Annotated in this window: 42 protein-coding genes, 1 tRNA gene and 2 pseudogenes (1 of these 45 running past the window's edge); 13 read left to right on the top strand and 32 right to left on the bottom strand. The window is 40.5% G+C overall.

Translation table 11 applies throughout. From position 1 onward, the window contains the following. The 3 genes from DD657_RS04420 to DD657_RS04410 form a co-directional block, all read right to left on the bottom strand. Nucleotides 1-5, bottom strand: the start of a protein-coding gene (locus DD657_RS04420; protein ID WP_068690262.1) for an FtsX-like permease family protein. 2,371 nt of this gene lie to the left of the window's left edge; the window shows 5 of its 2,376 coding nt (coding positions 1-5); the start codon lies at nt 3-5; its stop codon lies beyond the left edge, outside the window. 29 nt (nt 6-34) lie between these two features. Beyond that, nucleotides 35-256: a hypothetical protein gene (locus DD657_RS04415; RefSeq protein WP_021986505.1), complete on the bottom strand. Its 222-nt coding sequence runs from the start codon at nt 254-256 to the stop codon at nt 35-37. A gap of 244 nt (nt 257-500) precedes the next feature. Beyond that, complete coding sequence (locus tag DD657_RS04410) at nt 501-2,750, bottom strand: cation:proton antiporter (protein WP_287048667.1); 2,250 nt, start codon at nt 2,748-2,750, stop codon at nt 501-503. A 162-nt stretch (nt 2,751-2,912) separates the two neighbouring features. On the opposite strand from DD657_RS04410, the gene DD657_RS04405 reads away from it, so the two are divergent. After that, nucleotides 2,913-4,415, top strand: coding sequence for a potassium/proton antiporter (locus tag DD657_RS04405; protein WP_021986507.1), 1,503 nt, complete (start codon nt 2,913-2,915; stop codon nt 4,413-4,415). A 103-nt stretch (nt 4,416-4,518) separates the two neighbouring features. Here DD657_RS04405 and DD657_RS04400 read toward each other — a convergent pair whose 3' ends face one another. Beyond that, nucleotides 4,519-5,532, bottom strand: coding sequence for a metallophosphoesterase family protein (locus tag DD657_RS04400; protein WP_287048664.1), 1,014 nt, complete (start codon nt 5,530-5,532; stop codon nt 4,519-4,521). A 177-nt stretch (nt 5,533-5,709) separates the two neighbouring features. Between DD657_RS04400 and DD657_RS04395 the strand changes: the two genes are divergently transcribed. Next, nucleotides 5,710-5,783, top strand: a tRNA-Pro gene (locus tag DD657_RS04395). A gap of 664 nt (nt 5,784-6,447) precedes the next feature. On the opposite strand, the pseudogene DD657_RS04390 reads toward DD657_RS04395, so the two are convergent. The 11 genes and pseudogenes from DD657_RS04390 to DD657_RS04340 all read right to left on the bottom strand — a co-directional run bounded on the left by DD657_RS04390 (nt 6,448) and on the right by DD657_RS04340 (nt 21,430). Then, a pseudogene (locus tag DD657_RS04390) lies at nt 6,448-7,314 on the bottom strand (BRO-N domain-containing protein). A gap of 800 nt (nt 7,315-8,114) precedes the next feature. Further along, nucleotides 8,115-10,751, bottom strand: a complete 2,637-nt coding sequence (locus DD657_RS04385) for a peptidase associated/transthyretin-like domain-containing protein (RefSeq protein WP_287048662.1) — start codon at nt 10,749-10,751, stop codon at nt 8,115-8,117. A gap of 85 nt (nt 10,752-10,836) precedes the next feature. Beyond that, entirely contained in the window at nt 10,837-11,724 is an 888-nt protein-coding gene (locus DD657_RS04380) for a GLPGLI family protein (protein WP_287048660.1), read from the bottom strand. Between the two features lie 325 nt (nt 11,725-12,049). Further along, nucleotides 12,050-12,187, bottom strand: coding sequence for a hypothetical protein (locus tag DD657_RS04375; RefSeq protein ID WP_021986513.1), 138 nt, complete (start codon nt 12,185-12,187; stop codon nt 12,050-12,052). An 80-nt stretch (nt 12,188-12,267) separates the two neighbouring features. Further along, nucleotides 12,268-12,898: pseudogene (locus DD657_RS04370) on the bottom strand (cysteine peptidase family C39 domain-containing protein); the annotation flags it as partial. Nucleotides 12,899-12,954: 56 nt separating this feature from the next. Then, a complete protein-coding gene (locus DD657_RS04365) occupies nt 12,955-14,193 on the bottom strand; it encodes a TlpA family protein disulfide reductase (RefSeq protein WP_287048657.1) in 1,239 nt (412 codons plus the stop codon). A gap of 420 nt (nt 14,194-14,613) precedes the next feature. Then, nucleotides 14,614-16,107, bottom strand: coding sequence for a TlpA family protein disulfide reductase (locus tag DD657_RS04360; protein WP_287048656.1), 1,494 nt, complete (start codon nt 16,105-16,107; stop codon nt 14,614-14,616). Between the two features lie 105 nt (nt 16,108-16,212). Further along, nucleotides 16,213-16,455: a hypothetical protein gene (locus DD657_RS04355; RefSeq protein ID WP_287048654.1), complete on the bottom strand. Its 243-nt coding sequence runs from the start codon at nt 16,453-16,455 to the stop codon at nt 16,213-16,215. Nucleotides 16,456-16,635: 180 nt separating this feature from the next. Then, the gene (locus DD657_RS04350; RefSeq protein WP_287048652.1) at nt 16,636-18,108 is read right to left on the bottom strand and encodes a TlpA family protein disulfide reductase; all 1,473 of its coding nucleotides are present in this window, start codon (nt 18,106-18,108) and stop codon (nt 16,636-16,638) included. Between the two features lie 171 nt (nt 18,109-18,279). Then, entirely contained in the window at nt 18,280-19,794 is a 1,515-nt protein-coding gene (locus tag DD657_RS04345) for a TlpA family protein disulfide reductase (RefSeq protein WP_287048650.1), read from the bottom strand. A gap of 169 nt (nt 19,795-19,963) precedes the next feature. Next, the gene (locus tag DD657_RS04340; RefSeq protein ID WP_287048648.1) at nt 19,964-21,430 is read right to left on the bottom strand and encodes a TlpA family protein disulfide reductase; all 1,467 of its coding nucleotides are present in this window, start codon (nt 21,428-21,430) and stop codon (nt 19,964-19,966) included. 1,029 nt (nt 21,431-22,459) lie between these two features. On the opposite strand from DD657_RS04340, the gene DD657_RS04335 reads away from it, so the two are divergent. Both DD657_RS04335 and DD657_RS04330 read left to right on the top strand, forming a co-directional pair. After that, entirely contained in the window at nt 22,460-22,930 is a 471-nt protein-coding gene (locus DD657_RS04335) for a sensor histidine kinase (RefSeq protein WP_287048647.1), read from the top strand. Then, entirely contained in the window at nt 22,927-23,607 is a 681-nt protein-coding gene (locus tag DD657_RS04330; RefSeq protein WP_021987538.1) for a response regulator transcription factor, read from the top strand. The genes DD657_RS04335 and DD657_RS04330 overlap by 4 nt, the downstream gene beginning before the upstream one ends. Nucleotides 23,608-23,739: 132 nt before the next feature. Here DD657_RS04330 and proC read toward each other — a convergent pair whose 3' ends face one another. Beyond that, nucleotides 23,740-24,540, bottom strand: a complete 801-nt coding sequence (proC, locus tag DD657_RS04325; protein ID WP_287048644.1) for a pyrroline-5-carboxylate reductase — start codon at nt 24,538-24,540, stop codon at nt 23,740-23,742. A gap of 433 nt (nt 24,541-24,973) precedes the next feature. On the opposite strand from proC, the gene DD657_RS04320 reads away from it, so the two are divergent. The 4 genes from DD657_RS04320 (at nt 24,974) to DD657_RS04305 (ending at nt 28,789) form a co-directional block, all read left to right on the top strand. Then, entirely contained in the window at nt 24,974-25,396 is a 423-nt protein-coding gene (locus DD657_RS04320; protein WP_287048642.1) for a DUF2141 domain-containing protein, read from the top strand. Nucleotides 25,397-25,401: 5 nt separating this feature from the next. Next, nucleotides 25,402-27,798, top strand: a complete 2,397-nt coding sequence (locus DD657_RS04315; protein ID WP_287048640.1) for an outer membrane beta-barrel family protein — start codon at nt 25,402-25,404, stop codon at nt 27,796-27,798. Nucleotides 27,799-27,929: 131 nt separating this feature from the next. Beyond that, a complete protein-coding gene (locus DD657_RS04310; RefSeq protein ID WP_021987542.1) occupies nt 27,930-28,517 on the top strand; it encodes a hypothetical protein in 588 nt (195 codons plus the stop codon). Beyond that, a complete protein-coding gene (locus DD657_RS04305) occupies nt 28,502-28,789 on the top strand; it encodes a winged helix-turn-helix domain-containing protein (RefSeq protein WP_021987543.1) in 288 nt (95 codons plus the stop codon). The genes DD657_RS04310 and DD657_RS04305 overlap by 16 nt, the downstream gene beginning before the upstream one ends. 89 nt (nt 28,790-28,878) lie before the next feature. Here the strand turns inward: DD657_RS04305 and DD657_RS04300 are convergent, their stop codons facing one another. Both DD657_RS04300 and DD657_RS04295 read right to left on the bottom strand, forming a co-directional pair. Further along, complete coding sequence (locus DD657_RS04300; RefSeq protein WP_287048638.1) at nt 28,879-29,634, bottom strand: CPBP family intramembrane glutamic endopeptidase; 756 nt, start codon at nt 29,632-29,634, stop codon at nt 28,879-28,881. A 39-nt stretch (nt 29,635-29,673) separates the two neighbouring features. Further along, the gene (locus DD657_RS04295) at nt 29,674-31,095 is read right to left on the bottom strand and encodes a tetratricopeptide repeat protein (RefSeq protein WP_021987545.1); all 1,422 of its coding nucleotides are present in this window, start codon (nt 31,093-31,095) and stop codon (nt 29,674-29,676) included. Between the two features lie 293 nt (nt 31,096-31,388). Between DD657_RS04295 and DD657_RS04290 the strand changes: the two genes are divergently transcribed. Continuing rightward, nucleotides 31,389-32,654 carry a DUF3472 domain-containing protein gene (locus tag DD657_RS04290; protein ID WP_021987546.1) on the top strand — a complete coding sequence of 422 codons (1,266 nt, stop codon included), beginning with the start codon at nt 31,389-31,391 and terminating at the stop codon, nt 32,652-32,654. 3 nt (nt 32,655-32,657) lie between these two features. On the opposite strand, the gene mnmA is transcribed toward DD657_RS04290, so the two are convergent. The 7 genes from mnmA to mnmL form a co-directional block, all read right to left on the bottom strand. Beyond that, nucleotides 32,658-33,707, bottom strand: coding sequence for a tRNA 2-thiouridine(34) synthase MnmA (mnmA, locus tag DD657_RS04285; RefSeq protein ID WP_287048635.1), 1,050 nt, complete (start codon nt 33,705-33,707; stop codon nt 32,658-32,660). 5 nt (nt 33,708-33,712) lie between these two features. Continuing rightward, nucleotides 33,713-34,945, bottom strand: coding sequence for a spore maturation protein (locus DD657_RS04280; protein ID WP_021987548.1), 1,233 nt, complete (start codon nt 34,943-34,945; stop codon nt 33,713-33,715). A gap of 66 nt (nt 34,946-35,011) precedes the next feature. Next, complete coding sequence (gene folD, locus DD657_RS04275; protein ID WP_021987549.1) at nt 35,012-35,887, bottom strand: bifunctional methylenetetrahydrofolate dehydrogenase/methenyltetrahydrofolate cyclohydrolase FolD; 876 nt, start codon at nt 35,885-35,887, stop codon at nt 35,012-35,014. Nucleotides 35,888-35,921: 34 nt separating this feature from the next. Continuing rightward, nucleotides 35,922-37,244: a signal recognition particle protein gene (gene ffh, locus DD657_RS04270; protein ID WP_021987550.1), complete on the bottom strand. Its 1,323-nt coding sequence runs from the start codon at nt 37,242-37,244 to the stop codon at nt 35,922-35,924. A 54-nt stretch (nt 37,245-37,298) separates the two neighbouring features. Further along, nucleotides 37,299-37,961, bottom strand: a complete 663-nt coding sequence (locus tag DD657_RS04265; RefSeq protein WP_118773135.1) for an aspartate kinase — start codon at nt 37,959-37,961, stop codon at nt 37,299-37,301. Between the two features lie 109 nt (nt 37,962-38,070). Further along, nucleotides 38,071-38,565: a prolyl-tRNA synthetase associated domain-containing protein gene (locus DD657_RS04260; protein ID WP_021987552.1), complete on the bottom strand. Its 495-nt coding sequence runs from the start codon at nt 38,563-38,565 to the stop codon at nt 38,071-38,073. A gap of 104 nt (nt 38,566-38,669) precedes the next feature. After that, nucleotides 38,670-39,602 (bottom strand): tRNA modification radical SAM protein MnmL/YtqA, encoded by a 933-nt coding sequence (gene mnmL, locus DD657_RS04255; RefSeq protein ID WP_287048632.1) that lies wholly within the window; start codon nt 39,600-39,602, stop codon nt 38,670-38,672. 324 nt (nt 39,603-39,926) lie between these two features. Here mnmL and ppdK point away from each other — a divergent pair, with 324 nt between their 5' ends. After that, nucleotides 39,927-42,659 (top strand): pyruvate, phosphate dikinase, encoded by a 2,733-nt coding sequence (ppdK, locus tag DD657_RS04250; RefSeq protein WP_021987554.1) that lies wholly within the window; start codon nt 39,927-39,929, stop codon nt 42,657-42,659. 150 nt (nt 42,660-42,809) lie between these two features. Here the strand turns inward: ppdK and DD657_RS04245 are convergent, their stop codons facing one another. The 4 genes from DD657_RS04245 to DD657_RS04230 all read right to left on the bottom strand — a co-directional run bounded on the left by DD657_RS04245 (nt 42,810) and on the right by DD657_RS04230 (nt 48,844). Beyond that, nucleotides 42,810-43,985 carry a TolC family protein gene (locus DD657_RS04245; RefSeq protein ID WP_287048630.1) on the bottom strand — a complete coding sequence of 392 codons (1,176 nt, stop codon included), beginning with the start codon at nt 43,983-43,985 and terminating at the stop codon, nt 42,810-42,812. Between the two features lie 3 nt (nt 43,986-43,988). Beyond that, nucleotides 43,989-47,099 (bottom strand): efflux RND transporter permease subunit, encoded by a 3,111-nt coding sequence (locus DD657_RS04240; protein WP_287048628.1) that lies wholly within the window; start codon nt 47,097-47,099, stop codon nt 43,989-43,991. A gap of 54 nt (nt 47,100-47,153) precedes the next feature. Next, nucleotides 47,154-48,302, bottom strand: a complete 1,149-nt coding sequence (locus DD657_RS04235; protein ID WP_287048626.1) for an efflux RND transporter periplasmic adaptor subunit — start codon at nt 48,300-48,302, stop codon at nt 47,154-47,156. A gap of 122 nt (nt 48,303-48,424) precedes the next feature. Next, nucleotides 48,425-48,844 (bottom strand): DUF6769 family protein, encoded by a 420-nt coding sequence (locus DD657_RS04230; RefSeq protein WP_021987558.1) that lies wholly within the window; start codon nt 48,842-48,844, stop codon nt 48,425-48,427. 312 nt (nt 48,845-49,156) lie between these two features. Here DD657_RS04230 and DD657_RS04225 point away from each other — a divergent pair, with 312 nt between their 5' ends. Further along, nucleotides 49,157-49,849, top strand: a complete 693-nt coding sequence (locus tag DD657_RS04225; protein WP_021987559.1) for a hypothetical protein — start codon at nt 49,157-49,159, stop codon at nt 49,847-49,849. Between the two features lie 85 nt (nt 49,850-49,934). Here DD657_RS04225 and DD657_RS04220 read toward each other — a convergent pair whose 3' ends face one another. Continuing rightward, nucleotides 49,935-52,436, bottom strand: a complete 2,502-nt coding sequence (locus DD657_RS04220; protein WP_287048623.1) for a TonB-dependent receptor — start codon at nt 52,434-52,436, stop codon at nt 49,935-49,937. 300 nt (nt 52,437-52,736) lie between these two features. Between DD657_RS04220 and DD657_RS04215 the strand changes: the two genes are divergently transcribed. Both DD657_RS04215 and DD657_RS04210 read left to right on the top strand, forming a co-directional pair. Continuing rightward, entirely contained in the window at nt 52,737-53,438 is a 702-nt protein-coding gene (locus tag DD657_RS04215; RefSeq protein WP_287048621.1) for a response regulator transcription factor, read from the top strand. A gap of 6 nt (nt 53,439-53,444) precedes the next feature. Continuing rightward, the gene (locus tag DD657_RS04210; protein ID WP_287048620.1) at nt 53,445-54,818 is read left to right on the top strand and encodes a sensor histidine kinase; all 1,374 of its coding nucleotides are present in this window, start codon (nt 53,445-53,447) and stop codon (nt 54,816-54,818) included. 69 nt (nt 54,819-54,887) lie between these two features. Here the strand turns inward: DD657_RS04210 and DD657_RS04205 are convergent, their stop codons facing one another. Both DD657_RS04205 and DD657_RS04200 read right to left on the bottom strand, forming a co-directional pair. Then, nucleotides 54,888-56,285: a sugar porter family MFS transporter gene (locus tag DD657_RS04205; protein WP_021987563.1), complete on the bottom strand. Its 1,398-nt coding sequence runs from the start codon at nt 56,283-56,285 to the stop codon at nt 54,888-54,890. A 35-nt stretch (nt 56,286-56,320) separates the two neighbouring features. Beyond that, nucleotides 56,321-57,427, bottom strand: a complete 1,107-nt coding sequence (locus tag DD657_RS04200; RefSeq protein WP_021987564.1) for a DUF4434 domain-containing protein — start codon at nt 57,425-57,427, stop codon at nt 56,321-56,323. Nucleotides 57,428-57,671 lie beyond the last annotated feature (244 nt).

Here is a 57,671-nt window from a genome sequence, read left to right as displayed (position 1 = left end):
CACATAACAAAAAAAATTAAGTTTTCTCTAAGTGCTATTCCGTTCTCAGCGAATCGACCGGATTGGCCGTGGCAGCTTTCCAGGTGAGAACGCTCACGCTCAAGACGGCAATAATGAGCATAATCACAAACGCCAGAGCATAAGTGAACAATATAATCAAAGCCGTAAAAGCCAAAGACATTCCGATATTATTTACAATAAAAGAAAACGGTTTATTTCGTTTCAACCGGATAAATTCCCTGACTTGAAGCCACATATATTTTAAAGATTAAAATTCAATTATATATATCAAAATACATACCACTCAATATAACTTACTGATTATTAGAAACATAAATATATTTAAAATTTACATTTACGTAAAAGAATTAGACAAACGTGTCTAAAAAAATGACATACCGGGAAAGATGCACTGTGTAATTTCAGCCACAACTCATACAATTATGATTTACGGTCTTTTTTGCAAGAAAAGCGTATAAGTCAATTTAAAATAAAAAAGATTAACCGTGAATAAGCCGGTAAATATTACTGTCTTCTCCGACGATCCATACCAGATCTCCTTCTTCCAATACGGTATCGGCTGTCGGATCATGCAAAGAGGTATCCCCTCTCTCCAAACCGACGATAAGACAACGATATTGTTCACGAATACCGGACTCCTCAATGGTTTTTCCGGAAAATACCGATTCGGCATCTATAATAAACTGCCGTAAGTTTACAGCACTTTGACTCAAATCACAATCTTCCTCCGGAATAACCTGCTGTTCCAAATATTCTCCGAATTTCAACAATTGCTCATCACTTCCGATTACCTGAATCCGGTCCTGCGGAAAGATACGTTCTTTTCCTCCCGGAATATTCAAACAATAATTACCCCGGAAAAGAGCAACAACCTGCACTCCGAAACGGGTTTTCAACCTCAGATCCGCCAAAGTTCTTCCCGCCCATTTCGATTCTTGGGGAACGATAAAATCGGCCATATGCAAATCGCGGGACAACAGATTTCCGGCAAACCGGGGCACGGCTTTACCTGACGGCCGGGCGCTGATATCCCGAATGTTCAGATTACGCAAAAAACGGCGTTCTATCAATATCGACTGTTTTTTCAGATAACGGGAATAGATCATCCCAGCAACCGCCATCCCGGCTATCCCAATCAATAAACCGACCGATATTTTGAACAAAGCCGAAACGACAAACATAACGAAGAACATCGCCAATACAAACCGGAATACGATCAACGACACTAAATATCCCCGGTTAAAACGACCGTCTTCCCACAATATCTGAAACTCCACCGAATGATTTTTTTTAGCGACAATGGCCCGTAAAAAAGGAGCCATACAAGCAATCACCAACACGGCACTCAATATATTTCCCCATATTCCCGGAATATGATTCCGGATAAAAGGCACTAATAAACTAAATGCCAGTATCAATTCCGCAATAATAATCACAGAATAAACGATCACGATCCTTCCCAAAGCCATCAGTAGTTTTTTCCAGTTACTTTCGTGATTGACAACCTGTATACCGGATGTATAACGCTCCAATATCCTTTTCCATCTTTTGGGAAGTTTACGTTCGACATACGGATAAGCAGGTTCGGCCAACCGTATCATATAGGGTGTCAAAAAGGTCGTAATCACCGATACGGCCACAACAATCGGATATAAAAAACCATCGGTCACATGTAAAGCAATCCCTAAAGAAGCAATGATAAAAGCAAATTCTCCGATCTGTGAAAGGCAAAAACCGCATTGCATCGCCACTTTCAACGGCTGTCCGGATAAAACCACCCCAAAAGTTCCCAGAACAGACTGTCCGACCAAAACAGTTAAGGTGATCAATAAAATCGGACCGATATATTCCCAAATCATCCCGGGATCAATCAACATGCCCACTGAAACGAAAAAGATGGCTGCAAACAAATCTTTTACCGGTCTCACCAAATGTTCGATTTTTTCGGCCTCCATCGTCTCCGCCAATATAGACCCCATGACAAAAGCCCCTAAGGCAGAAGAAAAACCCACATAGGTCGCAATCACCACCATCAACAGACACATTCCCAAAACCACGATCAACAACATCTCGTCATTCATCAGCAATTTCGTTTTCCGGAAAAAAGTCGGTATGATATAAATGCCGATAATAAACCACAACATAAGGAAAAAAAACAATTTACCGATACTGTATATCATTTCCGTTCCTTCGAAATTATTTTTTACTGCCATCGTCGATAACAACACCATCAATACAATCGCCAGTAAATCTTCAATGACCAATATTCCCAAAACCAAACCGGCAAACCGCTGTGTACGCAGTCCCATATCATTCAACGCCTTATAAATAATAGACGTCGAAGACATCGCCAACATCCCTCCTAAAAAGATACAATCCATCCGTTTCCACCCCATAGACGAACCAACCAGCATTCCCAGCATGATCATCCCGACTATAATCGTCACTGCAGCAATCACAGCAGGTCCCCCCACCTTCATCAATTTTTTAAAGCTGAAGTCCAACCCGAGAGCAAACAACAAAAAGACAACGCCGATATCCGCCCAGGTTTGAATATTTGCCGTATCTATCACTGTTGGTGTAAAAGAAATGTGAGGGCCGGCAATTACACCGGCAACAATATATCCCAATACCAACGGTTGTTTCAACCGTTTGAAAATAAGGGTAACCACACCGGCCGCCACCAGTATCAAAGCAAGGTCACTAATTAAAGTAGGCAAGTGAGACATACGTCGTCAAATTGATCTACAAAAATAGATATTTCAATACAAACCGCTACCTCTTTTCAATTTTCTTTTTATCGAAAAACAAACATTTCGCAAAGTTTCCCCAACAGAAAAAAGACAAAACATTTTTTCTTTTTCATGCGTTTACACAAAAAAAACAATCGTATGTCATTCACTACCGGAAATATATTACTTATCGGTTCCACCCTCCTTTTTGTAAGCCTGATTGTCGGCCGTACCGGATATAAACTGGGCGTTCCGGTATTGCTCCTTTTCCTGGTTGTCGGCATGATCTTTGGAAGCGACGGTATAGGCATCCAATTTCACAATGCCTCGGAAGCCCAATTCATCGGCACTTTAGCTCTGTGTATTATTCTGTTTTCGGGCGGCATGGATACCAAGATCAACGATATCCGTCCAATTATACCTCAAGGTATTATACTGGCCACCCTGGGTGTACTATTTACCATGTTGTTTACCGGATATTTTATATATTGGCTGGTCGGATACTTCTATCCCAACCTTATCACGCCTTTAGCCGGCTGTCTGTTACTGGCAGCCGTCATGTCTTCCACCGACTCGGCCTCCGTTTTCAATATTCTGCGTTCCAAAGGCCTTCACCTGAAACAAAACATGCGCCCTCTGCTCGAGCTCGAAAGCGGAAGTAACGATCCGATGGCTTATATGCTCACCATACTCCTCTTACAGGTACTGCAATCGGGTGAAATGAGCTGGAATTATATCTTTCTCTCTCTATTTTTACAATTCAGTATCGGAATCGCCACCGGTTACCTGCTCGGACGTCTGGCCATATACATCATCAATCACATCTGCCTGACAAACAATTCCCTCTATCAAATCATATTACTGATATTCGTATTCTTTACATTCTCCATCACCGATCTCCTGAAAGGCAATGGCTATCTGGCCGTTTACATCACCGGCCTGATCGTCGGAAATCATCAGATTGTTTACAAAAGAAATATCAGTAACTTTTTCGACAGTATCGCCTGGTTATTCCAGATCATTATGTTCCTGGCACTAGGCCTACTGGTAAACCCGGCAGAACTATGGGGGATAGCTCCTATCGGTCTGCTGATCGGAGGTTTTCTGATATTCATCGCCCGGCCGCTTGCCGTCTTTCTGTGTTTACTCCCTTTCCGGAAAATGACATGGCAAGGACGTTTATTTACCTCCTGGATCGGTTTACGGGGAGCCGTACCTATCATTTTTGCAACTTATCCGCTTTTGGCCGACATACCGGGTGCCCGACAAATATTCAATATCGTATTCTTCATTACCATTCTTTCCCTGTTACTACAAGGTACGACAGTATCTATCTCGGCAAAACTACTCGGTTTATCACAGCCGGTAAAGAACCTGCCGGACGAATTCAATATGGCTCTCGCTGAAAACATCAAATCGGTCATTGCAGAAGTTACCGTTATGCCGGACCTGTTAATCGACGGCGACCACCTCCATAAACTGCACCTTCCCCCAAATACACTCGTCATTATGATCAAACGATACGACAGCTATTTTGTTCCCAACGGTTCCACCCGGCTTCTTGCCGGAGACAAGCTCCTGCTCCTTTCCGACAATGAGGAGGATTTACAACATACCCTTGCCGATCTCGGTATAGAAGAATATACCATCCGAAGAAACTAAAAGGAAAGGGAAATAGGAAAAACTTATAAACTCAATCTAAAATCTGCCACCTGCCCTTCTCAAAACAATCGTAAATCAACAATCCAAAATCATAAATCAATACTTATTCCGGATCTCCTTTTTTCTGAAAAGTAGCAGGAAAATCCACCGGATTGACAACACCGTCTTTTTGACGGATCCAGGTCTTAAACTCCCGGGCTCCTTCTTTCAATTCAATCACCCGGGCACCGTTCTGAATATTATTGTATACCGTATTCCCTCCGGTATAACGCCCGTAAGCCAACAAAATATCTTTCCAATACACCACATAATCATTATCATGATCATGTCCGGCAAAAACACCCATTATATCCCCGCTTTGCTTCATCGCGGCAAACATACCGGTATTCAGCTGCGGAACGCAGGCAGGCTCCATCCGGGCGCCGATCAGGATCGCTCCTTCTGCCGCAGCCGCCCGGCTGTATTCCGGCAATGGGATATGAAAAAAAGCCAGCGAAGGCAAAGGCTTTCCTCCGTTTACTTTTGTATAAGCCGTACTATTCTTCAAATACCAATCGACTTGATCAAACTTCAGAAAATCATAACCGCCGACTCCCTTCACCGAAGAATAAGAATGAGAATCCAAACAATACAGAATCAAAGCATCCCGACTCCCGTCAGCAGATTTCACCGGAAGAATATAATTGCTCACTCCGCTCAAACCCTCCGTCTGTTCCGTCAAATTAAAAGGTACGGATTGTATCACCTGCAATAACTCCTGACGGTCCATCCCCTGCTCGTCATCATGATTTCCATAGACGACTCCGAAAGGTATTTTACGTTCCGCCACCACATTCAACACCGTCTTCATACCTTCTGACGCCGGTTTTCCATAAATCACATCTCCGGTGAAAATCACCAGATCCGGTTTTTCGATATCCAATACCTGCCTCATCCGTTCCAAGGCAATATCGGAATTTGGATTACCGTATTTGAAATGTACGTCTGTAAATTGTACAATTTTAAACGTTCCATCCGGATTGAATTTCAGCACAGTTTTTTGTGCCTCCGTCGATACGACGACCGTTCCAAACAATAACACCAGAATAAATTTATTTATTATACGTATAAATGCCATACTCGTCCAATGTCAAAAATTAGTCTCCTTTTCATTCGGCAGGTAAAATTAAATAAATTAAAACATTTTCAACCCGTTTTATCCGTAAAATCAGCTTCCGAAATCGGTTTTTTGGAGATATTTTTCCTCATCCTGTTGCCAAATTAAAATATTCCCATTATATTTGCACCCGCATTTCGGGATGTAGCTCAGCCCGGTAGAGTGCTCGTCTGGGGGGCGAGTGGTCGCAGGTTCAAATCCTGTCATCCCGACTACTGGAAATCAAGAGGTTAGACCAAAAGTCTGACCTCTTTTTTATTACGACGATTACATTTTGATTACATTTTTCGGGAAACTTAATCTAATCAGATAGCAATCGCAATACTAAATTCATTTGGTATTTATTCACATGAAACCCCGGTTTTATGCAATTCAGGGGAATCTACACCTAACATGAATAAAGCATCAACAATCCTACAATAAATAATCCTGTACTTTATTCCAATCCGGGAATTTGTCTGAACCGAACAAAATTAATTCTCCCTCAAATTGCCCGGCACCATTATTTTCTCTGTCATCAATCAAATAATCTCCTCGATTCAAATTTTTATGATGAGTCAAAATTAAACGTTTGCATATCTATCGTCCTTTTCATCATTTGATAACATCACCACCTGTATATGATATCCTCTGTACTTATTTTTTATGAGTTATGATATTTTCAATCTATCGAATCCGACAATCACCCCCTCATCACTTTTATTCTTCTATTGGTCTCCATAAGGAAAGATATTTATTGTAGAATAAAATACTTCGGGATGATGGTATAAATCCCTGTATCGTTTTATTTTCACTCCTTACTTTTCTTTTCAACAGGTATATACAAAAAAAGGGAACCACTAACAGCTCCCTCGATATCATTATTCCTTAGTTTTATTAATTTGCTTCTTCACTGTCTAAATCAACATCTTCCACTTCTCCGCTTTGTAGCCCTAAAACGTCTTTTACATTTAGGGGAGTTACGACAGATTTTCCGGTTTTCTTTTCTAATTCCAATCTGGCATTAAGGGCTATCGTTCCACCTTGTTTGGCTACGTCTATATGCCCATCAAAAGATTCCGGGTTTTGTACCTCTGATAGTTCCTTAGTAGAAAGTTCTGCGAACATATTCAACACCAACTCTTTGTTAGTCATATTATCCCGTAGGTTCTCTTTCTTCAACCCCTTGAACTGTTTATATTCCTTAGCTGTCTTTCCCGCCCATGTCTTATAGATGATATCAATTAATGTAGCAAACTGTACTCCCTCCTGTAATCCGTGACGTTTCCACTCATCTGTTAAATCTTTCCGGATTTCTATACTTTTGAGCCGTTGATTGATCCAATTGTCAGAATACCCCAACCGTTTATAGTCCAGCATTGCCTGTTCGATGGACAGTTCCGGGTCTTGCATTTGGTCTAACCGTTCCTTAGCTACCTGTGCCATCCATAATTTGAAAGGTTCAGCTTTAGGAGAGGGTATTGACTATATCAACCGGAATAACTGTTCAGTATCAGCAACATCTGTCTTGTAATACTTACCATCAGACGAGGGCATTTTCAGTTGTACGATTTCAGCGTACAACTGACTTCCCTCCTTTGTCAGCTTACGTTTTAGGTCACTCCAATATCGGCGTGGATTATCACTATCTGTCAATACCTCGATCACATCCACAATAGAGAAAAACCATTCCTCTTTATCACTGTCCCATACTGTACGGACTTTCTTCTCCTCGAAGATTTTTATTGCATTCTGCTTTGTCATATCACCCGGCTTTTGATTGTTACAAATATACCTGTTAGGAATGAGTTATCCTAAATTTTACTCCTCGCTTGGCTTCTTATAGCCATTTAATTCTCATGTCTGAATGAGTTATCCGCACCACTATTTTGAATCCCTAATCTTTGTCGTAAGCATCGGGGGACTCTGTAAATTTCCAAGACAGGTATTTTTCAATCTTCTCTGTCAATTCTATCATTAAATCTGATTGTCCCATATACTCAGCAAATTGAGAGAAAGCCTTTTGTAATCTATCTTGGATTCTTTATGATACTGATAATCTGTATCCAACAGTTTCTCTCTATACTTGAACAGTTGGTCTTTAATGAAGTTGGGAAGATTGATAATACTATTAGCGAGACACATACACCAATTTTCCAAATCTTTTACTGATTTAATTTGTTCAAAAGTAACATCAAAGAGCTTATCAGATACCTTCCCTATATCCTCATAAGCACCAAACCATTCAGAAATGAATTGCCAAAATACCTGTCTGTTATATAAATCCTTAGCCTTTAATTTCCTACACAACATACAGATATACAAATAAATACAATTCATCTTTCAACGTCTGGGGGGCAAGTGGTCGCTGGTTTAAATCCTGTCATCCCGACAATAAAAAAACAATTGATTATCAGAGGGGGTAAATCAAACAATAGATTTACAGCCCCTTTTTTCTTGCCTTAAAAGCAACAATTTTGTACTGAAATCCATGTAAATTTGGCAAATAAAATAGCAAAACACAGCAAATTTTATCCGTTATCACATCATTTGAAACTTATCTTTCAAAAGACCTTAAACCGGACTCGAAATAAAATTTCCGAGGAACGTAAACGATAATCTGAATAGTAACTGCTCACATCATTATAAGAATAGTTTATAAATCGCCTCGTATTGAAAATATTGTTCCAGTCAAGCATAAAATCTACCCTTTTAAATCCATATTTTAACCCGATATTTCCAAACCATGACGAACGGTCTGAAGATTCCAGCAAACTATTATAATAATGATTGAAGGACAGATTCAGAACTAATTTTTTCATAGGAATAAAAGAGGCGGATATATCTTGTGCAAGATAATGGATCGCCGGCATTCGGACTGCTGCGATTTTATTACGACTTTGATTATAACTTATTTTATATTTAATAACGGCGAATTTTCCGATATCCGTGACAACGGAAGGAGATATGGAAAACAAACGGGATTTAACTTTAGAAATCAGTCCCTGATTCAAGGCGATATACCGATTAACGGTATAACCTGTACTCAACTTCACCTCGGAACGAAGGACATCGATACTTTGCCCCAACGAATAGTTAATTCCGTAAGAATGCCATGTATTGGAACGACGAATACTCGTCGTATGACTCAAAATACCATCATAATATATATCCCTGAGCCTGTTTCTCCATAAATTGGAGTACGATAGACGAACCGATGTAAACAGTGTCGTAAATGGATTTTTGTAATTGAGATATACGAATGCATTCAACTTACGCTCCTCGCTCATCAAACCGCCAGTACGGTTCATGGTGCGGTAAGTCGTCATTATATACCCCCGGTAATCCTCTTCGATACCTCCAAGATTATTGGCATATGAAACGTTGGAAAACAAACTGATACGGGGACTAAAAGGGCATTCTACCGAAAGAAAAGGAGCATACAGCACATTGCCTTTCCGCTGCTCCTTCTGCCGGATCTCATCGTTCCTGCCGAGTATCAGATATGTTACCGGTAAAGAAAGCTGGGGATTAAACTTTGAAGACACCTTAAATATAAACATCGGTGTTATCTTCAGCCCGATCTCGTTGCGTATAAAATCATTGCGCACACTGTCGGCAGCTATCGGCATCCAAGGAATACCGGCATAAAGACGGGAACGAAGATGATAACGATTATAAAAAACACCCGCAGTATACCATGCGGTTATACGTTGTTTATCAATCCCACCGGAAATATATACTTTTGTCGCCAGGTAATCATAAACGACCTTTTGGAGCATTGACGAATCCGAGACTTGGTTATCTGTAAGTAAAGAAGCAAAAGAAGACGGAACGACACGCAAAAAATTATTCCGGTAAGTATAGGCAAACGATGCTCCCATCCGGTATCTCTTATTTCCTTTTCTGTGTATATACTCAAAATCATTCCCGATGTGAAAAGAAGGTAAATTCAGATATTGCGAAACAGGAGGCGGCTTTATATCCGCTACATCGCTGTTCCGGCTGTTCCACTTAGTCGATACGTTCAAGGTATTATTCAAAAAATAATCTTTCGTATTCCCTTCCAGAGTAAAAGAACCTTCCAGTTCCCGTTTTAAAAATTTCATATCGATATCCTCCGCGATATGAATCGTATCGGCATCTTCCAAAAAAATATCACGTTTGGAATAACTATCGCTTTTCTGCTTATCATATATAAAACTCAGATTTCCTGTCAAGGTCATCTCCTTTTTCAATGTTCTTAAATCATTCAAGGAAATCAGGTGGGCATCATTAAACAAAAAATGCTGTTCCTTAATTTGAGGAGCAGACGGTAATTGTACAGACAGCAATTCCCTGTCAGAGGTCTCGGGAGCATCGTAAAAAGACACCAGTTCGCGGGTAATATCACGCCCCGTATTATCCCCTTTATACACAAGCATATTCTGCTGGGTTCGGGTAAACCGCATACCGACCAGCTCGTTACTGAACAAGGCCGGAGGTAATCCAAACCCAAGCTGTGCCGACGCAAAAAAAGCCCCCAAAGCCGACTCTTTAAGTTTTAAATTGATCGCAGCGGCTTCAGGTAATTCCATATCCTTCAACACTCTCACAGGTTGGTGGTTCTCCAGTACCTGTACCGTTGCAACATCAGACGCATCTATATTATTGGTCGCAATGCCGTATTTACCTTTCAGCAAATCAAGCCCTTCCACATAGAACTTGCTGATCGCCTTATTTTGATACAGAATTTGTCCGGAAGGCAACACCTGGATACCTGGAAGTTTTTTTAATACATCACCGATGCTGCGATCGGTCGCATCCACAAAACCGGCTACCGAATAATTGAGTGTATCACCGGTCTGCCTGATCTTAGGAGCCTTTACAATAACTTCTTTTAACTCCGTCGTTTTTTCCGTTACCCGGAATTCTACAAATCCGACGTCGCTTTTGACTAGTCTGGACTGCGTCTCGATTGTCATTGCTCTTACAGAAATGACAACAGAATCCGGCATCAAGTCCTTTTTTAAAAAAAACGTTCCGTCATCGGCAGTCATCGTATAAGCCAGAATGTTTTGTGAACCAATGGGATGTAGGGTAACCGTGGCAAGCGGAACCGGTTTCAATGTCTTTCTATCCACTACCCGTCCTTTTATTTCTTTTTGAGCAAAAGAAAACAAGGGAAGTAAAAATAGCAAAATAACCAACTGATATTTCATACATCAAATATGCTGTGACAAAACCGACACGTTCGAACTCCCAATAATTCTTTCTGTTCTGAATATAGCAGAAAAGCTTACCGGTTTAATCTCCTCTTTCCAATGAAAAATAAGTAACCGGATTCTTCGTCCTGTAATAAGTGACCCCTCCGTTTTCCACAAAACCAACAGATATGTATCTCCTTTCATTCTTTTTAAAGTCACTTAATTCTTTTAAATTACAGGAAACCCTTTTTCGATCCGTCGGCATCGTTATACTTTCGCCGCCGGCTTTTTGCAAACCGATCGCCAGAAAACAGAATTTATTTTCCAGGTCCTGCACCTTCAATATCAACCCCGGAAGTCCGTAAAATTTCCACGGTCCGTCGTTTATCGGAATATCCAATGTAAACCAGGCAACATAAGTTCTTCCCCGGAAAGTTGCCGATGCTTTTTGGCAAAGATAATTCAACACGGTCGATGTATCACCGCTCATCTTCCAAGCCTGGGGAGGGATGTTCTCCGTCAGCTGAAAATAAGTTTTCGTATCAAAGCCTTCCAAAGGTCCGTTATCGATCGTTATGATCTCCTCCTTATCTCTCTTTTTATAGATCCGATAAGATTGCCCTCTGCCTGCATCCAAAACATCGTATACCTGCTTTTGAGCTTCCAATCGCGACTGCAAAGCATTTTCATCCACACTTACAGTAATCTTATGATTGACAGGTTCCGTAAATCGAACGGCAGCAAGCGAATCCCTCCGGTTTTTATTCCAATCGTAATATACAGACCCGTTCATCCCGACCTCCAGTGCCATCGTATCGGTAATATAAACCGACTCGCGATCTTTCACAGCTTGTTGGGTAAATGTATAAACCAGCCGCAAAACAGCCGGTTCCCCCACCTCCGGCTCTACAGTCCTCTCCTGCGCAACAACCGCTTGATTGCCCAATACAAACAAAAAACAAAGCAGAATAAATAATTTTACTTTCATATACAACATAATTTTCGGTTTCAATACCAATGACTTATTATCTTGCAACTTAATAATAATTATTTAGGATGCAAACACTAAATTCCCAAACAACGCAAAGTCTCTGTCTGATCATTCTCCATGAACATTTATCCAATCGTATAAAAACCTGATCTTTTTACAGATAATAAATATACATTTTTAACCACGAAGCGATCTAACCAAAACCTATTATTTATCTATCCAATCTAACCAAAACCACGTCTCCAATCTAATCGAAATTATAAATTTTCGACTGAATTTTTGGCGTTGGCTCTATTTACAAATCTTTAAACCCGCCTTCGGTTCACAACCATCGCTCTTTCAGCAATTTCTTTATGGGCATAAAAAGACGTTCAATCAATCGCAAATCGTCTGTGATAATATCTCCGCTCCCTTGCATTTGTTGAGTTATAGGTAATATTTTACCATAATTTGTCTTCATACCATCGGGGAAATTTATTTCGACAACATAAAACCCTTCCGCAGTCGGGACCCTTGAAACACTTTCTACTTTTCCGAAAAAATAATCAATTGGGCAATCAGGATTGATGTAATAAAAACCAGATTCCCATCGCGGATACCTACGTCGACCAACGACTGAGTAAGAAACGGAAAAATAAATTGCAGTATACTCACCACCACCATCCCCAATACCAATTGTACAAATTGGCTTTTATAAGGTGTCAGGTAACGAAGAAAAAAACGAAGACTACGGTGTTTACACTCCTCATCCTCATGGTCGTAAAATTCCGTACCGGGTTGTAAAAGCAATACGACACCGTTATTTTCATTATTCTTTGACGTACTTATCCAACATTTTTTAAAATCCATTTCGTTATACACGACCAAACCCAAGGCGGGATCAGCAACAAATATCCGATGACTATTATTTTTATCTTTTTTATACCATAACATACAACAAAATGGTTTTGCCTCCAATGCACGATACACGGTAACAAGGCATCTGTTACCAATTGTTCAAATGAAATATTATCCCCGATGTTCGAAAACCGATCCGCTCTGCAGCATCGCTTATTCCCAACATCGACACACCTTCGCGCGTAATAAATGAATACTGACGCAAAGTTTGAAGACTATAATGTTTCCCATAATACCTGGCAATCATACGCAAGCAAGTGGGACCGCAATCCATCGCATCGAGTTGGATATAGGAAGGAAATTTTTCATCATTTCGGAAAAATTTTCCGGTTAATTCAATAAACGCTTTGTAGCTATAATTTCAGAAGGTCTTTTAGCCTGTTTCTCTACAATGTGTCCGTTTTTATCAATAAGCATATACCAAGGGATTGAAAAAGATTTTTTTTCATTTCCACCCGGATTTTTACCATCTAAATAAAGTTTATTCAAATCATCGATAAAAGCCTGGTTTGCCCGAAAATGAATACCTCTTAAATTATACGCATAAACAAGTGCCTTCCATTTTTTATCCTGATTATTATTATCCAATGATATATAAAGAGGGATTATATCATGTTGTTCTAAAATTATTTCCAAAGAATCTTTGTATTGAAATTCTCCCCGGCAAGGACCACAGGTAATTCTCCATATATCAACATATAATTTTTTCCCTCTCAATTGAAAAATCAACTCCGAAAAGCTATTGATACGGTCTCCGGCTTCGATAAAATAAATCGAAGAATCCAGCTTATTTCCTGAATAAAACAATATCGCTCTATTCATATAATACTGAAAATATTGAAGATAATGACTTGCTGGATACTTTTCCTTAAAGTATTCAAAAGCAGGTACACTTGCCTCAACTACATCGTTATTTTCAGGTCCTGCCCTGTATATTAAAAGGGCTAAAGCTGACTCTAAGGCTTCATCCGAAAAAGATTGTCTGATTTGTTCAAACCAAAAAGAAAAATGCGAATCTACATTTATTAAACTCTCTATATTATCTCTATTTATGTGTTTTGTAAAATATTGTTTATAAAATTTAGTATACATAGACAATGCATACTTCGTCCATGAAGGAGATTTCATCAGATTTTTGTCATCCGGTTTATACCGGTCAAAAATATTTTGCAACTGCTTCATCGTATTTTCCTCTGCCAGAATGCTATTATCTGTTTTCGGACTCCTGTATATTTTTAGCATATCTTGCAAATACAACTCTGCTGAAATCGAAGCATAAAAACAATCTCTGTCACCAGCTATTAATTTATAAAAGGATCGGGTAATTTTTTTGTTATCCAGCAACTTTTTAAACCCGGTCAATTCTTCCTGCTTCACTTTTTCAATCATCTCATCACGGGAAAAAGTATCATTTTCGAAAAACGCCCCCCAATCCATTGCCATCGGCTTTAAGCCTTCATTCCATACAGATTGATACAATTCAATCCCTGCTTCGTTCGGTCCATAGGCTAAAAGTCCATTATTTTCATCAATAGATATTTCGTACTTCTCCCCCGGCTGTACAGGCAAAAGATATTTATATCTGGAACCGGAAGTTCTGATAAAAATAAACCGCCCCTCTTTCAAATCGAGCCTTAATTCAAATCTTCCCTGATCATTCGGTACAAGCGTATCCCAAAAACCATCGTAACACACTGCCAAATCCGGATTGCTATACAACAATTTCGTCTGCTTACCGATCGTACCGCTGATGGTTGTCGTACGGTTTATACAACCGGTCAAAAAGAACAAACCGGTCAAAAAGACAAAAAGAATTAAGGCATTCCTATGCATACTATAATATATTAAATTATAACACAAATCTCAGCTACAAATTTTTAACTCACGATTTCAAATTAAAGTGTTTATCTCAAGTAAATTATATACCATTACCAAATCTCATATTACAAAAAAATAGTCCAAATCCTGATATATTTATCATATATACAATTATTCTTGTTTTAATAAATTATTCAATAGGTTACGAATAGCAGGTCCTCCGGGAGGAGGAGCATCAGCGTGAAAAAGCTTCCCGCTTTTATCATAAAGCATGTAACGAGGAATAGAATTAAGTTTCATGTTATCGATAAATGCCGAGCTTTTAGGATTTGTTATTCTGAAACTATTTGTTCTCAATTGTTCTTGTTCACATGCTTTTCGCCACTCCTTCAGTTCATCATTCAATGCCAAATAAATGAAAACAACATCTTTATCTTTGAACTCCTCATGAAGCCTTTTACTTTCGGGCAACGCAATCCGGCACGGAGCACACCAACTCGCCCAAAAATCAACATATATAACCTGTCCTTTAAATGTTTTCCGAAATTCCTCAAAACTCGTTTTTTCACCGTAATATGATTCCAAAAATAAATCGGAAGAAATTTCCACATCATATTCCACATTTTCCATCATCTCTCTTATCCTACCATTCATTCCATATTGGGCGACAAATTTATCTATATAGGTAATAACATCTTTCCGGGGATATTTTACAAATGGCATTTGCATTTCTTTAAGAATAAGCATCTTCAGACTTTCTTCCTGGTACGGAAACTCTTTAAAAATGACAGAATCATACACTTCAGTCAGAGGTATTAACCGACGCCCCAATATATATTTCGACATAAAATAGTCATGGAGCATAGGAAGTGAAAAAGGCCCTTTTATAACCATATTTTCATCGCATAACTTTTTCATTTCCTCGATTACAACGATCTCTTTTGTTAAATTATAAAGTACCTTTAAATCCTGATACTGCTCCCACAGTATGAAACTTTTATTAAAATTTCTTTGTATACTATCTTTTATCAGTTTTGTACCTTTAAAAGCATTCTCATAATAATTGTTTATCTCATCATAGTAGCGGACATAATCATTTTTTATAACTACCAGATTTTCATAATTCTTTTCTCTTTTTTCATAATCATCGTAAGCTTTTTTTACTGCTTTTTTTGCCGTTTCGCTTGCATCACTCCACAATGGAGGCGGTATCAGCATATTGTTATATGTCGTTTTCATTTCCTCAATAAGAGCATATGAATTTTGTTCCGGTAAAATTTCCTTTTTACTCCAATTCACCTGTTCTTTTTTACCGTTCTTCAATAAAAAAAAATGAATATCCTGAAGTGAAATACTTACCTCTATTGAATCTCCGGGTTGTATAGGCAAACTCTTATTCATTCCTGTATACGAGCGTTCGCTAATAGTGAGTAAATCAAGTTGAAATACATGTATGTCGAAAGTATCTGACGCAGAATCCGCTGTTCCGTTGAAAAGAGTCTTCATTTCTTTATTACTTTTCACAAGAACAGGAAGTCCTAATTCCGATCTAACAATCAACATAGCAAGAGAATCTTGTACATTCTTCTTTGAAAGTACTTTTCTACTTGTATTCGTACATGCATGCACTAAAACACAAATCAACACAAACAATATGATCTTCATATTCTTACCATCTTATATTCCACTTATCATTGTTTCGACTGATTAAAAATTATTTACACTAAGTATACCTGCAACGATCATATGAAAATCGCAGGTTACACTGCTTTAATCTACACAACTTTTACAACAATATCCAGTGGCTACACTTCCATCATTATATTCAAAGTTATTCCACTGCGAAGAAGCCTGTGCATAAGAAACATATACAGACCAATAAGATGCCCCATCCGGACGCCGAACGAAAAGTCTACATTTATCATAATCAGCCTGACTACCTCCCATTACTGTTTTCATGTCCTGTTTGTTTAACTTTGTCGCAAGTTGCAACATTTCATTTAAGTTTTTCATAGGATTTTAGATTTTATGCAGATACTTTACAATCAGGGGTATCGGTTGATTGCCTGTTGTTCTGCAATATAACAACACTTATTCAGATTTCGAACTCTAAATCGGTAAAATACTTCAAATCTTCCAAGCGGTAACTGTCCGGTTGTTTATAATCGTTCATCAACAATAGAGGCTTACTGATTAATCAAATAAACGTTTTGTAACTACAATTTCAGAAGGTCTCTTAGCCTGTTTTTCTACAATATTCCCATTTTCATCGATAAGCATATACCAGGGGATTGAAAAGGATCTTCTCTCACTTCCATTCCAAGTTTGCTCATCCTGAACCAATATGCTTAAATCATTTATAAAAGATCGATTGGCCCGAAAATGAACTCCTTTTAGATCATTTGCATAAACAAGAACCTTCCATTTTTCATCCTGACTATCATCATCTAATGAAATATAAAGAGGAATTACATCGTATTGTTTTAAGACCATATCCAGAGAATCCTTGTATTGAAATTCTCTTCTGCAAGGACCACATGTACTCCTCCATATATCAACATATAATTTTTTCCCCTTCAATTGAGAAATCAGTTCCGAAAAATGATTAATACTATCTCCGTTTTCAATAAAACGGATCGAAGAATCCAGTCCTTCTCCCGCATAAAACGCCATCATTCTATTCATCTGGTCTCGAAAATATTTAAGATAAGGACTTACAGGAAATTTTTTTTCTAAATATTGATAAAGCGAAATGCTTGTCTTTGTATCAAGCTCTCCATCTGTATACAACAAAAGAGCCAATGCTGATTCTAAGATTTTGTCCGAAAAAGACTGCTTTATTTGTTCAAGCCAAAAAGGAAAATGCTGTTCAGAATATAACAATTCCACATTGTTTTCATTTATTCTTTTCATCGAAAACTGCTTGTAAAATTTAATATACTGGAGCAATACATAATTATCCCATGAGGAAGATTTCATTAAATCCTCATCATCCGGTTTATAACGGTCAAAAACTATTTTGTAACGATTTATAATGTCGTCTTCTGTTATATCTGTTTCCTGATTTCTATATATTTTGAGCATATCCCAAGTGGATAAAAATACCGAAACAAAGGCATAAAAACAATCCCTGTCACTAGCTATCAATTTATAAAAGGCCGGTGTGATTTTTTTATTGTCCAGTAATTTTTTGAACTTGGCCAAGTCTTCCTGCTTGCTCCTTTCAATCATTTCATCGCGGGAAAAAGTATCGTTTTTAAACATACTCCAATCCATTACCCCAGGTTCATAATTCAGGATGGATTGATATAACTCTATTCCTTCTTTATTCGGTCCACAGGCTAAAAGCTCATTGTTTTTACCGATAGATATTTCGTAATTTTCTCCCGGTAATACAGGGAGAAGATATTTTTTCCCGGAATCGGATATTTTTACAATAATAAACCTTCCTTCTTTCAAATCGAGCCTTAATTCAAATCTTCCTTTATCATCAGACATAATGGTATCCAAAAAACCATCGTGGCAGATGGCCAAATCCGGATTACTATACAACAATTTCGTTTCCCTACTGATTGCACCGCTGATGGTTGTCGTACGGTTTGTACAACTTAAAATAAAAAATAAACCGATCAGGAAGACAGAAAGGAATAGGACATTTCTACACATAATCATATACAATTAAGTTATAAAACAAGCCTAGGTTTCGGTCATTAATATTGATTTTTGATTTGCAATTATCCTCTAATAAGCACTTCAATCTAAAATCATAAATTCAATTTTATCGTTCAATGTTCAAATTAATCCGACGATCTCACTTAAAAATCGGAAAATTTCCGGTTAATCCGATAAACGCTTTGTAGCTACGATTTCAGAAGGTCTCCTGGCCTGTTTTTCTAAAATATTTCCATTTTCATCGATAAGCATATACCAGGGGATTGAAAAGGATTTTTTTTCATTTCCACCCGGATTCTCATTCTTCTCATCCCGGTACAACTTCCTCAAATCATCGATAAAAGCCCGGTTTGCCCGAAAATGAATACCTCTTAAATTATACGCATAAACGAGTGCTTCCCAGGTTTTATCCTGATTGACTTCATCCAATGAAATATAGAGCGGAATAACATTATTCTGTTTTAAAATTACTTCCAGGGAATCTTTGTATTGAAACTCCTCCCGGCAATAGGCACACCAATTTCCCCATATATCGACATACAATTTTTTCCCTTTTAATTGGGAAATCAGTTCCGAAAAGCTATCGATACTGTCTCCGCTTTCAATAAAACGAATCGAAGGATCTAACTCACTTCCGGTATAAAATGCCAACATCCTATTCATAGGACTCTGAAAATACGGGAGATAAGGACTTTCGGGATATTTTTCCTTAAAATACTGAAAAACGGGTATACTTGCTTTAACCAATTTATTGCTGCTCACTCCTCCATCTCTATATATTAAAAGTGCTAAAACCGGTTCTAAAGTTTCCCCCCGGAAAGATTGTCTGATTTGTTCAAACCAAAAAGAAAAATGCGAATCTGCATTTATTAAACTCTCTATATTATCTCTATTTATGTGTTTTGTAAAATATTGTTTATAAAATTCAATATACCTAAACAATGCATACTTCGCCCATGAAGGAGATTTCATCAGATTTTTGTCATCCGGTTTATACCGGTCAAAAATATTTTGCAACTGCTTCATCGTATTTTCCTCTGCCAGAATACTATTATCTGTTTTCGGACTCCTGTATATTTTTAGCATATCTTGCAAATACAACCCTGCTGAAATAGAAGCATAAAAACAATCCCTGTCACCAACTATTAATTTATAAAAGGATCGGGTAATTTTTTTGTTATCCAGCAACTTTTTAAACCCGGTCAATTCTTCCTGTTTCACTTTTTCAATCATCTCGTCACGGGAAAAAGTATCATTTTCGAAAACCGCCCTCCAATCCATTGCCATCGGCCTTAAGCCTTCATTCCATACAGATTGATACAATTTAATTCCTGCTTCGTTCGGTCCATAGGCTAAAAGTCCATTATTTTCATCAATAGATATTTCGTACTTCTCCCCCGGCTGTACAGGCAAAAGATATTTATTATATCTGGAACCGGAAGTTCTGATAAAAATAAACCGCCCCTCTTTCAAATCGAGTCTTAATTCAAACCTTCCCTGATCATCCGGTACAAGCGTATCCAAAAAACCATCAAAGCACACCGCCAAATCAGGATTGCTATACAATAATTTCGTCTGTTTATCAATCGTACCACTGATGGTTGTCGTACGATTTGTACAACTGGAAATAAAAAATAAACCGATCAGGAAGACAAAAAGGAATAAGACATTTCTACACATATCATATACAATTAAGTTATAGCACAAAACCAGGTTTCGGTCATTGATATTGATTTTTGATTTACAATGATCCTCCAATAAACACCCAATTTAAAATCATAAACTCAATTTTGTCGTTCAGTATTCAAGTAAATCCGATGATCTTCCCCAAAAACCGGAAAATTTCCGGTTAATCCGATAAACGTTTTGTAGCTACGATTTCAGAAGGTCTCCTGGCATGTTTTTCTAAAATATTTCCATTTTCATCGATAAGCATATACCAGGGGATTAAAAAAGATTTTTTCCCTTTTTCTCCCCCCCAATACAATTTCAAATCATCGATAAAAGCCTGGTTTGCCCGAAAATGAAACCCTTTTAAATGATTAGCATAAACAAGGGCCTTCCATTTTTTATTCTGGTTTTCATTATCCAATGATATATAAAGAGGGGTTATATCATGCTGCTCTAAAATTATTTCCAAAGAATCCTTGTATTGAAATTCTTTTCTACAAGGAGCGCACCAGGTTGCCCATACATCAACATACAATTTTTTCCCTTTAAACCGGGAAATCAATGCTGATAAACTGTTTATACTATCACTGTTTTCGGTAAAGCGGATCGAAGGATCGGATTTATTCCCCGTGTAAAGCGCTATCGTTTCATTCATTTGTTCTTCAAAATAGTTAAGATAAGGACTGGCAGGATATTTTTCTTTAAAATACCGATAAGCCGGAATACTCGACTCTACCTCTGAACCTTTTCTGTATATTAAAAGAGCCAAGGCCGATTCTAAACGATTACCCGAAAAAGATTGCTTTGTCTGTTCAAACCAAAAAGAAAAATGCTGTTCAGGATCTATTAAGCTTTCTATACAGTCCCGGTCGATATGCTTTTTTAAGTATTGCAGATAAATTTCCGTATACATAAACAATGCATACTCTGTCCATGAAGGAGATTTTATAAAATCTTTATCATCCGGTTTATACCGGTCAAAAATATTTTGCAACTGCTTCATCGTATTTTTCTCTGCCAAAATACTCTCGTCGGTTTCCGGCCTCCTATATATTGCCAACATATCCCATAAATTCAACCAAGCCGCAACAAAAGCATAAAAACAATCTCTGTCATCATTTATTAATTTATAAAAGGACGAAGTAATTTCCTTATCGTCCAGTAATTTTTTGAATTGGGTTAATTCTCCTTGCTTGATCTTTTTAATCATTTCATCACGGGAGAGTGTATCATTTTTAAATATACTCCATTTCATTGTATATGGATCATAATTCAATACGGATTGATACAGTGCTATCCCTTCTTTATTTGCTCCATCAACCGAAAATTCGTTGTTTTTACCGATAGATATTTCGTAATGTTCCCCCGGCAAAACAGGAATAAAATATTTATTTCGGGAATCAGGCATTTTTAAAATCATAAACCTCCCTTCTTTCAAATTGAATTTTAATTCAAACCTTCCCTGATCATCCGGTACAAGCGTATCCAAAAAATTATCAAAGCACACCGCCAAATCCGGATTGCTATACAATAACTTCGTCTGTTTATCAATCGTACCGCTAATGGTTGTCGTACGGTTTGTACAACTGACCAGGAATACTAAACCTGTTAAAAATACCAAAAGAGAGAAAACCTTTCTGTACATACTATGATCATATTAAGTTATAAGATAAACCCAAAGGCTGACAAAGTAGCAAAAGAAGCTATCACTCATATTTTGCTTTTTAAATAAATTAATGTATATTTATGGCAATAAATATACAATACAATTCGCAATAATTATCTAATTAAAATACAAAATTCACCTAATCAATCTAATCAAAATATATTATTTCAATTAAATTTGCACCACACAAACAACTCACAATCAACAAATAACTAATTCCATCATGAATTATTCGAATAATATAGTTCATTATTTTAGTATAATATTTATCACTTGATATATAATTTATAATACATGAAAAAATATCTTGTTATATCCGTATTCTATGTTTTGGCATTATTTACCATTTCACAAGCAATATGGATTAACAGGATAACAAAATGGAACAAAATCTTTCGGGAAAATGGATTGGAAAGGTCTTCGAATGTCATTATAAAACATCAGGAAAAACCCGATTCCATAAATCAATCGAATTTACAATCAGTACATAGAGAATCCAAAAATAATTTTATCCTTCCCTCGAACCCCAACGCTTATAAAAAACAAATTCTCAATGAAAACAAAACCATCAACCCTTTATTTTGCAGAGAAAAAAGCATACAGATACCCGACAATACAATAAAATGCATCTCACTCGGATTTTTACCGGAAACAAATCATCTACAATTTCTATTTAAACCATTCAGTATTATAGAGATAGAGCTTCTTCCCGCCTGTCTGACAGAAATATCTGTAATCATATTCTCTTTTATCTTTTTCATGTTACTGTGGTTATTACGACGGCAAAACCGTCGGTTACAATCACAAAAGAAGTACACAAGAAGAATTATACATGACTTAAAATCCCCCCTGTCTTATGTCTATTCCATGCTGAATGTTCTTGAATTGAGCGAAGGAGATATCCAAAAATCAAAACAACTCATCATTGGAAAATTGTACATAAAAAACTTAACTGCCAATATCGACCGATTACTGTCAGAAATCAGACTAAATGAAAAAAAAATAATCTTGCACCGAAGCAGCTATGATATTGAATCACGCAGCACAGAGCTTATAAACGAATTCAGAATAATTTATAATGAAAAAAAGATTACTTTCTCACTGGATATTCCTCCGAATACAGAATTATTATATGTCGACCCGTTCTATTTCGATAATTGTCTCCGGAATTTATTCGACAATGCTATTAAATATTCCGGAAACGAACCGATTATTACGATGGCTTGTACCCAGTCTGAAGAAAAGACCAGTATTATCATTACTGACAACGGTATTGGAATTTCACGGAATAACCGGAAAAAAGTGTTCCGCTCGTTCTTCCGCTCCGCAGAGGCCCCAGTGGTAAAAGGACATGGCATCGGATTAGCGTTCGTCCGCCAAATTGTAAAAATACACGGAGGCAAACTTGACCTGCAAAGTGTTCCTGAAAAAGGCAGCACTTTTACTATAACGCTCCCAAACAAAATAGTCAAATCATGAAATCAATAAAGATACTATTTATCGACGACGATATTCACCTGGGAAATATTATCACCTCCGGACTTTCATTGTTAGGCTATAAGGTACATTTCCAAAACTCTCTGTTTGCCGTTGAAGAGATTATCTCACAATTTTCACCGGCAATTATAATATTGGATGTCGAAATCGGAAATGATAACGGAATCGAAAAAGCACGGGAACTTATCAGAAAATATCCTTGGATCCCTGTACTATTTGTTTCTTCCCACACGGATATATCTTATATTACAGAAGGAATTGCAGCCGGAGGAATCTGTTACATCCGGAAACCCTTCGATATAAAAGAACTGGAAGCTTATATCCTTCGTTTTGCACAGCAAGAATCATCTTCATCAACAATCAAAATAGGTAATAACTACACATTTCATACAACAACAAGTGAATTGTTCTGTAATGAATTACTCATCAAAAAACTCAGCCCTTTGGAAAAAAATACATTGCTGTTATTTTGGGAAAACCAAAATACACTGGTATCATTGGATCTTCTGGCTAAAACATTATGGGGAAAGAAGTATTCCGCAGATGCAGAAGCAAGTATCTACAACCTAATATTTAAATTACGCAAATTATTAAATTATGACAGACAACTCTCTATTAGCACAATAAAAGGCCTTGGATATCAAATGAACATACTTTAATCTCCCTTCTGTCAATAATCTCATAATATAAAAGGTCAGCAAAATATGCCGACCTTTCTATTCTACAATTCTCATTAAGAGTATGAAATTGTAAATTTTAATTTAAAATCTACAATCATTTCTCTTTCGCCATTATTTGCTTTCATTACCACTGACCAGATCGTAACCGGCGGTGATTCCTTTGATGACAGAAGAACTGAAACCGTTGTGTTCCATAGTATTGATGGCCGTAATTGTCACGCCCTTAGGAGTACATACCTTATCGATTTCCCTTTCCGGATGATGCCCCGTCTCCAGAATGAGTTTTGCAGCACCGAGCATAACCTGGGAAGCAATCTGATGAGCCTGTGCCGAACTGAAGCCGATCTCGATACCTCCCTGAGCCATCGCCCGCATAAACCGCAAGGCAAAAGCGGTTCCACAGGAAGCCAATACAGTCACCGCCGGCATCATCGTTTCCGGTATCTCGATACATAAACCCATCTTGCTGAACAAACGGCTGACTTTGGCTTTATTCTCCTCACTTTCTCCGGCATGAGCCACAGCCGTCAACGACTCACAAAACTCTGCCGCCGTATTCGGCATCACCCGAAAAAGAGGAATATTCCCGACAATGGCTTTCAACTCTGCAATGGTCTTACCGGAAATAAAAGAAATTAAAATATGACGTCCCGGCTCGAAACTATCTTTCAACTCTTCCAAAACCCGCGGTCCGACATAAGGTTTCAACGCCACAATCACAATTTCCGAATCCCGGATAGCCTGCCGGTTGTCCGTCGTAATGCGAACCCCGAATTCATCCTTCAAAGGCTGTATGGCCTCCATTATGATATTCGTTACCGTCATATCTTCCGGTTGTACAATCCCGCTCTTTACCAATCCTTTTACAACGGAAGAGCCGATATTTCCTCCACCAATCAATGCTACTTTCATATCTATATATTTTTTGTAATTAGTATGCTGTTCCCACACTTTTCTTCTCCGCAATCTTCCCTGTTTTCCCCACATTCTGCTACAAACCCAAAACAGGATTCAATTTCAAATGAAAAAACAATTTGATTGCAAATCTGTTCACCATTTATTCAGAATTTACAATCTACAATTAAATGCCATTCAAATATTGCGGCAAGTTACAGAGAATATAAAGAATGAACAAATCTAAAAATGAAAACATAATCCTTATTTATCTCCCGAAAACCCTGCCTATAAAATTTTTCTCATTTTCTTTGATTTTTATTTGGTTTATAAAATAAACCATTTTATATTTGCAATACAAGCAAGTGAGATGCGCACTCCTTGCTTATTTTAAACAACATGTGGTTTATAAAATAAACCGATTAACAATCACAACTAAATCTATTTCATTATGAAAACCATTCAGAAATTCAATTCCACAAACAGACAAATGTCATGCCTCAGATATGCATTACTCTCCATCCTTACCATGAGTAGTTTTTCAATATTATTTGCTCAGGATGTAAAGGTTGATATCCGCGGTATCCGCAACGATAAAGGAAGCATTTTAATCATGGCGCAAGCCGGCAAAGATTCGAAACCGATATACAATCAGGAAAAAGCCAATAAAGGGAATATCAGCATCACCTTGAAAGCAATCCCCTGGAAAGAATTTACAATTTCTGTCTTTCACGATGAAAACGGAAACTGGCAAATGGACATGGATGAGCAAGGTATGCCGGCAGAAGGATACGGGAGAAAAAATTGCCAACTACAACAAGACACCACAACAAATGTCAAAATCAAATTATTCTACCCCGAAATTAAAGAATAGACACGATGAAACCTTCTATTTATCTGCTCGTCATCGGTCTGCTGGTACATTTATCCCTATGGTCACAGTCGTCTGCTACGACTGTGATCTATTCCGGACACTTGTCGGATACAACAGGTAAAAGCATCGGATATGCGACCCTGCTTTTATGTTCCCCGGATAACAAACAAACAGGAACGGTAACGGACAGTTCAGGCCATTTTCAATTGCAGATTTCTCCGGGTATTTATCAGATAACAATACAATGCCTGGGTTATGATCTAATCAGTAAAAATATCAGTATAACAACCTCCCTCTATGATAGCATACAAATGAAACCGATGGCTCATTTACTGAAAGAAATAGCCGTACATGCTCATCCGGTCGAACGAAAAGCCGATCGTTACATTGTACGGATTTCTCCGACAGCCGATAAAGACGGAGTCGAATTACTACAATCGGCCCCGGGAGTATGGCTGGCCGGGGACCGTCTTTCCATCAACGGAGCAAGCGGCACGAAAGTTTTTGTCGATAACCGGGAAATCAAACTAAGCGGCGAACTATTGATGACTTATCTCCGTTCTTTAAAATCGGAAAATATCTTACGAATAGAGGTCCTCCCCATGGCCGGAGCCGACCGGGATGCCAATGCACAAGGCGGTATAATACATATCGTTTTACGTCGCCCCACAGACAATGGATTATTGGGTAGCTTGTCCGCAACCACAGCTTTTGCTCCCTCCCTCCGGTATTACCAACCCGAAGGAAATCTGAACATACACAGCGGAAAATGGGATGGGTATGTTTCCGCCTCGGGGATATTTATCCCTCAAAACAGAGCCCGGTTAAATTCGATGCGGTATTATCCGGAACCAGAAAAACATTTTTCAGGTCTGACGGCAATGCAACAAAACATTCGCTACCACACCGTCCGCACAGGGGTCGTATTTACAGCAGACACCCTGAATAATATCGGTGCCGAATTCGAATATATCCGGCGTTCATACACCTGGAATACCTCAAGTCATGCTGATTTTTCTACTCCCTGCTATTCGTCGGAAAGTACCGGCAAATACCGTCAGCGCGAAGCATACGACATGTACTCAGGTACGGTAAACTACCTTCGGAAATTAGACTCCCGGGGATCGGTTTTAAAATTCATAACCGATTTTACCTCGAAAAATTCACAAGGGAACAACGACTATAAAGTCATTCAACAAATTAAAAAGCAGATCAACGACACCATTTACCGTTCCCGGTCATCCATAGATTATCGGATTGCTACGGCAGATTTTTTCTGGAAGCAACAAATACGGAAAAAATCATATATCCAGGCCGGTGTCAAATACACCTATACGGACATGGAAGACAACGCACACTATGAAGGTCTTACGCCAGCTAAGGAATGGACTTCAATTCCGGTTTATGATTATAGTCTCGATTATCAGGAAGACATAGGAGCTCTATATACCACCTATGCATCAGATCGAAAACAGTGGTCATTTCACATCGGGTTAAGAGGTGAATATACCCGGACCACCGATCGGAGCAATCATTTAAAAAGAAGATATTGGGACTGGTTTCCTCACATCGACCTAAGTTATGCTTTTGATCCGGTCAAACAATGGCTACTCATCGGCCAATATGCCCGAAATATCGAGCGCCCGGCATTTTCCGCACTGAATCCCAATAGGATACAGACATCCGAATATACTTATCAAATCGGCAATCCGGCTTTACATCCGACCTATATCCATCGGTTCAGTGCAACCCTGGTGTACAATTATCATTATACCTTAACCATCGGAGGAAACTTACACCGGGATCTGATTCGTGAATTCGGTAAACAGGATGCCGAAAATTCCGATATCTCTTACATCACCTATGAAAACCATTACCGGGAAAATCATTGGTTTGCAGTACTCAGTATCCCCTGGCAACCCCTTTCCTGGTTTCATCTGACAGGAAATATTATCGGAGTCCGGCAATGCATTAAAATGTATAAAAAAAGCCCTTACAACAACCATTATCTCTATTTCGGTAATGTTATGACATCGTTTTACATTCCCCGGAATTATACGCTGGAACTTCGATATAACGGAAACAGCCGTCTCTACTCGGGAAATAGTGAAGTAGCACCTTATCACACCCTTCACGCCCGTATAAGTAAAAAATGGAAAGAAGGGAAATGGATATTTACTTTAAAAGCCGACAATCTTCTCAATCGTAAAAACAGCTATGTCAGTCATATTGAAGAATATACAACCGAAAGCATATACGATTCGGCAATAAACGGCAGGTCTTTAAAATTGAGTTTAACCTGGCATTTCAATCAGGGACAAAAAATTAAAAAAATTACCGTAGAGAAAAATTCGGCTGAAGAAAGAAACCGGTTAAATGAAAAAACAGATAACAACAGGTAAAACACAGACAAACACCTCCGGCAAAGCCGGTATTGTGTGATCAATCTAAAATCGTAAACCTAAAAATCTACAATCAATACGTAGGTTTATTAAATAAACAAAGTTAATTTTGAAACGAAATTCATTACATCATGGAAGACAAAAGAATCTCTGAAAAAGAAAGTTTGGAATTGATCGCCCAAATGATCAAAGACACCCAGGAAAATATCGCTCGCTATGCTGCTTATCCTTTCCTGATATGGGGATATACGACAGTTGGAATTTCAATTGCAATCTGGTATCTCTACTTACAAACGGGCTCACACCAAGTAAATTATCTCTGGCCGGCTCTGCCTCTGATTGCCGGACCGCTTACCTGGTATTTTTCCGGAAAGAATAAAAGAGAAGGTGTAAAAAACTACGTGGACCGGATCACCAATCAAATATGGATTGTATTCGGTTTGGTCGGAATGACGCTATCGGCTCTGTCATTTATGATCCGTATCGACATTTTATTTATCATTCCTTTACTCATGGGCATGGGTACCACCTTATCCGGCTGTGTTACCAGATACAGGCCTCTTATTATTGCAGGAACAATCGGTACGGCGCTTTCATTCTCCATTCTTTTCATTCAGGGAACGGACAAGCTACTGGCTTTTGCTGCAATCTTTATCGTAATGATGGTTATTCCGGGACACATCCTTAATAAACACATGAAACAATGTTTAAAGAATTAGATCCCCTCCTACACTCTCAACTTCGCTTAGCGATCATGTCGATTCTTCTTTCAGCAGAAGAAGCAGATTTCGTGTATCTGAAAGAAAAAACTGAAGCTACGGCCGGAAATATCAGTATACAATTGGATAAATTGAGTCAAGCAGGCTATATCGACGTGGAAAAAAGCTTTGTCGGGAAGAAGACCCGTACTGTCTGCCGGATTACCCCCACAGGTAAAAAGGCGATTGCCGAATATGTGGAAACATTAAAAAGTTACCTGAAAAAATTATAAAACAGCCGCAACTGTCATTTTATACCCCGGACCGGATGATAAAAACCTTTCAACCTCCCCTCAGGTCCGGGGTTTACAAATCAGAAAGATTAATAAATCCAATAGAATATAAAATACATCATAGCAAAATTAAAACCCGCATGAGCCAAAACAGCTCCGGTAATAGAATCACATAATAGCTTGCAACGGAAAAACACCTGACTGACAGAAAACATACACACAACCCAAAGCAATGCCGGTAACACGGAGAAATGCCAATAGCCGGCATCGTAAATGATCCCGAAATGAGCCAAATGAGTCAACGCAAATGCCAAACTATCGAAAAACGAGGCTTTGACTTCCCCAAAACGATTCACAAAACTACCGTGAACAACTCCACGGTATAAAAATTCTTCCCCTATCGGACTAAATAACATACTGGGAATTACGGCAATGGAAAAATAAATCAACTTATCGGAATCAGCAAGACCGGAAGGAACTCCCCCCGACCTCGATATATAGACAAAAGCATGATCTAAAGTGATTTGATACAATAAAGTAAATATCCCAAATACGACGGCACAGGACAATACACCCAATAAAAACGAAACAAGCAAATGCCGATAATGCCCCGGACGCTTCAACCCTATTTTCTTCCGCCCTTTTTTCGTCAAAAAAACGAAAGGGGTAAACCACATCAGAAAAAAGATAATGAATGCAAAATTATACGTACCCGAGACATTAGCCTCAAGTACCAATACAAAACGAGGAATTCCGAACAATAACACTAAAAACAAACCGAACGCCCAGTTATATCTGAAAAAACGCGTCCATAAACTCCGCAACAAACCGTCATCCATATCCATAGTTACAGCGTACTTTATCCCGATCACTATATTGCAAAGCTACCGATTAATCAATTCCCGAATATCATCGGCAGAATAAACGTAAGTTTTACCGTCCGGGTCCATTACAGTAAGGTGTTTGTCATCACTGAAAAACAATTCATCCAATTCCTGTTTCAAAATTTCGCGGGAAACGGAATGCATCGTATTTCCACGAGCCGGAGCAAAATCTTTCACATTTTGTAAGAATAAAATCTGAGCAAACAGGGCTACACGTATTTCTTTCTCCGAAGCTTTGGACCGTTTCTCTTTATCCACCAATACATCGTATTTCCAATTAACAAAATTAGATATCGCTTGCTTATTTTTAGGATCCAGCTTATATGCTTTCCAATAATAATCAACGGCACCAGACTGTTGCATAGAATACCCGCAAGCCATTCCGCACATCACAGCCAATTGAGAAAGAAACTGAGGATCCGGCTGAAGCTGATCTTCAATTTCCAGAAAAACCTGTAAAGCTTTTCTGGGCTCTCCGCTCTTCGCTAACGATTCCCCATACCGCATCGCCACTTCCATATCCGTCCGATTGCCTTGTTTATCCCGGAAAAGGGAGTCAGCCAAAGCCAAAGGTAGTAAAGCCTCCTTAAAATGTTTCTGTTGATAACGCGCCAATCCAAGATATTTATAATTAAATCGCACAGAATCACCTCCTACAATCAATTCATCAAATGTTTTCTCACATTTCCCGAAACGTTTTGCCACATACTCCAAGACCCCACGCGTTTGCTTTACTGTATTCAAATGAGGTGAATACACCAAAGCCGTATCGACCATATCTAAGGCATAATCGACAAAATCAGTAAACATATTTTGATCGGCCAGCATTACATTAATAGCTTTCACCGCCGTCCCCCCGTCCGCAGGATCCAACCAAAAAGCATCACAATAACTCCGGGCTGCACCGGTACTCAATCCAATCTCCACATAACAATCTCCTAATCTCTTCAATAAGGTTGCATTTGTCGTATCTGCCCCGGCCAATCGAAGATACACCGGTACAGCTTTCAACGTTTTCCCGGTTTGCTGATACAAACGGGCCAACTGATAGTTTATCGCAAAATCCAAAGAATCCTCCCCGGCCAGCTTCTCATACGCACCAACGGCATCTACTGTTTTGCCTGCTAAGGCAAGTACTCTGGCAATTGCAATACGGGCCTCCCGGTTCGTCGTGTCCGCCAGTAACCATTGCTTATAATAACGATAAGCATCCTTATACCGCAATACACCTTCACTTGCCTTCCCCGCATAAAACAACAAATCCGAAATCTTTACCCCGGCATTATTCAATGAATCCACACATTTTAACGCCTCGTAGTAGCGATTTTTTGCCATTAAGCTTTCGACTTTTCGCAGAGGTTCTTCCTGTGCATATAAAACAGTGCCCCAAACGACAAAAAAACATATCAAACAGTATCTCATAATACAATCCTATTTTATTGTATAAAGAAATAGATATTCCATTTAAAATACAAATTTTTTCAACTAAAATTATAGTTATACCATTTTTAGCTCAAACACGTCAAAAAACTTTCTAATAAAATTTACAAAGCAACTGCATTCGATAGAAAAAATCTTATCTTTACCTCGATAAAAGTCATTATTTCATTCAGTTTATCGATTTAAAAAGCTTTATATTTCAGTTTCATTTTAACCGTCCTTGTTGGAAAGATTGTTGAAATCTGAATATTTTATTTAAAAAATTAAACAAAATTATGAAAACATTTCTTGGATTGCTCCTATTATTTCTGAGCATACATCTCCCCGGCCAAGCCCGAAACAATGATCTCCGGATTCTTATAGGCGGAAATGCTTACGTCACTGCATACCAGGACGGAGCAAAAATCACCGACAACGGTATTTTAAACTGGACTGACCCAAGCTCCGTTATCAGTATATTTTTTTACGCCGGTGAAGCCGGCTCTTTCGATCTATCTGTATTCGGAAAAGGGCATTCCCGTATCAAAGTCAGTTGTAACGGTCAAAACCGACCGATAACGCTAAATTCGGATTATTATACAGCCATACCGGCAGGAACATTTCAAATCAGTTCACCGGGCTATGTGCGCATCGATCTGCAAGGCCTTAGCAAAGAAGAAGCCAGTTTCGGTATTATCAGGGAACTCATTGTTTCAGAATTGAAAGGAGAAACCCATTACGTAAATAACTTCTCCTCATATTGGGGAAGACGCGGTCCGTCCGTTCATTTAAGCTATACCATGCCGACGGAAACTACGGAATGGTTTTACAATGAAATTACAGTACCCAAAGAAGGTGAAATTCTACACAGTTATTACATGGCCAACGGCTTCGGGGAAGGATACTTCGGTATACAATACAATTCACCGACAGAAAGAAGAGTATTATTTTCAGTATGGAGCCCCTTCAATACCCAAGACCCGAACGAAATACCGGAAGAGGATAAAATCAAAGTATTACGCCGCGGCGAAGACGTTCATATCGGAGAATTCGGGAATGAAGGTTCGGGAGGACAAAGCTATCTGATTTACAACTGGAAAGCGGGTACCACCTACAAATTTTTAACCCACATCAAACCCGACGGGAAAGGAAATACGATTTATACCGCTTATTTCTATGCCACGGACGAAAACCGCTGGAGACTTATCGCCAGTTTTTTACGTCCCAAAACAGACACCTGGTATACCCGGGCCCATTCGTTTTTGGAAAATTTTAATCCGGAACAAGGCTACCTTGCACGCAGCGTTCAGTTTTCCAACCAATGGGCTTTAGGACAAGACGGTATCTGGCGGGAAATGACCGAGGCCGGTTTTACGTATGATGCAACTGCCAACGCGGGTGTACGTTTGGATTACCAGGGCGGTCTTCTCCCGGATAAACAGGCTTTCTACTTAAAAAACGGAGGATTTTTTAATGAGCATACAGCTTATGGGACCAAATTTGAACGGGAAGGCCGGAAAAAAGCTCCGAAAATCAATTTCAAAATGCTGGAAACACTCTGATCCTTATATCCGGCCTGAAGACAGGATCCCTCCTCCAAGCAACCGGTTGCCGCAATAAAGGGCAACCGGTTGTCCCGGAGCCAGGGCCCAGGCCGGATTTTCCAAATAAATCCGCAAGCGGCTTTCACCGATTTCCCGGACATTTGCATTTCCGGCCGGATTCAATCCCAAACCCCGTACTTTCACTTCAATATTTTCCAACTCTAAATCTGTCCGATCGATCAGGTTCACCTGTTCGATTTCCAATACATGTTGAAACAAACCGTTTTTACGATCCGCAACAATCAGATTTTGCCCGGCACATATTTCTTTTACATACAACGGCTCATTCCCGATAACCGGCATACCCCGCTTTTGTCCGACCGTATAATTCAATAAACCGGTATGCTGTCCGATTACATGTCCGTCGGTATCCCGGATATCTCCGGGTACAGGTTTACAGATCCGTCCGGAATAATGAAAAATAAAATCTCTGTAATCCCTACCCTCCAGAAAGCATATTCCCATACTTTCCTTTTGATACGCCAAATCTGCATATCCGTAATCCTGAGCCATTTTTTTTACCTGGACTTTGGTAAAATCACCCAAAGGAGTAAGCGCACGCATCAATAACTTCTCTTTCACTCCCCATAAAAAATAGGATTGGTCCTTTACCGCATCCTCTCCCTTACAGACATACCAATGTCCCGCCAAAGGCAAAATCTTCACATAATGCCCGGTAGCCACTTTCTCCACACGCATTTCATCGGCAACCTGTAACAACAAGCTCCATTTCACGGTATTATTACACAAAGCACAAGGATTGGGCGTCCGGCCCTCCGAATATTCCTGCACAAACACATCCACAACCTGACGACGGAACAATTCCTGCCCGTCATACCTTAACAATTCAATCCCTAAATCCCGGCACAAAGAGTCAAGTTGCGGCTTTTCCTTGTCATCCCACAATTGCAGATGTACCCCGATCACCTCATAGCCTTGTTGCTTCAATAGCAGAGCCGTCACAAAACTATCGACTCCACCGCTCAAACCGACCACCACCGATTGTCTCATAACACTCAGGCAAAAAAGAGATAAGCAATAACAATAGCGGCAATGATACCGGCAAAATCGGCAATCAATCCGCAAGGAACTGCATAACGTGTATTTTTAATGCCGACAGCACCGAAATAAACAGCGATAATATAAAAAGTAGTATCAGTAGCCCCTTGAAAAGTCGCAGCCAAACGTCCGGCAAAAGAATCAGCCCCATATGTATTCATCGTATCGATCATCAATCCCCGGGCCCCGCTGCCACTCAATGGTTTCATCAAAGCCGTCGGCAATGCTGCCACAAAATCTGAATTAAATCCCATCCCTTCCACCATACGTTCGATACCGCTCATCAGGACATCCATCGCCCCAGAAGCCCGGAATACACCTATAGCCACCAATATAGCAATCAGATAAGGAATAATTTTCACAGCCACGGAAAAACCTTCCTTAGCTCCGTCGATAAAAGCTTCATATACGTTTATCCGCCGGATAAACGCCATGACAATGAAAGAAATAATAATCGAAAAGAGCACAACATTACTGACGACACCGGATACCGTGGCAATCATTTCTTTATCCAGAGTCGAAAAATACCAGATTATCCCGGCGATCAGCAATGTTCCGCCACCCAGATAAGCCAGTATCACCTTATTCAATAAATTGATACGCTGCCAAATGGCAACGGCAATCAAACCGACCAGGGTCGAAAAGTAAGTTGCTAATAAAATGGGAATAAAAATATCTGCCGGATTAACTGCTCCCAATTGAGCCCGGTAAACCATTATCGACACCGGCACAATCGTCAGACCCGATGTATTCAGCACCAGAAACATGATTTGAGCATTCGTCGCTGTATCTTTACGTACATTCGTCTCCTGCATCTGCTGCATGGCCTTCAATCCCATCGGAGTCGCCGCATTATCCAATCCCAGCATATTAGCCGCAATATTCATCATGATCGATCCGTAAGCAGGACTATCGGCAGGTAATTCCGGAAAAAGACGACGAAAAAACGGATGAATCAAACGCGACATAACTCCTACAGCTCCCCCCTTCTCTCCGACCTTCATAATTCCCATCCACAACGTCAGGACGCCCGTCAATCCTAAGGAAATCTCGAATCCGGTCTTCGACATATCGAATGTCGATTTCATCATTTGCCCGAATACTTCCGTATCCCCGTCGAAAACCAACTTAAATAAGGCAACGATAAAAGCCGCGACAAAAAAGAATATCCAAATGTAATTCAGAACCATCCCGAAAGTTTAAATTTATGATTTACGACCTGAGAAAATCCGCCAAATCGTAAATCAAAAATAATATCACACCAAACCTTTACAGGCTTTCAATGTATTCTGCAACAACGATACAATTGTCATCGGTCCGACACCACCGGGAACCGGTGTAATATAAGAACATTTCGGCGCTACATTCTCAAAATCCACATCCCCGGCCAACCGGAAACCGGACTTCGTTTTATCCGAAGCTATCCGATGAATCCCCACATCCACAACAACGGCACCTTCCTTTACCATATCGGCCGTAACAAAATGAGGCTTACCCAAGGCTACGATCAGAATATCCGCCTGTAATGTATATTCTTTAATATCAGGCGTCCGGCTATGACAAATCGTCACCGTACAATCGGCATATTCCGCTTTACGGGACATCAGAACAGACATCGGCGTACCGACGATATTGCTACGCCCGATAACGACGCAGTGCTTTCCCTGAGTCGGGATATGATAACGCTTCAGCAATTCTACAATTCCCGCCGGCGTTGCCGGTAAATAAGTCGGCAAACCGGTAACCATTTTTCCGACATTGCAAGGATGAAAACCGTCTACATCCTTATCCGGATCGATAGCCAGCAATATCTTTTGTTCCGATATATGTTTCGGAAGAGGAAGCTGTACAATATAGCCGTCCACATCCGTATCCGCATTCAGTTTTTCAACGACTTCCAGCAATTGCTCTTCTGTCATATCCGCAGAATAACGTAGTTCTGTACTTTTAAATCCGACTTCCCGGCAAGCCTTTACCTTGCTGGCGACATACGTTTCACTGGCCGCATCATTACCGACCAATACCGCAACCAAATGAGGCACTTTTTTCCCCTCTGCCTTCAACCGGACAACTTCATCAGCCAGCTCTTGCTTGATCTGTGCCGAAATCTTTTTTCCATCTATTAACTCCATGACGACTATTTTGTATCCAAAATTGAATTTCAGTTTATTTTCTCATCCCGGGCATACGCTTCATCATATTACCGCCTGAAAGCATTTTCATCATTTTCTTGGATTCTTCGAATTGCTTCAACAGGCGATTTACATCCTGTACCGTCGTGCCGCTGCCTTCCGCAATACGTTTTCTCCGGGAGCCATTGATAACTTCCGGATTTTCTCGCTCGCCGGGAGTCATTGAATGGATAATCGCCTCCACACTTTTAAACGCATCGTCATCGATATCTATATTTTTCAAGGCCTTTCCGACACCCGGAATCATAGATGCCAATTCCTTGATATTACCCATCTTCTTAATCTGTTGGATCTGTCCCAAAAAGTCATTGAAATTGAACTGATTCTTAGATAGCTTTTTCTGCAACTTCTTGGCTTCCTCTGCATCAAACTGTTCCTGTGCCCGTTCTACCAAAGACACGATATCTCCCATCCCCAGAATCCGGTCGGCCATACGTTCCGGATGGAAAGCATCTACCGCCTCCATTTTCTCTCCGGTCCCGACAAATTTAATCGGTTTATTAACCACCGTACGAATAGATAAGGCAGCACCACCCCGGGTATCACCATCCAGTTTCGTCAGGATTACACCGTCAAAATTCAATCTTTCATTGAATTCCTTCGCCGTATTCACCGCATCCTGTCCCGTCATCGCATCCACAACGAATAACGTCTCATTCGGATCGATTGCTTTTTTAATCGCCGCAATCTCCGCCATCATCTGCTCATCTATCGCCAAACGACCGGCCGTATCGACGATAACCACATCATTTCCGAACGAACGGGCCTGCTTGATCGCATCCAAAGCAATCTTTACAGGGTCTTTTGTCGTCTCATCCGTATATACCGGAACCTCTATCTGCTCACCCAACACGCGCAACTGCTCGATAGCAGCCGGACGATAAACGTCACAAGCAACCAACAAAGGTTTTTTACCCCGTTTGTTTTTCAGCATATTGGCCAGTTTACCGGAAAAGGTCGTTTTACCGGACCCCTGAAGACCCGACATCAAAATAATAGCCGGATTGCCTTTCAGATCTATATCCACATTGTGTCCACCCATCAATTCGGCCAACTCGTCGTGTACGATCTTTACCATCATCTGGCCCGGTTTTACAGCCGTGAGTACATTCATACCCATTGCTTTCTCTTTCACCCGGTTGGTAAAATCTTTCGCAATTTTATAGTTAACGTCAGCATCCAACAAAGAGCGCCTTACCTCCTTCAAAGTCTCTGCGACATTTATTTCTGTTATCTTTCCCTGGCCTTTTAATATCTTAAACGAACGTTCCAGTTTCTCCGATAGATTCTCAAACATAATTCTATATATTTTTATTTATTTAATTCTCGATTTACCATCTCACCGGGCAATTCACGCCTTTTTTCCCATATTCTTTAATACCACGAATGTTTTGTCTATCAATGTATTATCCACAACAACAGTAAACTCATTGGTCGAAGAAATCACTTCCGTAAGATTAATACCTTCCCAGGACAGCTCCTTCATAATACTATAATAAAAACCGGGCTGCATACTATTCCCTTTCGGTAACTTCAACGTGACAGAAGACAACGCATTCTGTTTAAACAAACAAACCTCATCTTTAAAATAATTGAGTATCAGCTCCTCCATCGTATCGCTCACAACAAGATTCGTCTCAAAAACCCCCTGTACCATCGTATAGAAAACCTCCTCATTCCTCACTAATTTTTTCAATACCTCAATATGACACTCCAACAAGGTAGATGAATTTTTGAAAGTATAATCACATAAATTACTCCGTAAAATAATATCCCCCATATTATTCAACAACTTATTCAACTGCACTTGTTCCCGGATCTGTAAATAGGGTGCCAACCGATTTAACGACATTACAATTGCTCCGGTATTCACTTCTTTCTGCAACATTTTTTCCACTTCAGGCTGTAATTGCCGGGCCAATGCAGAAACATTAATAATGCCGGCAGCTAAAGACTCTGACAGATAAGGACGATGTTTTACAATTTCTTCAACCGCATGTGAAATACTTATCATGATCTATTCTGTTTAATTTTCAACAAAAATACAAAATTCCTTTATATGATACGTCCTTTATACCAAAAATTATACAGTTTTTCATTTCCGGCAAACAGCCTGCATGGTGTCAGTAAAGTTTTATCCATTCGTAGCCATTCCCCGTAGCATCCATATAACGGATAAAATCCGCCGTTCTGATTGCTAAAGAAGCCCGGTTATCATTCGGATGGAAAGATAACTTCCCGGCCTGTTTCAAATTTTCGTCCAGAAATACATAGACATGATGCTCACTATCGTTGACCAAACCGAAAGGACTCACCGAACCGGGTTTCAACCCCAGATATTTCTCCATTCTCTTTTCAGAGGCAAAAGATAATTTTCCTTGCTTCAACAGATGTTCCAGATCGTGTATAGCCAGCGCCCGGTCACAATGAAAAATAACCAGGTAATGCCGGTTTCCTTTGTGATTCCGAAAAAATAAATTCTTACAATGTGTACTATCCAGATTTTTCCAGTATTGACGTGCAATTTCTATCGTCGGCGCTTCCGGATGCTCCAGATAATCAAATCCGATACCTAAATCTTTCAGCGTATCGTATACCTTTTGTTGTCCTATCATCATTCCCAATAATTTGAAGTATACAATTTTATCATTTTCAATCTTAACTTACCCCGCAAATTACACACTGGGACGGACTCATTGTGTAATTTTTCCTTCTAAAATCCTCAGTAGCTCTGTGGTTCTGAAAATTTACCCTGCCACACATCTTTCTCTTCCAGCTTTCTATCCAACTTAGCTACAAATTCAAAATTTTTGATGCCCCATTTAGGCGCCAGCAAATACGCATCGGGAGCCTGATTGACAAAACGTTCCAAATAAACATCCGGGCGGATATGTCCGATAACATCGGCTACAAAATCAAGATACTCCTCCAATGAATACAACCGGAATTGAGACGGATTCAGTAAATATTCCTCGGCCATGCGTGTACCCCGGATAATCTGTAACTGGTGCAGCTTCAAAACATCTACAGGCAGATTACATAACCGGACAGCTCCGTTCAGCATCGAATCCCGGGATTCCCCCGGTAACCCGAAAATCATGTGAGCACCGATGCGGATTCCCCGCCCGGCAGTCCTGCGAATAGCAGTTTCAGCATCCGCAAAAGTATGTCCCCGGTTTATCGTACGCAATACATCATCATTAGCCGATTCTACACCATATTCGATACATATATAATTTTCCCGAGCCAACAGCCCGAGATAATCCAGCACTTCATCCGTTACCGTATCCGGCCGGGTACCGATCACCAAACCGATCACCTTCGGATGTGCCAGGGCTTCTTCATATCTCTGTTTCAACACGGCCAACGGCGCATAGGTATTGGAATAAGCCTGAAAATAAGCCAGGTATTTCTGACCTTGATATTTATGATCAAAAAAACGAATCCCTTCTTCAATCTGACAGGTTATCCCCTTCACAGCCCTGCAATAATCCGGATTAAAACTCTCATTATTACAAAAGGTACATCCGCCTTTCCCTTTGCTCCCATCCCGGTTCGGACAGGTAAATCCCCCATCTATCGACAACTTCTGAACCCTTTCCTGAAACAAGGTTTTAAAAAAGGACGGGTAATCACGATATCTCTTTTCCGTCATGCTTATTTCTAAATTTTTACGCAAAAATAGCTTTTTCCGATGAAATCCGTTTTCTATTTTCCTTTTCTCCACAAATAAAGTTATTTCATTCTGTTACATCATTTTACAACATTCTTTTATTTACAACGTTTTCATAACAATATTTCTGAAAAACAAGATACATTATTTCCATTTCTCAATAGAATAATTTATATTTGCGCACCTGAAAAAATGCGAAGGTCTCACAACCGATTGCATTGCGAATCAGAACTTTAATAAAGAAAAAATTCTATAATCATAAATCACATTCCGATCAAAAGGAATTTTAAAAAATCGAAAACAATTATGAGCACTAAGTACGTTTACACATTCGGAGACGGAAAAGCTGAAGGTAAAGCAGACATGAAAAATCTGCTTGGTGGTAAAGGTGCCAACCTGGCAGAAATGAACCTTATCGGTCTGCCTGTACCTGCAGGTTTCACGATCACAACTGAAGTTTGTACCCTTTACAATCAGCAAGGAAAAGACGCTGTTATCAAATTAATCGAAAACGACGTTAAAGCCGGAATTGCACACATGGAAAAAATCATGAATGCCAAATTCGGTTCTAAAGGCGAAGCTTTCCCGTTAATGGTATCTGTACGTTCTGGTGCCCGTGTTTCCATGCCGGGTATGATGGACACTGTATTAAACCTGGGTATCAATGACGACGCCGTGAAATTATTGGCTGAAAAATCAGGCAATGCCCGCTTCGCATGGGACTCTTACCGTCGTTTCATCCAGATGTATGGTGATGTTGTAATGGGTGTTGCTGCCGGTAAAGGCGAGCACAATCCGTTTGAAGTGGAAATCGACAAGCTGAAAGAAGCTAAACATATCAAAAACGATACGGACTTTACGGTAGAAGACTTACAGGTATTGGTTGAAAACTTCAAGAAAGTGGTAAAAACCAAAACCGGAAAAGATTTCCCGACTTGTCCGTGGGAACAATTATGGGGTGCTGTTTGCGCCGTATTCGATTCATGGATGACCGAACGTGCCGTTCTGTATCGCCAATTGAATCAAATTCCTGAAGAATGGGGAACTGCCGTTAACGTACAGTCTATGGTTTACGGTAACATGGGTAACAATTCGGCTACCGGTGTTGCATTCAGCCGTGACGCTGCTACCGGAGAGGATATCTTCAACGGAGAGTATCTGATCGATGCCCAGGGAGAAGACGTTGTTGCCGGTATTCGTACCCCGCAGGAAATCACCATCGAAGGTTCACGTCGTTGGGCTAAACTGCAAGGAGTATCCGAAGAAGAACGTAAAACCAAATTCCCGTCATTGGAAGAATCTATGCCGGAAGCGTACGCTTCTTTAAATGCTGTTCAGGAAAAATTGGAAGATCATTTCCGGGATATGCAGGACATGGAATTTACCATCCAGGACGGTAAATTATGGATGTTGCAGACCCGTAACGGAAAACGTACCGGTGCTGCCATGGTGAAAATGGCTGTAGACATGCTGAAACAAGGTATGATCGATGAAAAAACGGCTTTGTTACGTCAGGAACCGGCTAAATTGGACGAACTCCTTCACCCGGTATTCAATAAAGAAGCATTGAAAAAAGCACACACCATTACCAAAGGTTTACCTGCATCTCCGGGTGCTGCCTGCGGTCGTGTCGTATTCTTCGCTGACGAAGCAGAAGAATGGAAAAACAGAGGTGAAAAAGTAGTTTTGGTGCGTTTGGAAACTTCTCCGGAAGACCTGCGCGGTATGAATGTATCCGAAGGTATCCTGACTGCCCGCGGAGGTATGACTTCCCACGCTGCTGTTGTTGCCCGCGGTATGGGTAAATGCTGTGTATCCGGTGCCGGAGACATCGTTGTCGACTATGCTAAGCGTAATTTCAGCGTTAACGGAACCTGCGTAAAAGAAGGCGATTGGATTTCTCTGAACGGTTCTACCGGTGAGGTTTACCTCGGAAAAGTGGAAACCGAAGACGCTACTCTGGATGAAGATTTCACTGCGATCATGAACTTAGCAGAAAAATATACCCGGATGTATGTACGCACGAATGCCGATACCCCGAAAGATGCCCGCAAAGCCCGTGATTTCGGTGCTAAAGGTGTCGGCCTTTGCCGTACGGAACACATGTTCTTTGAAGGACACCGTATCGATGCTATGCGTGAAATGATCCTTTCTGACACAGTAGAAGGACGCCGCGATGCTTTGAACAAGATCCTGCCGATGCAGAGAGGTGATTTCGAAGGTATCCTTGAAGCTATGAACGGACTGGGCGTTACCATCCGCTTGCTCGACCCGCCTTTGCATGAATTTACGCCGAACGAACCGGCTTCACAACAATATATGGCTCAGAAATTGGGAATTCCGGCAGAACGCATCAAAGAAAAAGTAGATGCTCTGCATGAATTCAACCCGATGTTGGGTCACCGTGGTTGCCGTTTGGGTGTTACCTATCCGGAAATTACCGAAATGCAGGCCCGTGCCATCATCGAAGCTGCCTGCAATTTGAAACAACGTGGCCTGGATCCTCGTCCGGAAATCATGGTTCCGTTGGTAGGAACTGTAAAAGAGTTGAAACAACAGGCTGAAATCATCCGCCGTGTTGCCGCTCAGGTTTTCGAAGAAAAAGGATGTAAAGTAGACTATAAAGTAGGTACGATGATTGAAATCCCGCGTGCCGCTATCACCGCCGATCAGATCGCAGAAGTGGCAGAGTTCTTCTCATTCGGTACCAACGACCTGACACAGATGACCTTCGGTTACTCTCGTGACGATGCCGGCAAATTCTTACCGGAATACATCAAGAAAGGTATCCTGAAAACCGATCCGTTTGCCGTATTGGATCAGGAAGGTGTAGGCCGTTTGGTTGAAATGGGTGTTCGTCTGGGACGTAAAACCAATCCGGACCTGAAAGTAGGTATTTGCGGAGAACATGGTGGAGAACCTTCATCGGTTATCTTCTGCGACTCTGTAAACATGGACTATGTAAGCTGCTCACCGTTCCGTGTGCCCATCGCCCGCGTAGCTGCTGCTCAGGCTGCTATCATGCATGCTAAAAAGTAATATCGAATATTACACCCTCAAATAGCAAGGACTTCCCGGTTTCGGGAAGTCCTTGTTTGTTTACTCATTTTCCAATATATTTTATTCCGAATTAAAAATTTATGTTCTGAATTGTATTCCTAGAATCCTATCCCGAAGTACCGGCACTTTTTACAGTTCCACAGCCGATAAGTCGGCCTGTGCCTTTTCAAAATCACGTTCCGCCGCCAAGGTCTGGTTGACCATATCATAATACAGACCTATTTCGACGATGTAGTCCAAAAGGGATATCTCACCTGCATTCAACGCTTTCATCAGCAACTCCGTATTATTGAGTGCAGTCAGGGATTTCCGGTAATTATCGGCTGTTTGTTTCAAACCGTCAGCGCGTGTGTAAAGATTCCGCAATTGATCGTAAAACTGTTGCTTATTTTCTACCTGCCGGGCTTCCGCAGCTACAACATTCGCCTTGGCCTGTTTTACGCGGCTTTTGTTCCCCCACAAAGGAATAGAAACACCGAAACTGATCCCCTTGTAATTTTGTCCGGTCGTATTTTCAGACATATAACCCACCGAAAAGTCAGGCAAACCGGATGCTTTGCTTAATTTTATTTCACTCCGCCCCACCTCTATTTCTTGCCTGACATATTGTAAAACCGGATTATTTTCTTTAGCGGAAGTATACCAGGTTTCAAAATCGGCAGGCAAAAGTACATTTTCAAAGCTACTGTCTTCAAACACGATATCTATTCCCCCGTTCAGACGCTTCAAATCGGATAAAAGTATATTTCTTTCTATATTTACCCGAGACAATTCACCTTGAACCACCGACAGATTCAATTGTATTTTATTGTATTCCAAAACATTGACATCTCCCTGATTCAATCGTTTTTGATAAGCATCAGCTATCGTCCGGGCATGTCGGAGACGCAATTCCAACTCTTTCCGAAGAGCGTTGTAATACACCAAATCGATACAATATTGCTTTGCTTCAAGAAGAATATTCAAACGATCGGATTTATATTGCAGATCGACTAACCGGTTTTTATCGTCCGCCAGCCGGCTCTTCATCCCCGTAACGGTAGGAATATCAAACGTCTGTCTGACACTGAAATCTTTCCGGCTGCTGACATTCCCGGGACGTCCCCACAAGTAATTGAATTCCAACTCAGGATTAGCCAGGTAAATACCGGTCCGGTTTCCAAGATGCTGTGCCTTCACTTCCTCCCGCAAAGTTTTTAATGTCGTATTGTTCTCTTCTATGGAAGAAAGAATCTCTTTTATATTATTCCGGGCGTAAAGCGGTATGCTCGCCAATATCGCCACTATTATAAAAATTGTTTTCATGATTTACTTTTCAATTAATTCTGTTGTTTCAGATCTTTTCTCTCCATGCCGGTTCAGGTACAAGTACATAATAGGAATAATAAAACCATTCAAAACCGTGGAACTCATCAAACCACCCAAAATGACTTTCGCCATCGGACTCTGTATCTCATTGCCCGGCAGATCTCCTCCTAAAGCAAGAGGTATTAATGCAAGTCCCGACGTCAACGCCGTCATCAGGATCGGATTCAAACGGTCCAGTGATCCTTGCACAATACTTTCACGTAAAGGCATTCCCGATTCCCGCAAACTATTGTATCGGTCTATCAAGAGCATTCCGTTACGGGTAGCGATACCGAACAAGGAAATAAAACCGATGATGGCCGGGATACTCATAATACCGTTCGTAAAATAAATACTGATAACCCCGCCGATAAGAGCCAGAGGCAGATTCAGCAAAATCACCAACGATTGTTTTACATTCCTGAATTCCTTAAAAAGCAACAGGAAAATAATTACGATAGAAAATATCGATGCAATAAGTATGATGCGTGAAGCCGCCTGCTCACTCTCAAATTGTCCGCCGTATTCAACATGATAGCCCTCCGGCAAATCGATTTCATTACTGATTTTAGCCTGGATATCATTAACTACTCCCCTTAAATCCCGGCCTGAAACATTAGCGGAAACGACAATCTTACGGGCTACATTTTCCCGACTGATGGTATTGGGACCTGTAGATGAAATGACATCGGCAATACTCTCCAAGGGAACTTTCCGTCCGTTGGCATCGACAATCAACTGCCGGATACGTCCGGCACTTTCACGGCTCACATCGTTCACCTTCAAGGTAAGATCAAACGACTTATTTCCTTCATACACTTGTGATACAGCTTCACCTCCCAGCATAACATTTACCATATCTGCAAATTGCGGAAGTGTAACACCGTATTTGGCAAGCATTTCCCGCTTAGGTTCAATCCGGAGTTGAGGACGTTCTACTTGTTGTTCCACATTCAGATCAGCTATGCCTTTCACATCCTGAATCGAAGTTTTTATCCGTTTACCGATTTCATGCATTTTATTCAGGTCCGTACCGAATAGCTTTATGGCAATATTCGCTCTTGTACCGGACAACATGGCATCGATACGATGGGTAATGGGAGCGCCGATCTCAATGTTTACACCGGAAATCATTTTGATTTTCTCCCGGATTTCGGCGAGAACCTCATCTTTCGAGCGTTTACCGAGTATAAAAGGAGCCTCGATCTCCGACGTATTTACTCCCAAAGCATGCTCGTCCAATTCCGCACGTCCGGTTTTACGACCCACAGTTTGTATTTCCGGAACGGAAAGAAGAATATTTTCCGCCATTCGACCGATCTTGTCCGACTCTTCGAGTGATACTCCCGGCAAGGTACTGATGCTTACCGTAAACGAACCTTCGTTGAAAGGGGGCAGAAAACTGCGTCCAAAGGAAGAGAGCATAATTACAGCGAGAACAAAAACGACACTTATACCTCCCAATACGATTTTTTTATGCAAAAGCGTCCATTCCAAAGCCCTCTCATACCCCTTTTTCAGTTTCCGCACCAAATAAGGTTCCCGTTCCGTTTTGCTTTTGGAATTCCCCAACAAATAGGTGCAAAGAACGGGAGTCAGGGTAAGAGCGACAAAAGTAGAAGCAAACAATGAAATAACGAATGTGATCCCCAGCGGAGCCAGCATTCTGCCTTCCATGCCGGAAAGGAAAAACAACGGCACAAAACTCGCCACGATAATCAATGTGGAATTCAGGATCGGCATACGTACTTCTTTCGAAGCTTCGAACACAACGGTAATAACACTTTTCCGTTCCTTTTCCGGCTTCTGACGATTCTCGCGAAGCCGTTTGAAAACATTTTCAACATCCACAATAGCGTCATCGACCAGCGAACCGATAGCAATGGCGATCCCCCCCAGGCTCATGGTATTGATTGTCAACCCCATAATTTTCAGTGTAACAAGAGCTACAATAACAGACAGTGGAATTGTAATAAGCGAAATAACCGTTGTACGAATATTCATCAAAAAGAGAAAGAGAACGATTACTACGAATATTCCTCCTTCATACAAAGATTTTTGTACATTATCGATAGAACTATTGATAAAACGCGACTGACGAAAAATATCGGTCGTCACCTTCACATCTTTAGGCAAAGTCTTTTGTAACTCGGCCAGCAACCGATCCAATTGATCCGTCAATTCCAGCGTACTCGTAGCGGGTTGCCTGGTAATCGTCATCAGCACAGCTTCTTTTCCATGATCAGACGCCAGTCCCAGTTTAGGAGCCTTGGCTCCGATCCTGACTTCAGCAATATTTTCAAGGACGATGGGTACTTCATTTACATTTTTAATAACCGCTTTTTGCAATGCCTCTACTTTATTGGTAGACAGAATCCCACGAACAATAAACTCATTCCCGAATTCATACAACACACCTCCGGAAGCATTCTGATTCATATCCTTGACAACTCCAATCACTTCATCCAAGCCAATGCCGTAATGTTTCATTTTACCGGGATCGAGAAGTATCTGATATTCTTTGATATCTCCACCCAACACTGTAACCTGCGCCACACCTCCGGTAGAAAGCAGACGGGGACGAATCGTCCAGTCTGCCAGCGTCCGTAAATCCTGTAAGGAAGTCGTATCGGCCGTCAAACCGATAATCATCAGTTCCCCCAATATGGAAGACTGAGGTCCCAAAGTCGGCTTCCCCACATTTGAGGGCAATACATCTCCTACGACAGCCAACTTCTCAGACACAATCTGCCGGGCTCTGTAAATGTCGGTTCCCCAATTAAATTCGACCCATACGATAGAAAAACCGGTTGTAGACGAAGAACGGACACGACGTACATCGGTAGCACCATTCACTGCTGTCTCCACCGGAAATGTAACCAGACGTTCCACCTCTTCAGGTGCCATACCTTTAGCCTCTGTCATAACGACGACTGTAGGGGCATTCAAATCGGGAAAAACGTCGACTTCCATGTTTGTAGCGGTATAAGTACCGGCCAATATCAACAAAACGGCACCTATGAGAACAACGATACGGTTGTTCAGAGAAAATTCTATTATCTTATTCAGCATGATTTTTTCTTATTAATTGAAATTTCACAAACATTCTGTATGCCTGCCGTTTCATCAATGATCATGGCCTTCCGGAACTACCGATGAATTTGCTGCCAGCTTCACCTGATAAGCACCTTTGATCACGATTTTATCTCCCGGCTTTAAACCGGACAGAACTCTAACTTTTTCTCCATTACTTGCTCCGACGACAATTTCACGTTTCAAAAACTCCTCCTCTCCGACCTGTATATAGACAAAATACACACCTTGTTCTTCCGTCAGGGCCGAGGTTGGTATCGAGAGTACATCGTTCTCGGGTGTAGCCAATAAAAAAACTTCAACGTAAGAACCGGGTATAATATCCCCCCGGTTATCAAACTCGAAAATGACGGGAATATAAAACGACGTTTTATCCGAAGCTTTTCCGAACGATAACAAACGACCGTTCAAATCCGACAGTTTATAGACTTCATTATTGTAAGACACGACAAAATTTGCATTGGTAATCTTTCTGAGCGCATTAAAATAATTTTCCGAAACATCGGCTCTCAATTGCAATCTTTTATTTTGAGCAATAACTGCAACAGGCTGTCCTACGGACACATATTCTCCTTCACCGACCAATCTGCTCTTGACATAACCGCTAATGGGAGACGTAACCTTCACACCGGCAACAGTCACATTAGCCGCCTGAGCCTCGTAAACTGTCCGGGCATTTTCGTATCTCATACGTGTTTGCTCGAATTCCTTGGCTGAGATAATCTTGTCTTTAATCAACCCCTCAGAACGTTTTAACTCTTTCAAAGCCGTCTCGTAAGCAATTTTAGCCTTAGCCACAGGATCCCCTTCGTACAGATTTTTAGCAGAAACGGTCACAATAGTCCCTCCCCTGGTAACCGCCGAACCTTCTATGACAGACTGCCCCGGAAATGAGACAATCCCGTTGGTAGTGGCAACGACCGTCGCTTCATCCCCCTGCGCCGCTTGTATTTGTCCGCTCGTTCGGATTACCTCATGGAAAAGTTCCGGTTTTATACTTTGTACAACCAATCCGACAGCTTCAGATTGTTCTTTTGAAAAAAAGATTTCATCGCCGTGCTCATGACCGTCTCCCTGTGCATGAAGTTCTGCTGAAGACGATGCTTTTTCATTATTCGGCTTATTATTGCAAGCCATTAAAGTGACAGACAAGGTCAATATGATAAATATATACTTTTTCATTTTTTGTTATTTTATAATTAAACAGAATGGGGTATACCGATTTGACACCCGGAGTAAAAGTGGATAAATTACTTTCCCTGAAAACTCTAAAGAGAAACCTGTAATCGGTAAAATGATGTGCCTTAAAAAAAGTAATAAGGAGGGGCTCGCAAACCACGGCTATCTCCGAGTAAGGCCGAAGTGCAGGAAACTCCGTATTCACCGTACATAACTTCCCGGTACAATTGCACCCTAACGCGAACCAAGCATCCGGTAAATGCAGAAAAAAACAGAAAAAAAGACAAGGAGTACCCCTCGTTATAGGAAACAAGCTCGTCCTTGTTTGTATTGGACAATACATATTCCGCATCGGCAATGCAGTTGATTTCCCTGCTTTCACCGGACTCCTGTCCTGTATGCTCATCATTATATGCATTGTCCTGTTCGCATCTTTCCACGACCGTACACAACACCTCCCCGTGGTGATGATGCGGCATAGCAGAAATCACCACAATCGATAAGATCGCTATGACTATGGGTACTATGGAAAATATACGTTTCATTCTTTTTCTTAATTACGGTGTAAAAATAAAAGAGAAAACCTGCAACTAAGTTGCAATCTTTACAGCCTGCCATCGTATGGAAACACTCGTGCTACAGACATTTCAAGAGTAATTCAACGGAATGCCTGTCTGTTAACCGCAGATCGACCTAAAAAGCCACTCCTTACTCCTATTACATCTTCAAAGCTGAACTTATGGTTCTGGAAAACAATGACAGCAAAGAAGCCTTATATTACACGGAAAAAGAAAACCATATAAAATAAAATACTATTTTTACGGAAATATTACATAAAGCATTTTAGCGATATTCATATGTCAAAGAAACACAATAAACGGATCGTATCAGATTTTACCAGATACACAAGAGAATTGTCGATCGTAATCATCGGCGTTTTAATAACGCTTTTAATAACGAATATTATATCTGACAGAACAAAACACAATGAAGTAAAAAGAGCATTGACACTCGTTAAAATAGAGTTGGAAAAAAATTTGCATCAGATCGGACTGGCACAACAAAAATGGGAAACAGAGCAAAGGATATATAACCTCATCAAACAGCATATCGATAAGATAGAAGAATTGCCGGTCGATACGCTTGAAAGGTATATGAAAGTCATCGGAGATAAGCACTCTTTGGCTGCCAGTAATGATTCATACGAAGTACTTAAGTCGTCTTTACTGATGCAATACATAAAAGACAAAGATTTTTTAAGTGAGTTATCCAAAACGTACGGAAACATCAGTCTGATCGACAATAAGCTGAACAACTATACCAATACAAAAGGAAACGGCCTGAATCACATGATAAATAACATAGACAAAATCAGCCTTGAAAAATGGACAAACGGCAGCGTTTACGATTTTTACTCCATCCCTCTCAATGACAATGTCTTCAGACTATTCATTTATACCGGCAATACACTGATATCCTCCGACGAATTTGAGAAATGTAAAAATGAAATTAAATCTATAATAAACGAGATCGGTAAACAAAGTAATTGACTTCAATTACCAATACGAACCCGTTACTTCATACAAACAGTCCGGAAAGTAAAAGGTTCCGGACTGCTTTTTCAACCAATCCGATCTATTTCTTCCCTCCCATATTTCCGGTTCCTCCCATTGCTCCGCTTTCCTGAATATTTTTTACATCATCATTCGTAATGGTACGGGAAACTTTTTTCACACGTTCGGAAAGACTGCCGATACGCCAGGATACATTTACGGCAAACGATCTTACGGTCATTCGGTAATCGTCCTTTGTCCGTAAATACGGAGTCTGGGTTTTATTCGTATAAGTGCGGTCTTTTTCCAAAAAGTTGGCTGCCGACAATGTCAGATTCAAACGATCTTTCAGGAAGGCTTTATTCAGACTCACACTATAATAATAGGCGGACATCCCTTCTCCTTGCAAAGAGATAGCGGGCAAAAAATAACCTCCGTTCAGGCTCAACCGAAACCCATGATTGAAACCTTGCTGTGCACCCAGATAAATACTCCCGGTCATTCCTTCGTTACTCATCCCTTTCGTATAGGGATTTCCATGATTTCCGCTGCTGTATTTTACATAATTCAAATTTCCGTTGAGATATATCCGGGCCCGGGGACTGGCATTCCAATTCACAAAAGCAGTCATACCGACCGATTGATTGTTGCCGATATTCCCGTATGTCGTATTTAACACCCCATCGGCATCGATAAACTGGTACTGATTGATGCTATTGTTCGTAAAACTATACAAAGCTGCCAGATTAATATTGAACTTTTGGGAGAAACTACTGAAATTCAAGGTTACATTGTGATTCTTCTCCGATTCCAGATCAGAATTACCGTACCTGACATCCAAAGGGGTAATCACTTGACGGAAAGGATTCAGGTAACTGATTCCCGGACGGCTGATACGCATATTATAAGTCAGCTGCACGGTCCGGAACATACCGGGCTGCCAGGACAATACCACCGAAGGAACAACATCTGTAAAGTTTACATCGAAATTTTCATCTTTATCCGTGTTAAAACGTACCTTCTGTGCCGTATGTTCCATACGAATCCCGGCTTTCATGCCTATCTTACGATATTTCAAACCATAACTGGTATAAGCTGCTATTATACGCTGCAAATGCTCGTAATCCTCTGAACTTTGTAACGGATCGGGCTGCCAGTCTCCGTCCTCCGTCTCTTTAATCCGGTAATCGCCTTTACTGTCGTTATTTCTGAAAATATACTTTACCCCGGCTTCAATTGTATGAAATTTAGCAAAAGTATTGACATAATCTCCCTGCACCGTATGTTCCCGCGTAGATGCCTCATTACTCCTGTCCTGGTAACGGCTCAATTGGTTCAGAAAAGGATCGTCTCCTTCCAAATCGTAAATATGATAAAATGATCCGAAATTCTTAGGAGTGCGATCGAAACGGTAGGAAAGCGTAAAAAATTCCTGCTTATTCCGACGAGCCGTATGCTGATAATCGAGGGTAACGGTCTGTGCTCCCAAATCCGTATTTGCTTTTCCCTGCTGACGATAAGCATAAACCGGATCTCCGCTGTTATTATTCATCCAGGTGCGGGAATTCATATCCATTTTTACATTCCCTCCGTACAAATTTCCGGAAAGAGTCAGTAAATTCAACGAATCGATTTCGTAACTGGCCTCTATTACGCCATAATGCAAGGGCAAACGTTGTTTCATCTCATTCCTCGTATACAGGAATTTCCGGGCCGGATCGGTCAGGTCCTCCCGGATTGAAGTAGCCAAATTAGCCGGAGCTTTATAGTATTGGTACCCATAATTAGCCGATAACGACAACTTTCCCGCTTTAGCCGAAATGTATGCACCGGCATTGGTACCAAAACTGTTCACACCAGCATTCAAAGTCGCCATAAACCCCTCCATTCCGCTACCGCCCATTACAATATTGATAATACCACCCACTCCTTCCGCATCATACCGGGCTCCCGGATTACTGATTACCTCTATATTTTTAATACTGCTGGCGGGCATCCCTTTCAAAATCTGCCCCGGATTATTCGTTAATAAATTGGATGGCTTACCGTTAATGAAGATCCGATAATCCGTATTCCCGTTCAGACGGATATTATCTTCTCCGTCAACAGTTACACGAGGTACCTTCCGAAGCATATCCAATGCCGTATTTGTTTTAGAATCGGGATCGTCAGCCACACTGTAAGACAATTTATCTACATCGTTTTTTACCAGTTGCTTTTGTACTTTTACAACGGCTTCCGATAATTCATTCGATTCATTACTGATTTTCAATTTTCCCAGATCGATTATCTTTTCGTCACCTTTTATCTGAAACTCCTGTTCCAAAGGTTTCCGACCAACATAAGTCAAAGTAAACAAATAGGCTCCGGGAGTTTGTAATTCAAACTGAAACATACCGTTTACATCCGTTACCAACATCTTGACAGGATTTTTCAGATCCGTTTTTTTCAGTACCCGGATGGTTGCATAAGGTTCGGTTTCTCCCGTAATCGAGTCGACGACAATACCCTTTACCGTATAAACGCTTTGTGCAAACAAAACCAACGGACACATCATACACAAAAGAAAAAGCATCTTTTTCATAACTATCATTTTATTTTTAAATCATTTTTATTCATTTCCCTCTATTTTCGAATCCCCGAAAGCATAACCTTTCTCTATCGGTCCTGTACAAAAATACGACACCAACCTTACCCGGACTTTACAACTTCCTTACATTTACCTTACATTTTCGCCTCATCCTTCTTACATGCTCAACATAAAACACTGACTGCAAATACATTAAGCGCAATCACATTTCCTTACATGATTTTTCCATCCTGATCAGGTATAGTTTAAAAACAGAAGATTGTATAACTTTGTCATAACAAGAACAAAAAATCTATGAACCAGATATCCGATCATTTGAAAACCAAAAAGATATTATTGGTTGACGATGAACCTCAATTACTGAAAATGACAGAAGGAATATTGCATGAAGCCGGATTTTATAATATCATAACAGCCGACTGTGTAAAAAGAGCCTTGGCAATATGCGGAAAGGAACAGCCGGACCTGGCTATACTCGACGTCATGCTTCCGGACGGAAACGGATACAATATATTACATGAAATCCGACAAAATTCCGATATCCCTGTTCTTTTCCTGACGGCCTGTGACCAGCCGGAAGATATATATGCCGGACTGGATGCCGGCGGCGACGATTACATGGTAAAGCCTTTTTTACCTAAAGAATTGATATTGCGGATTACAGCTATTCTGCGACGCTGTTATAAAAACGATAAATCACAGCTGCAATTGGCTCACGCTGTTATCGATTTTGAGAAAGCGGAAGTAATCCGGCAAGGAGAAATATTTCCTCTGACAGCAAAAGAACATGCCATCCTCACCACACTAAGCAAAGCAGCGAACCGGATTGTTACAATCGATGCCCTCTGTAATGCAGCCTGGGGGGACAATTTATACGGATATGAAAATTCCCTGATGGCACACATCCGCCGGATCCGGGAAAAAATAGAAATCAACCCCTCTGCTCCCGATTCACTGATTACCGTCAGAGGTCTCGGTTACAAATTAATGGTATAACAACTTATGAAAGGATTCCAGAAACTAGCCAAAAGAACCATACGTCAGACACTTCTGATGATGCTTTTCCTGTTCATATCAGGTATTCTTACTTATGTATTGATTTTCGGTTATTACTTTTATGTACAATTCTCACGTCACACCCCTTCGGAGATACTCAGAACAGTAAGCAAAGGGCTTTACCATAACAACGACTCCATTCAATTGGACAGCACCGGCATTCGTATCCTGGACGAATCCGATACATGGGCAATACTCGTAGACAACAATAACGGAAATGTCATCTGGAGTCATGCGCTTCCAGACAATATCCCTACACATTACACCCTATCGGAAATCGCTTTATCCTCCAAAAACTACCTGAAAGGCTACCCAACCTTTATATGGACACACGACGACGGACTGATTATGATCGGCATGCCGAAAGAGCGGTATACGCCTTTACGGGGTTATTTACCGGCTAGCTTAATCCGGGATATGCCCTGGCTCACCCTGTCTTCTTATATCATTCAGTTAATTACCCTGTTGCTCGTCTTCTATTTCTTCGAACGACGGACATTCCGCTCTATGCGCCCTATCCTGAAAGGATTACAGGATGTTGCTGACGGTAAAGACCTGCATGTGAAAGAAAAAGGGACCTTTTCGGAAATTGCCGCTTACCTTAACCGGACTTCTGCATTACTAAAGAAAAGGGCAACAGTGCGGGAAAACTGGCTGGCAGGAGTTTCACACGACATCCGGACACCTTTGGCCTCCATTCTGGGATATTCCGGACAAATCGAAACCGATAAATCGCTGCCGGAAGATGTAATCCAAAAAGCCACAATCATACGTAACCAGGCTGTCAGATTACGGGAACTGATCAGTGACCTGAACCTATCTTCCCGTCTGGAACACGACGACCGCCTCATACAACGCGAAATCTTCGGTATCGCTCCTTTCTGCCGCAAAATTATAGCCGAATTTCTAAACGATTATGCCGATGAAAATTATCCGATACATATTGAAATCAATAAATCCGTTCAAACGACACAAATAAACGGTTCTCCCAATCTGCTGAAACGAAGTATCTACAATTTATTATTAAACAGCATAAGACACAATCCGACCGGATGCACCATCACATTCCGGCTGGAACGGACCGATCACCAGTGTAAAATATCAATTACAGATGACGGAATCGGATTACAAAATACATTACTGGAAAAACTAAAAAAAATCCAGGGTAAAGAAGCGGACTCCACTCTCCTTTCAGGCCAGGAACACGGATTAGGGCTTTACATCGTATGCCAGATCATAAAAATGCACAGCGGCAACATTACCTTCTCAACCAACACCCCCTCCGGATTCCAAACCTCCATTTATTTACCGATATTATAATAATACCGGGGGAAAGCCCTGAAAGCCTTCCCCCGATACACCTAATACTAAAATAAACTCAAATCATCATCACTTTTCCCACATTTTTTCAATTTCTTCCAATGATTTACCGGTAGTTTCCGGAACCAGCTTCCAAATAATAAGCATATAAGGCACGCACATAACTGCAAATAATAAAAATGTTCCGGCCGGACTGAGATGCTGTAACATCCAAGGAGTTAACTGACCGATCAGATAGGTTCCTATCCACAAGGAAAAACCGGCAATAGACATCGCTATTCCCCGTACTTTTATCGGATACATTTCTGAAAGCAATACCCAAATCACAGCACAAATCGATACGGCACAGCAAAAAATATAAAACAAGAAAAAAATCAACAGGAAAATACTGGAAATCCCCAGGTTTTCTCCCATCGTAAAATAAAATGCAATCAGTATCAAAGACAGGATCATACCCGAAACACCGTAGTATACCAATTGTTTTCGTCCGACTTTATCGATAATCACCAATGCCAATACAGTGGTCAGCATATTTACAACCCCCACCATTACCTGGTAAAACAAGGAATCTCCTCCGGACAAGCCACTGCTTTCAAAAATAGCCGGTCCGTAATACAATACGGCATTCACTCCCATAAATTGCCCGAGTATAGCAATACCGACTCCAATCAGGACAGCTTTCAGTATCCCGGGTTTCAAAATCAATTTCCATTCGGATTTTGTTGCACTCTTCACAACTTCCCGGGTAGCGTTCAACTCCTCTCCGGCCATTTCATCCGAACCGTAAATCCGTTTCAGAATACGATGGGCAGACTCCGTATGCCGGCGAAGAATCAGCCAACGGGGACTTTCCGGAATAAAAAATATAACCCCAAAAAACAAGATAGCCGGCAAGGCTTCCATCCCCAGCATACCTCTCCATACTTCTGTATAAAAAACCTGATTCCATAAGGATACTCCCGATACACTACCAACAGAAGCATTGTTCAATAACGCATAATTGACCAAATAAGCCCCGAGGAAACCGACGGTTACAGCCAACTGATACAAAGAGACCAAACGCCCCCGGTAACAGGCAACGGAAATCTCCGATATATATAAAGGTGAAATAATAGAAACAACACCTATACCCACACCTCCGATAATCCGATATACGACCAACTGATTAAAATTTCCACACACGGCACAACCGACTGCTGATACGGTAAATAAAACAGCTGAAATAAGCATTGTTCGCTTTCTCCCCAAATAATCACTCATCACTCCGGCACACAACACGCCGACAATCGACCCGACCAAAGCACACCCTACATACCACCCCTGCTCTATGGCATCTAATGAAAAAAGCTGGGACACCTGAGCTATGGTCCCGGAAATGACAGCCGTATCGTAACCGAAAAGAAATCCACCCAAAGCAGCCACAACAGCCAGAAAAACAATATAACCGATGTTTATCCCTGATTTCATATCAATATCTCTACTTTAATTTTATTTATCCAGAATCAAATCTCAAAATACTCCCGGTATCTGTCGTACAAATGACCGGCTTGCAGATAGGCTGACTGCGGACTCATAAAATGTGAAAATTCAAAGGTAATCGCTTTATCGTATCCGGCTCGTTTTGCAGCTTCCAACTTCAAACGCAGCTTATCGAATTTAATCGGAAGAAAACGGATCGGCATATCCCGGTCGAAAGATTCGGCATTCGTCCAACACTGCATACCGTATTTATCTGCCAATTTTTTATTTACCTCAAAGAAAGCATCCAGCTCATCGTAATCGATATGTCCGTCCTGAAAAGCACAAGCATCTACAACGTCATGAATACCCGAAAAAATTTCTCCCCACTCCCGTTCATGTTCCTGCACCGACACGGCATCTGCTTTTGTCAAAGTACTTCCGCTCGCCATCACGGCCTTTTTTCCATCTATCCAGGGAGAAATAAATGTAGGCAATCCACCGGAAACTTCTTTACACTGCTTGCCCATCGCATGAAAAGCCCCGATAGCCCCTTTTGTCTTGCGGCTGATCTCCCCGCTGATATACCAACCTCCGAAACTCTTATGCTTAGAACCGTAATCTTCCCATACCTCATCTATTACATACTTGTTATCCTCTACTTCCCAGCTTAAATCACCCGTATCCCAATATTTACCTGAATCATAAAGACCGAAATAAAACTTCATCCCGTGCTTATCCGCCAAACGTAAAAATAAGTCCAGCAAATCCATCGACGGCATATAGCACCCTTTCTTCAATAAATATTTCGAAGGATAAGTAATAAATTTCCGATAACCCGAACGAATCATAATGACCGTATCTATCCCTATTGCTTTCATATATCCGAAATCCGCATCCCATTCCTTGGCTCCCCAATTTTGATGAGGAATATCATGAGAAATCTCATCCAAAAAAGTTCCGGTTATCTGCAAACCGTTATTTTTAGGTACGATCAGATCACCGGAAGCCAACAAAGCCGACTCCGTTTCTTTTGATTTAGCAACAGCACCCGCACATCCACCCAGTACAGACGGTACAACCAATGCAGAAGCCCCAGCCACTGCCATTTGTTTTAGAAAATCCCGACGATTATTTATTTTTGCACACATATTTATTGAATTTTTTTAATAATTCAGCCACACAAAGATATACATATTTATTAAAAAACAAGGATTACATACACTTTTTTACTAATATCCTACAGTATCACCCACTGATATTCAATGTATGGTTTAATTATTTATGATGTTTAATTATTTACAGTTCCATCTCATCCCAAATCAATAATCGCTCATTTCAACCTGAAAATACATCTGCAGAATCCACTGATCCAATCGTAAATCAAAAATCGTA

The sequence above is a fragment of the Culturomica sp. genome (assembly GCF_003524185.1).
Classification (GTDB): Bacteria; Bacteroidota; Bacteroidia; order Bacteroidales; family Marinifilaceae; genus Culturomica; species Culturomica massiliensis.
The sequence above is the reverse complement of the archived record's forward strand: the minus strand, read 5'-3'. Positions and strand labels throughout refer to the sequence as shown.

Coding starts and splice junctions, on each gene's coding strand:
- DD657_RS04415 (WP_021986505.1), bottom strand. CDS start 256: ATGTGGCTTCAAGTCAGGGAATTTATCCGGTTGAAACGAAATAAACCG.
- DD657_RS04410 (WP_287048667.1), bottom strand. CDS start 2,750: ATGTCTCACTTGCCTACTTTAATTAGTGACCTTGCTTTGATACTGGTG.
- DD657_RS04405 (WP_021986507.1), top strand. CDS start 2,913: ATGTCATTCACTACCGGAAATATATTACTTATCGGTTCCACCCTCCTT.
- DD657_RS04400 (WP_287048664.1), bottom strand. CDS start 5,532: ATGGCATTTATACGTATAATAAATAAATTTATTCTGGTGTTATTGTTT.
- DD657_RS04385 (WP_287048662.1), bottom strand. CDS start 10,751: ATGAAATATCAGTTGGTTATTTTGCTATTTTTACTTCCCTTGTTTTCT.
- DD657_RS04380 (WP_287048660.1), bottom strand. CDS start 11,724: ATGAAAGTAAAATTATTTATTCTGCTTTGTTTTTTGTTTGTATTGGGC.
- DD657_RS04375 (WP_021986513.1), bottom strand. CDS start 12,187: ATGAAGACAAATTATGGTAAAATATTACCTATAACTCAACAAATGCAA.
- DD657_RS04360 (WP_287048656.1), bottom strand. CDS start 16,107: ATGAAGATCATATTGTTTGTGTTGATTTGTGTTTTAGTGCATGCATGT.
- DD657_RS04355 (WP_287048654.1), bottom strand. CDS start 16,455: ATGAAAAACTTAAATGAAATGTTGCAACTTGCGACAAAGTTAAACAAA.
- DD657_RS04350 (WP_287048652.1), bottom strand. CDS start 18,108: ATGTGTAGAAATGTCCTATTCCTTTCTGTCTTCCTGATCGGTTTATTT.
- DD657_RS04345 (WP_287048650.1), bottom strand. CDS start 19,794: ATGTGTAGAAATGTCTTATTCCTTTTTGTCTTCCTGATCGGTTTATTT.
- DD657_RS04340 (WP_287048648.1), bottom strand. CDS start 21,430: ATGTACAGAAAGGTTTTCTCTCTTTTGGTATTTTTAACAGGTTTAGTA.
- DD657_RS04330 (WP_021987538.1), top strand. CDS start 22,927: ATGAAATCAATAAAGATACTATTTATCGACGACGATATTCACCTGGGA.
- proC (WP_287048644.1), bottom strand. CDS start 24,540: ATGAAAGTAGCATTGATTGGTGGAGGAAATATCGGCTCTTCCGTTGTA.
- DD657_RS04320 (WP_287048642.1), top strand. CDS start 24,974: ATGAAAACCATTCAGAAATTCAATTCCACAAACAGACAAATGTCATGC.
- DD657_RS04315 (WP_287048640.1), top strand. CDS start 25,402: ATGAAACCTTCTATTTATCTGCTCGTCATCGGTCTGCTGGTACATTTA.
- DD657_RS04310 (WP_021987542.1), top strand. CDS start 27,930: ATGGAAGACAAAAGAATCTCTGAAAAAGAAAGTTTGGAATTGATCGCC.
- DD657_RS04305 (WP_021987543.1), top strand. CDS start 28,502: ATGTTTAAAGAATTAGATCCCCTCCTACACTCTCAACTTCGCTTAGCG.
- DD657_RS04300 (WP_287048638.1), bottom strand. CDS start 29,634: ATGGATATGGATGACGGTTTGTTGCGGAGTTTATGGACGCGTTTTTTC.
- DD657_RS04295 (WP_021987545.1), bottom strand. CDS start 31,095: ATGAGATACTGTTTGATATGTTTTTTTGTCGTTTGGGGCACTGTTTTA.
- DD657_RS04290 (WP_021987546.1), top strand. CDS start 31,389: ATGAAAACATTTCTTGGATTGCTCCTATTATTTCTGAGCATACATCTC.
- mnmA (WP_287048635.1), bottom strand. CDS start 33,707: ATGAGACAATCGGTGGTGGTCGGTTTGAGCGGTGGAGTCGATAGTTTT.
- DD657_RS04280 (WP_021987548.1), bottom strand. CDS start 34,945: ATGGTTCTGAATTACATTTGGATATTCTTTTTTGTCGCGGCTTTTATC.
- folD (WP_021987549.1), bottom strand. CDS start 35,887: ATGGAGTTAATAGATGGAAAAAAGATTTCGGCACAGATCAAGCAAGAG.
- ffh (WP_021987550.1), bottom strand. CDS start 37,244: ATGTTTGAGAATCTATCGGAGAAACTGGAACGTTCGTTTAAGATATTA.
- DD657_RS04265 (WP_118773135.1), bottom strand. CDS start 37,961: ATGATAAGTATTTCACATGCGGTTGAAGAAATTGTAAAACATCGTCCT.
- DD657_RS04260 (WP_021987552.1), bottom strand. CDS start 38,565: ATGATGATAGGACAACAAAAGGTATACGATACGCTGAAAGATTTAGGT.
- mnmL (WP_287048632.1), bottom strand. CDS start 39,602: ATGACGGAAAAGAGATATCGTGATTACCCGTCCTTTTTTAAAACCTTG.
- ppdK (WP_021987554.1), top strand. CDS start 39,927: ATGAGCACTAAGTACGTTTACACATTCGGAGACGGAAAAGCTGAAGGT.
- DD657_RS04245 (WP_287048630.1), bottom strand. CDS start 43,985: ATGAAAACAATTTTTATAATAGTGGCGATATTGGCGAGCATACCGCTT.
- DD657_RS04240 (WP_287048628.1), bottom strand. CDS start 47,099: ATGCTGAATAAGATAATAGAATTTTCTCTGAACAACCGTATCGTTGTT.
- DD657_RS04235 (WP_287048626.1), bottom strand. CDS start 48,302: ATGAAAAAGTATATATTTATCATATTGACCTTGTCTGTCACTTTAATG.
- DD657_RS04230 (WP_021987558.1), bottom strand. CDS start 48,844: ATGAAACGTATATTTTCCATAGTACCCATAGTCATAGCGATCTTATCG.
- DD657_RS04225 (WP_021987559.1), top strand. CDS start 49,157: ATGTCAAAGAAACACAATAAACGGATCGTATCAGATTTTACCAGATAC.
- DD657_RS04220 (WP_287048623.1), bottom strand. CDS start 52,436: ATGAAAAAGATGCTTTTTCTTTTGTGTATGATGTGTCCGTTGGTTTTG.
- DD657_RS04215 (WP_287048621.1), top strand. CDS start 52,737: ATGAACCAGATATCCGATCATTTGAAAACCAAAAAGATATTATTGGTT.
- DD657_RS04210 (WP_287048620.1), top strand. CDS start 53,445: ATGAAAGGATTCCAGAAACTAGCCAAAAGAACCATACGTCAGACACTT.
- DD657_RS04205 (WP_021987563.1), bottom strand. CDS start 56,285: ATGAAATCAGGGATAAACATCGGTTATATTGTTTTTCTGGCTGTTGTG.
- DD657_RS04200 (WP_021987564.1), bottom strand. CDS start 57,427: ATGTGTGCAAAAATAAATAATCGTCGGGATTTTCTAAAACAAATGGCA.